The sequence below is a fragment of the Vreelandella sp. GE22 genome (genome assembly GCF_968212445.1).
This window is the reverse complement of sequence record NZ_OZ309110.1, coordinates 226,329-282,455: the sequence shown is the minus strand read 5'-3', so window position 1 is coordinate 282,455 and position 56,127 is coordinate 226,329. Positions and strand designations below refer to the sequence as shown.

At 63.3% G+C, this 56,127-nt stretch carries 52 protein-coding genes and 1 tRNA gene (2 of these 53 running past the window's edge); 20 read left to right on the top strand and 33 right to left on the bottom strand.

Annotated features, from left to right (window positions below):
• From ACWHRL_RS01400 to ACWHRL_RS01355, 10 genes are all read right to left on the bottom strand, one after another.
• Nucleotides 1-772 carry the 5' portion of a putative bifunctional diguanylate cyclase/phosphodiesterase gene (locus tag ACWHRL_RS01400; protein WP_447894932.1) on the bottom strand. 1,007 nt of this gene lie to the left of the window's left edge, so 772 of the gene's 1,779 nt are visible here — the first part of the coding sequence; the start codon lies at nt 770-772; its stop codon lies beyond the left edge, outside the window.
• Nucleotides 773-1,101: 329 nt separating this feature from the next.
• Nucleotides 1,102-1,617: a C40 family peptidase gene (locus tag ACWHRL_RS01395; RefSeq protein WP_447894931.1), complete on the bottom strand. Its 516-nt coding sequence runs from the start codon at nt 1,615-1,617 to the stop codon at nt 1,102-1,104.
• An 83-nt stretch (nt 1,618-1,700) separates the two neighbouring features.
• Nucleotides 1,701-2,516 (bottom strand): phosphonate ABC transporter, permease protein PhnE, encoded by an 816-nt coding sequence (gene phnE / locus ACWHRL_RS01390; protein WP_447527514.1) that lies wholly within the window; start codon nt 2,514-2,516, stop codon nt 1,701-1,703.
• Between the two features lie 9 nt (nt 2,517-2,525).
• Nucleotides 2,526-3,353, bottom strand: a complete 828-nt coding sequence (phnE, locus tag ACWHRL_RS01385; protein WP_447527513.1) for a phosphonate ABC transporter, permease protein PhnE — start codon at nt 3,351-3,353, stop codon at nt 2,526-2,528.
• Complete coding sequence (gene phnC, locus ACWHRL_RS01380; protein ID WP_447894930.1) at nt 3,350-4,222, bottom strand: phosphonate ABC transporter ATP-binding protein; 873 nt, start codon at nt 4,220-4,222, stop codon at nt 3,350-3,352. The genes phnE (ACWHRL_RS01385) and phnC overlap by 4 nt, the downstream gene beginning before the upstream one ends.
• Before the next feature lie 73 nt (nt 4,223-4,295).
• Entirely contained in the window at nt 4,296-5,261 is a 966-nt protein-coding gene (gene phnD / locus ACWHRL_RS01375) for a phosphate/phosphite/phosphonate ABC transporter substrate-binding protein (protein ID WP_447894929.1), read from the bottom strand.
• A gap of 90 nt (nt 5,262-5,351) precedes the next feature.
• On the bottom strand, nt 5,352-7,115 hold the full coding sequence (locus ACWHRL_RS01370; protein ID WP_447894928.1) for a bifunctional diguanylate cyclase/phosphodiesterase: 1,764 nt from the start codon (nt 7,113-7,115) through the stop codon (nt 5,352-5,354).
• A gap of 130 nt (nt 7,116-7,245) precedes the next feature.
• Entirely contained in the window at nt 7,246-8,631 is a 1,386-nt protein-coding gene (locus ACWHRL_RS01365) for a sensor histidine kinase (protein ID WP_447894927.1), read from the bottom strand.
• A complete protein-coding gene (locus ACWHRL_RS01360; protein WP_447894926.1) occupies nt 8,621-9,295 on the bottom strand; it encodes a response regulator transcription factor in 675 nt (224 codons plus the stop codon). Before ACWHRL_RS01360 ends, ACWHRL_RS01365 begins: the two co-directional genes overlap by 11 nt.
• Nucleotides 9,292-9,669, bottom strand: a complete 378-nt coding sequence (locus tag ACWHRL_RS01355; RefSeq protein ID WP_447894925.1) for a PepSY domain-containing protein — start codon at nt 9,667-9,669, stop codon at nt 9,292-9,294. Before ACWHRL_RS01355 ends, ACWHRL_RS01360 begins: the two co-directional genes overlap by 4 nt.
• 150 nt (nt 9,670-9,819) lie before the next feature.
• Between ACWHRL_RS01355 and ACWHRL_RS01350 the strand changes: the two genes are divergently transcribed.
• Nucleotides 9,820-10,299 carry a PepSY domain-containing protein gene (locus ACWHRL_RS01350; protein ID WP_447894924.1) on the top strand — a complete coding sequence of 160 codons (480 nt, stop codon included), beginning with the start codon at nt 9,820-9,822 and terminating at the stop codon, nt 10,297-10,299.
• Nucleotides 10,300-10,416: 117 nt separating this feature from the next.
• On the opposite strand, the gene ACWHRL_RS01345 is transcribed toward ACWHRL_RS01350, so the two are convergent.
• Nucleotides 10,417-11,787 carry a Glu/Leu/Phe/Val family dehydrogenase gene (locus tag ACWHRL_RS01345; protein WP_447894923.1) on the bottom strand — a complete coding sequence of 457 codons (1,371 nt, stop codon included), beginning with the start codon at nt 11,785-11,787 and terminating at the stop codon, nt 10,417-10,419.
• 114 nt (nt 11,788-11,901) lie between these two features.
• On the opposite strand from ACWHRL_RS01345, the gene ACWHRL_RS01340 reads away from it, so the two are divergent.
• Entirely contained in the window at nt 11,902-12,888 is a 987-nt protein-coding gene (locus ACWHRL_RS01340; RefSeq protein ID WP_447894922.1) for a DUF1853 family protein, read from the top strand.
• Here the strand turns inward: ACWHRL_RS01340 and proB are convergent.
• The 4 genes from proB to rplU form a co-directional block, all read right to left on the bottom strand.
• Nucleotides 12,885-14,024 (bottom strand): glutamate 5-kinase, encoded by a 1,140-nt coding sequence (proB, locus tag ACWHRL_RS01335; protein WP_447894921.1) that lies wholly within the window; start codon nt 14,022-14,024, stop codon nt 12,885-12,887. The genes ACWHRL_RS01340 and proB overlap by 4 nt on opposite strands.
• A 55-nt stretch (nt 14,025-14,079) precedes the next feature.
• On the bottom strand, nt 14,080-15,270 hold the full coding sequence (gene cgtA, locus ACWHRL_RS01330) for an Obg family GTPase CgtA (RefSeq protein ID WP_447894920.1): 1,191 nt from the start codon (nt 15,268-15,270) through the stop codon (nt 14,080-14,082).
• A 128-nt stretch (nt 15,271-15,398) separates the two neighbouring features.
• A complete protein-coding gene (gene rpmA, locus ACWHRL_RS01325; protein WP_447527501.1) occupies nt 15,399-15,656 on the bottom strand; it encodes a 50S ribosomal protein L27 in 258 nt (85 codons plus the stop codon).
• Between the two features lie 34 nt (nt 15,657-15,690).
• The gene (rplU, locus tag ACWHRL_RS01320) at nt 15,691-16,002 is read right to left on the bottom strand and encodes a 50S ribosomal protein L21 (protein ID WP_447527500.1); all 312 of its coding nucleotides are present in this window, start codon (nt 16,000-16,002) and stop codon (nt 15,691-15,693) included.
• 328 nt (nt 16,003-16,330) lie between these two features.
• On the opposite strand from rplU, the gene ispB reads away from it, so the two are divergent.
• The 3 genes from ispB (at nt 16,331) to ACWHRL_RS01305 (ending at nt 18,908) form a co-directional block, all read left to right on the top strand.
• Complete coding sequence (ispB, locus tag ACWHRL_RS01315; RefSeq protein WP_447527499.1) at nt 16,331-17,332, top strand: octaprenyl diphosphate synthase; 1,002 nt, start codon at nt 16,331-16,333, stop codon at nt 17,330-17,332.
• Nucleotides 17,333-17,416: 84 nt separating this feature from the next.
• Nucleotides 17,417-17,493, top strand: a tRNA-Pro gene (locus ACWHRL_RS01310).
• Between the two features lie 284 nt (nt 17,494-17,777).
• Nucleotides 17,778-18,908 carry an endonuclease/exonuclease/phosphatase family protein gene (locus ACWHRL_RS01305; RefSeq protein ID WP_447894919.1) on the top strand — a complete coding sequence of 377 codons (1,131 nt, stop codon included), beginning with the start codon at nt 17,778-17,780 and terminating at the stop codon, nt 18,906-18,908.
• A gap of 82 nt (nt 18,909-18,990) precedes the next feature.
• Here ACWHRL_RS01305 and ACWHRL_RS01300 read toward each other — a convergent pair whose 3' ends face one another.
• Complete coding sequence (locus tag ACWHRL_RS01300; RefSeq protein WP_447894918.1) at nt 18,991-19,653, bottom strand: GntR family transcriptional regulator; 663 nt, start codon at nt 19,651-19,653, stop codon at nt 18,991-18,993.
• A 165-nt stretch (nt 19,654-19,818) separates the two neighbouring features.
• On the opposite strand from ACWHRL_RS01300, the gene ACWHRL_RS01295 reads away from it, so the two are divergent.
• The 4 genes from ACWHRL_RS01295 (at nt 19,819) to madM (ending at nt 24,109) form a co-directional block, all read left to right on the top strand.
• Complete coding sequence (locus ACWHRL_RS01295) at nt 19,819-21,174, top strand: malonyl-CoA decarboxylase (protein WP_447530484.1); 1,356 nt, start codon at nt 19,819-19,821, stop codon at nt 21,172-21,174.
• Nucleotides 21,175-21,213: 39 nt separating this feature from the next.
• Entirely contained in the window at nt 21,214-22,755 is a 1,542-nt protein-coding gene (locus ACWHRL_RS01290; protein WP_447894917.1) for a malonate--CoA ligase, read from the top strand.
• An 85-nt stretch (nt 22,756-22,840) separates the two neighbouring features.
• Entirely contained in the window at nt 22,841-23,335 is a 495-nt protein-coding gene (gene madL / locus ACWHRL_RS01285) for a malonate transporter subunit MadL (RefSeq protein WP_447527495.1), read from the top strand.
• A 12-nt stretch (nt 23,336-23,347) separates the two neighbouring features.
• Nucleotides 23,348-24,109 (top strand): malonate transporter subunit MadM, encoded by a 762-nt coding sequence (gene madM / locus ACWHRL_RS01280; protein ID WP_447527494.1) that lies wholly within the window; start codon nt 23,348-23,350, stop codon nt 24,107-24,109.
• A gap of 70 nt (nt 24,110-24,179) precedes the next feature.
• Here madM and ACWHRL_RS01275 read toward each other — a convergent pair whose 3' ends face one another.
• The 4 genes from ACWHRL_RS01275 to ACWHRL_RS01260 are packed head-to-tail and all read right to left on the bottom strand — an operon-like array spanning nt 24,180 to nt 28,785.
• On the bottom strand, nt 24,180-24,968 hold the full coding sequence (locus ACWHRL_RS01275; RefSeq protein ID WP_447894916.1) for a symmetrical bis(5'-nucleosyl)-tetraphosphatase: 789 nt from the start codon (nt 24,966-24,968) through the stop codon (nt 24,180-24,182).
• 8 nt (nt 24,969-24,976) lie between these two features.
• Nucleotides 24,977-26,044, bottom strand: coding sequence for an ABC transporter ATP-binding protein (locus ACWHRL_RS01270; protein ID WP_447894915.1), 1,068 nt, complete (start codon nt 26,042-26,044; stop codon nt 24,977-24,979).
• Nucleotides 26,037-27,803 (bottom strand): ABC transporter permease, encoded by a 1,767-nt coding sequence (locus ACWHRL_RS01265; protein ID WP_447894914.1) that lies wholly within the window; start codon nt 27,801-27,803, stop codon nt 26,037-26,039. The genes ACWHRL_RS01270 and ACWHRL_RS01265 overlap by 8 nt, the downstream gene beginning before the upstream one ends.
• 1 nt (nt 27,804) lies before the next feature.
• The gene (locus ACWHRL_RS01260; protein WP_447894912.1) at nt 27,805-28,785 is read right to left on the bottom strand and encodes an extracellular solute-binding protein; all 981 of its coding nucleotides are present in this window, start codon (nt 28,783-28,785) and stop codon (nt 27,805-27,807) included.
• Between the two features lie 180 nt (nt 28,786-28,965).
• Here ACWHRL_RS01260 and ACWHRL_RS01255 point away from each other — a divergent pair, with 180 nt between their 5' ends.
• On the top strand, nt 28,966-29,898 hold the full coding sequence (locus ACWHRL_RS01255; protein WP_447527489.1) for a LysR family transcriptional regulator: 933 nt from the start codon (nt 28,966-28,968) through the stop codon (nt 29,896-29,898).
• A 17-nt stretch (nt 29,899-29,915) separates the two neighbouring features.
• Here the strand turns inward: ACWHRL_RS01255 and ACWHRL_RS01250 are convergent, their stop codons facing one another.
• Nucleotides 29,916-31,115, bottom strand: a complete 1,200-nt coding sequence (locus tag ACWHRL_RS01250) for a Bcr/CflA family efflux MFS transporter (RefSeq protein WP_447894911.1) — start codon at nt 31,113-31,115, stop codon at nt 29,916-29,918.
• A 96-nt stretch (nt 31,116-31,211) separates the two neighbouring features.
• Entirely contained in the window at nt 31,212-32,096 is an 885-nt protein-coding gene (locus tag ACWHRL_RS01245) for a LysR family transcriptional regulator ArgP (protein ID WP_447894910.1), read from the bottom strand.
• A gap of 107 nt (nt 32,097-32,203) precedes the next feature.
• Here ACWHRL_RS01245 and ACWHRL_RS01240 point away from each other — a divergent pair, with 107 nt between their 5' ends.
• Nucleotides 32,204-32,806, top strand: coding sequence for a LysE/ArgO family amino acid transporter (locus ACWHRL_RS01240; protein WP_447894909.1), 603 nt, complete (start codon nt 32,204-32,206; stop codon nt 32,804-32,806).
• 50 nt (nt 32,807-32,856) lie between these two features.
• On the top strand, nt 32,857-34,047 hold the full coding sequence (locus ACWHRL_RS01235) for an MFS transporter (RefSeq protein WP_447894908.1): 1,191 nt from the start codon (nt 32,857-32,859) through the stop codon (nt 34,045-34,047).
• Here the strand turns inward: ACWHRL_RS01235 and ACWHRL_RS01230 are convergent.
• A complete protein-coding gene (locus ACWHRL_RS01230) occupies nt 34,044-35,099 on the bottom strand; it encodes a glycosyltransferase family 4 protein (protein WP_447527484.1) in 1,056 nt (351 codons plus the stop codon). The two genes, ACWHRL_RS01235 and ACWHRL_RS01230, sit on opposite strands and share 4 nt — an antisense overlap.
• Before the next feature lie 36 nt (nt 35,100-35,135).
• On the opposite strand from ACWHRL_RS01230, the gene ACWHRL_RS01225 reads away from it, so the two are divergent.
• Together ACWHRL_RS01225 and ACWHRL_RS01220 are read left to right on the top strand one after the other, a co-directional pair.
• Nucleotides 35,136-37,241 (top strand): HAD-IIB family hydrolase, encoded by a 2,106-nt coding sequence (locus ACWHRL_RS01225; RefSeq protein WP_447894907.1) that lies wholly within the window; start codon nt 35,136-35,138, stop codon nt 37,239-37,241.
• The gene (locus tag ACWHRL_RS01220; protein WP_447894905.1) at nt 37,238-38,113 is read left to right on the top strand and encodes a glycosyltransferase family 2 protein; all 876 of its coding nucleotides are present in this window, start codon (nt 37,238-37,240) and stop codon (nt 38,111-38,113) included. The genes ACWHRL_RS01225 and ACWHRL_RS01220 overlap by 4 nt, the downstream gene beginning before the upstream one ends.
• 6 nt (nt 38,114-38,119) lie before the next feature.
• Here the strand turns inward: ACWHRL_RS01220 and ACWHRL_RS01215 are convergent, their stop codons facing one another.
• The 6 genes from ACWHRL_RS01215 to ACWHRL_RS01190 form a co-directional block, all read right to left on the bottom strand.
• Entirely contained in the window at nt 38,120-39,280 is a 1,161-nt protein-coding gene (locus ACWHRL_RS01215; RefSeq protein ID WP_447894904.1) for a glycosyltransferase, read from the bottom strand.
• Between the two features lie 125 nt (nt 39,281-39,405).
• The gene (locus ACWHRL_RS01210) at nt 39,406-41,664 is read right to left on the bottom strand and encodes an ATP-dependent DNA helicase (protein WP_447894903.1); all 2,259 of its coding nucleotides are present in this window, start codon (nt 41,662-41,664) and stop codon (nt 39,406-39,408) included.
• Complete coding sequence (locus tag ACWHRL_RS01205; protein ID WP_447894902.1) at nt 41,661-43,340, bottom strand: VRR-NUC domain-containing protein; 1,680 nt, start codon at nt 43,338-43,340, stop codon at nt 41,661-41,663. The genes ACWHRL_RS01210 and ACWHRL_RS01205 overlap by 4 nt, the downstream gene beginning before the upstream one ends.
• 44 nt (nt 43,341-43,384) lie before the next feature.
• Nucleotides 43,385-43,744 (bottom strand): hypothetical protein, encoded by a 360-nt coding sequence (locus ACWHRL_RS01200; RefSeq protein WP_447527478.1) that lies wholly within the window; start codon nt 43,742-43,744, stop codon nt 43,385-43,387.
• Nucleotides 43,745-43,962: 218 nt separating this feature from the next.
• The gene (locus ACWHRL_RS01195) at nt 43,963-44,271 is read right to left on the bottom strand and encodes a GIY-YIG nuclease family protein (protein ID WP_447894901.1); all 309 of its coding nucleotides are present in this window, start codon (nt 44,269-44,271) and stop codon (nt 43,963-43,965) included.
• Nucleotides 44,264-44,722 (bottom strand): YchJ family protein, encoded by a 459-nt coding sequence (locus tag ACWHRL_RS01190; RefSeq protein WP_447894900.1) that lies wholly within the window; start codon nt 44,720-44,722, stop codon nt 44,264-44,266. Before ACWHRL_RS01190 ends, ACWHRL_RS01195 begins: the two co-directional genes overlap by 8 nt.
• Before the next feature lie 147 nt (nt 44,723-44,869).
• Between ACWHRL_RS01190 and ACWHRL_RS01185 the strand changes: the two genes are divergently transcribed.
• A complete protein-coding gene (locus ACWHRL_RS01185; RefSeq protein ID WP_447894899.1) occupies nt 44,870-45,199 on the top strand; it encodes a hypothetical protein in 330 nt (109 codons plus the stop codon).
• Between the two features lie 53 nt (nt 45,200-45,252).
• On the opposite strand, the gene ACWHRL_RS01180 is transcribed toward ACWHRL_RS01185, so the two are convergent.
• Together ACWHRL_RS01180 and argE are read right to left on the bottom strand one after the other, a co-directional pair.
• Nucleotides 45,253-46,602 carry a hypothetical protein gene (locus tag ACWHRL_RS01180; RefSeq protein WP_447894898.1) on the bottom strand — a complete coding sequence of 450 codons (1,350 nt, stop codon included), beginning with the start codon at nt 46,600-46,602 and terminating at the stop codon, nt 45,253-45,255.
• A 162-nt stretch (nt 46,603-46,764) separates the two neighbouring features.
• Nucleotides 46,765-47,931 (bottom strand): acetylornithine deacetylase, encoded by a 1,167-nt coding sequence (gene argE / locus ACWHRL_RS01175; RefSeq protein ID WP_447894897.1) that lies wholly within the window; start codon nt 47,929-47,931, stop codon nt 46,765-46,767.
• 205 nt (nt 47,932-48,136) lie between these two features.
• Between argE and ugpB the strand changes: the two genes are divergently transcribed.
• The 4 genes from ugpB (at nt 48,137) to ACWHRL_RS01155 (ending at nt 52,391) form a co-directional block, all read left to right on the top strand.
• Nucleotides 48,137-49,465, top strand: coding sequence for a sn-glycerol-3-phosphate ABC transporter substrate-binding protein UgpB (gene ugpB / locus ACWHRL_RS01170; protein WP_447894896.1), 1,329 nt, complete (start codon nt 48,137-48,139; stop codon nt 49,463-49,465).
• A 123-nt stretch (nt 49,466-49,588) separates the two neighbouring features.
• A complete protein-coding gene (gene ugpA / locus ACWHRL_RS01165) occupies nt 49,589-50,473 on the top strand; it encodes a sn-glycerol-3-phosphate ABC transporter permease UgpA (protein WP_447527471.1) in 885 nt (294 codons plus the stop codon).
• Between the two features lie 15 nt (nt 50,474-50,488).
• A complete protein-coding gene (gene ugpE, locus ACWHRL_RS01160) occupies nt 50,489-51,337 on the top strand; it encodes a sn-glycerol-3-phosphate ABC transporter permease UgpE (RefSeq protein ID WP_447527470.1) in 849 nt (282 codons plus the stop codon).
• A gap of 1 nt (nt 51,338) precedes the next feature.
• Nucleotides 51,339-52,391, top strand: a complete 1,053-nt coding sequence (locus tag ACWHRL_RS01155) for a sn-glycerol-3-phosphate import ATP-binding protein UgpC (protein WP_447894895.1) — start codon at nt 51,339-51,341, stop codon at nt 52,389-52,391.
• A gap of 15 nt (nt 52,392-52,406) precedes the next feature.
• Here the strand turns inward: ACWHRL_RS01155 and ACWHRL_RS01150 are convergent, their stop codons facing one another.
• Complete coding sequence (locus ACWHRL_RS01150; RefSeq protein WP_447894894.1) at nt 52,407-54,053, bottom strand: bifunctional metallophosphatase/5'-nucleotidase; 1,647 nt, start codon at nt 54,051-54,053, stop codon at nt 52,407-52,409.
• Nucleotides 54,054-54,328: 275 nt separating this feature from the next.
• On the opposite strand from ACWHRL_RS01150, the gene ACWHRL_RS01145 reads away from it, so the two are divergent.
• Complete coding sequence (locus ACWHRL_RS01145; RefSeq protein ID WP_447894893.1) at nt 54,329-55,408, top strand: aldo/keto reductase; 1,080 nt, start codon at nt 54,329-54,331, stop codon at nt 55,406-55,408.
• 136 nt (nt 55,409-55,544) lie between these two features.
• On the opposite strand, the gene ACWHRL_RS01140 is transcribed toward ACWHRL_RS01145, so the two are convergent.
• Nucleotides 55,545-56,127, bottom strand: the 3' portion of a protein-coding gene (locus ACWHRL_RS01140) for a porin (protein WP_447894891.1). Its footprint extends 419 nt past the window's final position; only the last 583 of its 1,002 coding nucleotides appear in the window; the start codon falls outside the window, past its right edge; the stop codon is at nt 55,545-55,547.

Here is a 56,127-nt window from a genome sequence, read left to right as displayed (position 1 = left end):
GAATGGAGTCCAGCAGCGCCTCGAAATATGCCTGGTCCACGCCGTGGTGCAACAGCAGCACGAACTCGTCGCCGCCTACGCGGGCCAGCACGTCATCGCCAAACAGCAGGTGGCTGACGCGCTGGGAGAACGTGGCGAGAATCGTGTCGCCGCACTGCGGCCCCAAACGCTCGTTGATCGTTTGGAAGTAGTCGATGTCTAGCGAACACACCGCCAGCGGAAGCCCTCTGGCATCGGCGTGGGTAATGGATTCCTGGATCAGCTGGGTCAAAAGCTGCAGGTTGGGCAGGCCGGTCAGCGAATCGAAATAGACCTCACGGTTTAGATGCCGCGCATGGGCCGGGATGGCCGAAAGGTCCGAGAGCACGATGACGTGGTAGACCACCGCGCCCTGCGCGTCGCGTACCCGGTTGGTCGACATCATCGCCGGATAGAATTTGCCATCGTGGCTTTTGTAGCTGACCTGGCTCTTGCCGCGATCACGAAACTGCGCTTCCTCGCGTACCAGCCGCGATTCGTGGCTATCTTCCAGCGCCAGAATACTGAACGACTGGGGCGACTTACCCATCGCCTGTTCCCGTGTAAGCCCGGTCAGCTCGCAAAACGCCGGATTGACGTCGAGCACTAGGTTGTCGGCATCGGTAATGATAATGGCTTCGTTGGCGTAGCCGAACGCGGCCTCGCTGGGCGAGAAAGAGCCGCCGACGTCAATGACCGACAGCGGTGCACCGGGGCCTAAAGACGGCGCAATATCGGTTTTTTGTGGGGTCAATGAACTGCTCCTTAAGCAGATCGAGCAGCAGGCTTTATGGCGCCCGTCTTACTCTCTTATACAATCGACACACCGGTCACTGATACCGCTTGCTTGACCACCTTTGCTGACACGCGTGACTGACACGCGTAGCTCATACTGTTCGTCACTCGAACGAACCATCGAGTGGCCGGGCCACGGCTCCCTGAACCTCTAAACCTGGTCGCGCCCGGCGTTACGGTATTAAAACCCTCATACCCGCATCAGGGTAATTCTCATTTCGTCCAGGATAACACTATTAACACTTTCCCGACGTGCTTGCATTAAACGTACGAGGTTTACTTATCCGCTCAAGGCGCCAGGGCGGCGGCGCCTAAATAGCGCTGTTCCCAGTAGTCGATATCCAGCGGCACGCTCACCACGTGACGCCCGGAGCCCGGGGCGTGAATCATCTGACGGTTACCCCGGTAAATTCCGACGTGGGTCGCCTTGGAGCCGCTGCCAAAAAACAGCAGGTCCCCCGGGCGCGGCGTTTCCGTGTTGGGTAGCGCGCGGTACTGCGCGTCGGCGGTGCGGGGCACGCGCAAACCGGCGGCGCGATAGGTCATCTCGACCAGCCCCGAGCAGTCGAGCCCCTTGGGGGAGTTGCCGCCAAAGCGGTAGGGGGTACCGATCGCCTGCTGGGCGTGGGAGAGAATAAGCGCGCGCTCCATCGAGACACCCGCCATGGTGCCGGGGCTGGTTCCCGGCGCGGTGGCGATCTCTTTACTGGCGCACCCGGCCAGTAGAAAAAGGGCCAAAAGCGGCCCCAGACGGCGAAGACCAGGGACGTAGAACGAGGCAAACGAAAACAAAGTGGTCGACATGGAGCACTCAGCCAATTGAAGTGGGATGCCTTCATCATGGCCCAAGCCGCGGCCCCCCGCCACTGGATCCTGCGCCTGGCGCGTCAAATCATGGCGTGGCGCACCCGCGCCGAAACCCACTCGGACACCAGCACCGTGGCAAAAATCATGACAAAGATCACGCTGACTTGGCTCCAGGCGAGGCTGTTGATCGAGGCGTTCAACTGAAGGCCGATACCGCCCGCACCCACTAGTCCCAGCACCGTCGATTCGCGGATATTGATATCCCAGCGATACACGCTGATGCCTGCAAAAGCGGGCATGACCTGGGGCAACACGGCGTAGTTCATCACTTGCAGGCGGCTGGCGCCGGTGGCGCTGATCGCCTCCACCGGAGTCGGGTGGATCTCCTCGATCGCTTCATACAAAAGCTTGCCCACGAAGCCGATGGAGCGCAGCGCGATGGCGATGATGCCCGCCAGCACGCCGGGGCCGACGATGGTGACCAACAGCATCGCCCAGATCAACGAGTTGATCGAGCGCGACGAGACGATGACCGTCAGCGCCGCACTTCGCACCAGCGGGTGCGGCGTGGTATTACGCGCGGCCAGAAACGCCACGGGAAAAGCCATTAAAATGCCCAGCGCCGTGCCCAGGGTCGCGATGTTGATGGTGTCCCACATGGGCTGCCAGAGCCTTGCGGCGTATTCCCACTTGGGCGGCAGCATCCGGCTGATCAGATCGCTCCCCTGGCGCCCGGCGTCCAGGGCGAACACCCACATGGTGTTGTCGGAAATCACTTTCCAGCAGAGCAAAAAGAGACTTGCCCCAAAAAGCCAGCCACCGAAACGCAGCCACTGAGCGCGAGACGTGCGCCGCTGCCAAAGCGGCACGCCGGTAGCGGAGGTTGAAACGGGCATCGCGGGCTCCTATTGAGTAAAGCGGCGGACGTGGCTGGAGGCGTATTCGCTCAGCAGCACGATCGCGATGATGATCAGCAAGATAGCCGCGGACGTGCTGTACTCGTAGCGGCTCAGCGAGGTGTTTAGTGTCGCCCCGATACCGCCGGCGCCGACGATGCCGATCACCGCGGACTCGCGAAAGTTGATATCCAGCCGGTACATGGAGAGCCCGATCAGACGCGGCATCACCTGGGGCTGCACGGCGTGGTTCATCACCTGCCACCAGCCGGCGCCGGTGGCGCGCACCGCCTCGACCTGGCGCGCGTCAAGATCCTCGATATCTTCGGCGAGAAGCTTGGCCATGAAGCCGATGGTGGCAAACGCCAGGGTGATCATGCCCGCCAGCGGCCCGAAGCCGAACATCACCACGAACAGGATAGCGATGATGATTTCCTGAAAGGTGCGCGAGATGGCAATGATCGCGCGGCACAGCGCGTACACCGGCAGCGGTGCGATATTACGCGCCGCCCCGAGCCCTACGGGGATGGCCAGCAGCACACCGATCACCGTGGAGGTGAGCGTCATGGTCAAGCTTTCCAAAAGGCCCGCGATGATATCGTTTTGGCGGCTAACGAAATCCGGCTGCGTGAACGCTGCCAGGAAATTGACTGCCCGCCCGGCGCCTTCGGCGACCCGCGCCCAGTTCACCTCGACGGAGGCCAGCGCCAGCACCAGATAAACGCAGAGGCCGAGCAGAATGCCCCAACGAAGCCGCGGGCTCTCGATAAACGGCCGCCGCCGCCACTGGCCGGCGCGGGCTGCCCGCTGACGCGCCTGGGCGTTTCCGGCACTCATCGCCCGCCCTCGCCGGCGACCGCCGGAAACGGTTGGGACCTTCGAGCAGAATCGCCACGCCCCATGGGCCGCGTGCTCTCCTCAAGGGTTGGGCCGTCCGCCTCCTCGGCGGGTTCGGCGCGGGTGTCCCACTCCTCCTCCCCGTAGATGGTAGTCAGGATATCGCCGGTCAGCTCGCTCGGAGAGCCGTCGAAGACGGTCCGTCCCGCGTTGAGCCCCACGATGCGGTCGGCGAACTGCTGGGCCAGCGCCACATCGTGGATATTGATGATCGCGGCCAGGCCGCGCTCGGCGCAGAGCTCGCGAATCAAGCGCATGATCTGACGCGAGGTTTTCGGGTCGAGGCTCGCCGTGGGCTCATCCACCAGCAGAAGGCTTGGGCTTTGCAGTAGCGCCCGGGCAATGCCCACGCGCTGGCGCTGGCCGCCGGAGAGCGCGTCGGCGCGCTTGTCGATAGCGTGCTCGAGCCCCACCCGCTCCAGCAGGCGAAACGCCTCAGCCACGGCGTCCTCGGGGTAGCGGCGCAAAAAACTGCGCCAAAAACCGACGTAGCCCAACCGCCCAGAGAGCACGTTCTCCATCACCGTGAGCCGGTCGATCAGCGCGTACTCCTGAAAGATCATACCCATGGAGCGCCGCGCGCGGCGCAGCGCGCGCCCGGAAAGCCCGGTCAGTTCGAGTTCGTCCAGCCGAATGCTGCCTTGGGTTGGCTCGACCAGGCGGTTCACACAGCGAATCAGGGTGCTTTTACCCGCCCCGGAGGGGCCGATCAACGCCATGACTTGCCCTTTGGGCAGCGAAAGCCCGATATCGGTCAGGGCATGATCCCCGGTGGGGTAGCGTTTGCCAACGCCGGTTAGGGTAAGCATTGAAACACCTCCTCTGGATAGCAAGCCGGCCGAAAGGATGCCCTTTCGGCCGGCGTTCGTGGTGCGTCAGCGCTTAGTCGCAGTCGTAGGTCACATCGTTGGCGTCGGCGATGGTACGAATGACCGACCAGTCTTCTTCATAGGTGATGGGAATGAACTGCGCTTCACCGGAGTTGGCGAACTCTTCTTCCAGCGCTGTGCCTTCCCAGTCATAGCTGAAAAACGCGTCCTGAATCTGCTGGGCCAGTTCCGGATCGAGGTTGTGGGCCAGGCCGTAGCCGGTGGTGGGGAAGGTTTCCGAGGTATAAATCACCTCGTAATCGCCTTCGTTGACCACACCCCGGGCCAGCATCCGCGTGGCGACGGAGTTGGCGATGGCGGCGGCGTCGTAATCTTCGTTGACCACGCCCAGAATGGAGTTGTCGTGGGAGCCGGAGAACGCGGTTTCGAAGTCTTCGCCGGCTTCCATGCCGTATTCCGAGCGCAAAAGCGCCGAGGGCGCGCGAAAGCCGGAGTTGGAGGTTTCCGAAGTGAACGCCATCTGTCGTCCTGCCAGGTCCTCGACGGCTTCGATACCGCTGCCCGGATAGGTGATGATCTCCATCTCGTAGCCGAAGCTTCCGTCGTCCGCCGCCATCATGGCAAACGGCCTAAAGCCGCCACAGTTGACCGCTACCGGCACGCCGCCGGTATTGAAGCCCGCTACGTGCAGGCGTCCGGCGCGCAGTGCTTCCTGCTGGGCGGCGTTGGACTGTACCGGGAAAAACTGCACGTTCTTGCCGGTCGCCTCGCTCAGGTGATCCAGAAAATCCGCCCACACCTCGGCGTACACCGCCGGGTCTTCTACCGGCGTGTAGGCAAATACCAGCGTATCCGGGTTGACCCACTCGGCGGCGTCTTCGGGTACGTCGGCTACCATGTCACCGTCGTTATCGGTATAGCGCGATGAAAGATCGGCGGTGGCGGTGAGCGCGGTCAGGGCGAATGCGCCCGTGACCGCAGCGCTTAACAAAGTACGAGAAAGAGAGAGCGTCGACATACATCACCCAAAATGTTGTTTGAAGTAGCGCTATGCTGACAAGCCCGGGTGACAACCCTGCGACACTTGCATGACGCCTTTATGACGCCTTTATGACGCCGCGGTGTAAACAGCGGGGGCGGACCCGTCGCCGCGGCGCTCGACGAAAAGGCTATTACCGGCGATTTTCTTGGCCTGATGCTTGAGTTCCGAAAGCTGCCCGGCGATCTCCAGCGCCCGGCAGCTCGTGGTATCGAGTATCGGCTTGACCGCGATCGACACGCTGACGAAGGCAAAAAAGTCCGCCTCTCCCCGGCGGTTTTCAATATGCACCCCGCCCTGCAGGCGGTCGCGCTCGTCGAAAAAGCCTGGCGCCATCACCTCGAAGGAATCGAGGATCTGGCGGCACACGCCCTCCCAGTGATCCAGCGGCAGCAGCATCATGAAATCGTCGCCGCCGATATGGCCGATAAAGCCGCCGGCGCTGTCTACCTGGGCCTGTAAAAGGCGCGAAAGCGCAATGATCACCTGGTCGCCCCGGGCGTAGCCGTAGGCGTCGTTGAAGGCTTTGAAGTTGTCCAGATCCACGTAGGCCGCCGCAAAGGGCTCGCCCTTCTCCAGCGTGTGCCCCAGGGTTTCGTTGATCAAAATATTGCCTGGCAGCCCAGTCAGTGGGTTGGCGTGGCGCGCCTGACGCACCTGGATGGCAGTGATCTCGCGCAATAGATCGACGATGCTGCCCATCCCCAGGTAGCGTCCCGCCTCGACGATCACGAAATCCTCCTGTTCGATATCGCGGCTGTCCGTGAGCTGCTGGCTGAGCACTTCGAGTGGCGTATCCGCCTCGGCGATCAGCGGTTTGGTATCCGCTACTTCCAGCACCTTGCGTTTGGCGTAAAGCGCGTGGCTATAGGGGTTGGTGAACAGGGTCAAGAACGCGCTGCGCCGCACCACCGCCACGGGCATCTCCCCTTCGACCACCGCCACGCAGCGAAGCGAAGGGTGGTGGCGAAAGCGCTCGGCCAGCGTGATCACCGAATCCTTGGCCCCGACGGTGTCGATGGTCCGCGAAATGGCCCGGGCGGTGCGTCCGGACCCGCTCGCAGGCCCCGGCGCTGGCAGTTGCATGTTCAGGGTAAACGGCGGATCGATACTGGGGCGGGCAAAGTAAAACCCCTGCAGCAGCGCAAGCCCCCGGTCGAGCTCCCAAAGGCAGAGGTGCTCGGCGGCGGTCTCCACGCCTTCGGCAATGAGATGGCAGTCGAGGCTTCGCGCCACATCCAGAATCGAGCGCAGAAATTCGCGCTTGGCGGGCTCCTGGTCGATGCCGGCAATGAAGTGACGGTCGAGCTTGACGAAATCCGGGCGTAGCTCCGCCCAGTGGCGAAGACTCGAGTGCCCGGCGCCCAAATCATCGAGGGCGACCTGAAAGCCCATGTCGCGGTAGTGGTCCACCGCCTGGCGCATCAGTGCATAGTCGTGAATCGGCACGTGCTCGGTCAGCTCGATCACTACCCGCTTTGCGGGCAAGCCGCTTTCGCGTACGAAGCCCAGGGTCAGCCCCTCTTCGAAGTCACGCTCGACGATGGTCAGCGGCATCACGTTGAGAAACAAGAACCCGGGCAGTCCAAGCTCGGCAAAACGGCGAATAGCCAGGCGCCGGCACAAAAGATCCAGCTCGACCAAATGCCCCGCCTGCATCGCCACGTCGAAAAGGCGCAGCGGCGAGTAGAGCGGCGAGTTTTCGGGCCCGCGCGCTAACGCTTCGTAGCCGAATATCGCCTGCTGGCTGGCATCCACGATGGGCTGGAACACAATGGTCAAGTCCTCGTTTTCAAGAATGTGGTTAAGCCATTGAGTGTCTTGAGCAGTCATGTGTCGGGTGCCTTTGCAAACGCCGTCAGCCAAAAACTGACTACAGCGTCCTGAGTGCCGGGGGGAGGTTCGATCCAAAAAGATTGAGATATTTTGATGACGCTTTTATGACACCCGGTGTCGCGTGGCGTCATGCACCCGGGGCCACCACGGGGAGTTCGATGGCCACGTAGACCCCGCCGGCTTCGGCCCGCGTAAGGTGCAGCGTGCCGTGGTAAAGCGCCACCAAATCCGCGACGATGGCAAGCCCCAGGCCGCTATTCGAGCGCTGCTCGTCCAGCCGCGTGCCCCGGGCAAGCGCGGCCTGACACTGCGCCTCGCTCATGCCGGGGCCGTTGTCGCTAACGCTCATCAACAGCGTCTCGCCTTGGGCGTCCACGCAAAGCGTCACCTCGCTTTGCGCCCAGCGCAGCGCGTTATCCAGGAGGTTACCGGCGATTTCCTGAATATCCTGACGGTCCATACGGACCTTCGGGCGCGCTTGCCAATCGGCGCTGAGCGCGACCTGGCGACGGTGAGCCAAGCGGGAGAGGCCCTCGATCAACCCGGAAAGGGCCTCGTCGAGGGCGATGGGCGCCAGGTGCAGGCCCTCGCCGGCCGCCGAGGCGCGGGCCAGGTGGTGGCGTACGGCGCTATCGATGCGCGAAAGCTCGGTATCCAGCCGCTCGCTGTGTTCACCGGGCAAATGCTTTAGCTGCAGGCGCATCACGCTCAGCGGCGTTTTTAGCGCGTGGGCCAGGTTACCCGCCGTGTGGCGGCCACGCTCGATCAGCCGCTGATCGCGCACGAGCACTGCGTTCATCGACCCGGCAAGCGTTGCCAGCTCCTCGGGCAGTTGCGTATCCATGCGCTCCGCGGTGGCCTTTTCCACTTCGCGAAGGTTGGCGTTCATGCGCCGAAGCGGCGCCAGCCCCCAACGCACCTGTAACGCCAACACGCCCATCAAGAGCGCGCCGAGCGTCAAAAGCCCCAGCCATAAAAGCCGCTGGAACCGGGCGATGCTCGCTCCCAGCTCGGTCTCGTCCGCGGCCACGCTGACGTGCAGCGGCGTATCTAGCGGGGCCAGATAAATATCGCGCTCGAGCACGCGTAGCGGCTGGCCGCGGGGGCCTTTTAGGCTTCGCGCGCTTATCCGGCGGCTGTCGGTCACCGGCAGGCGCTGGTCCCAAAGCGAGCGCGAGGCGAGATGGTGCGTGTTTTGGTCGGTGATTTGCCAGTACCAGCCGGAAAACACCTGATCGAAGCGGGGATCGCCCAGCGCGCTTGGATAGCGCAGGGTATCGCTTGCGGCGTCGAACGCCACCCCGGCGATCACCACGTTCAGCGTCGCTTTTAGGCGCTCGTCAAAGGCGGTTATGGCGGCGGTACGGTAATAATGCGCAAGCCACGCCCCGGAAAGCGGCAGCGCCAGCGCAATGATGACGAGTGCGGCGAGCAGCAGCCGCGTGGCGATCGAGCGGTGGGACCAGCGCTTGCGCAGTTGGCTCCAGACAAGCCGGCCGCGGTTAGCCGACATCCGGCGCCTCGGCCAGCAGACGATAGCCCTGGCCTCGAAGCGTGGCAAAGCGCCAGCCCCCAAGCTTGCGGCGCAGCCGACTGATCTGCACGTCGATCACGTTGGAGTCCGGCTCCTGGTCACGGTCGTAGACGTGCTCGGCGAGCTCGCCCCGGCTGACCACCCGCGGGGCGGCGTGCATCAAATAGCTCAGCAGGCGCGTCTCCTGGGCGGTCAGGCTGACCGGGCGTCCGGCAAGCGTCACGTGCTGGGTGTGGGTATCCAGGTGGAGCTCGCCCACCTTGATGACCGGGTGCGCGTAGCCGTGGGTGCGGCGAACGATTGCGCGCAGGCGAAAGAGCACCTCGGCGGGCTCGAAGGGTTTCGTCACGTAGTCGTCGGCGCCGGCGCTAAAGCCCGCGGCCTTGTCCGCCCAACGCTCGCGGGCGGTGAGAATCAGCACGGGCAGGTCGATACCGTCGTCGCGCCAGGCGCTTAGCCAGCGCGTGCCATCGCCGTCGGGCAGGCCGACGTCCAGAATCAGCGCGTCATACGCCTCGACGCGCACCAAAAAATCCGCTTTTTGGCCGGTGGCGGCATGCTCCACCAGCCAGTCGCCCTCTTTTAGCGCCTGGCCGAGTTCAAAGGCCAGCGCCTGGTCATCCTCTACCAATAAACACTTCATGGCCCGCCACCCTCGACGCTTTCGCGCTGCATCTCGTTGATACGCACGCCTTCGATTTTCATGAGCTTGCCGCTGCGCCCGTCAAACTCGAATTCGACGACCTGCCCCTGGGGGCCGAGCATCTTGATCTCGTACTCGATGTCGCCGTCGTCGCGCTCCATCTCGACCTCGATGACTTCGCCCAGGTAGCGCGCTTCCAGCCAGTCCAGAAGCGACTCCAGGCTCACCGCCTCGCCCGAGCGCACCTGGTCATGCAACCCTTCCCACTGCGGGTCCGCCCCCACGCTTTGGACGCCAAGCCACGCCACCAGCGCCACGGCCAGGGGCCAGCGGCGCTTAAGGCGCGATGAATGAGGCGTTAAAAGCGTTTTCATGGTGTCAGCATGCCAAAGTCGATATGAACGTTGGATGAACGGCGCCTTCAGGTTAGCGACAGACGCGCGGTGCTATAAAAGGGGCGTCGCATCGGCAAGCGCCGGTGCGCGTTGATCATTCACCCCGTATCGCTCAAGAAGGAGTTTGACATGAATCTTACGAAAAAAGTGCTGATGATGCCGGCCACTGCCCTGCTGCTAAGCGCAGCGGCGGGCGCAGCCCAGGCCGACGAGGGCCTGGCCCTCGAGCGCCTCGACGACGTGCTCGGCTATACCGCCGACTACGGCTTTACCCAGTACCAGGAAATCAGCGTCGAAAGCGGCGACCATGTCGAGGTCGAAGGGTGGCTCGATGACGAGTGGTTCGCCGATATCGAGTTCTCGCTGGACAGCGGCGAAACCCTGCAAGAAGAGCGCGAACGCCTGGTCAGCGGTGCCTGGGGCATGAGCGAAGACGATATTCGCCAGGCATTCGAAGTCGCTTCCGAGGAAGGCATGGTGACCTTCGAGGAGATCGACATGAACCAGAGCGGTATCATCGACATCGAAGGCCGCAACGCCGAGGGCCGCGAGGTCGAGCTGAGCGTGCGCCAGGGCTCCTACGAGATTACCGCGATGGATCGCGACTAGCCTGGCCGCACCCCAGCGTATTGCATCATGGGGTGTTGCAGCATGTCGCAAAGCGGGCCCTGACGAGGGCCCGCTTTTTTCGATGCGCGTGTGTTTATCGACTTTCCTGGCAAGTGTTTATCGGCTTTCCTGACAGTTGCCCCGCGCCATGATCGCCTCGGCGATACGCTCGATTCCCTGGCGGTAGGCCGCCTGACGATAGGTCACCTTCTCCTCTTTGGCGCGCTCGAGCACCAGGCGCGCCTCGCGCTCCAGCTTTTCATCGAGACGCTGGTTGACCTCCTCTTCGCTCCAGGCTTGGCCGGCGCGGTTTTGTAGCCACTCGAAGTAGCTCACGATCACCCCACCGGTATTGGCCAGCACATCGGGCAGCACATCGATGCCGCGATTGTCGAGCTCGCGGTCGGCGTCGCTGGTGACCGGGCCATTGGCAATTTCCAGAATCATGCCGGCCTGGATATCGCCGACGTTATCGCCGTGCACCTGGTTTTCCAGCGCGGCCAGGGCCAGCACGTCGACCTCTAGCGCCAGTAGCTCGGCGCCCTCGATGGCCTTGCCCTGGCGGCACTTGGCGAGCGCGCCGTGTTTTTCCTTGGCCTTTTGGGCCGCGTCGATATCCAGCCCCGCCTTCTTGTAAATGCCGCCACTGGAGTCCGACACCGCCACGACCTTGTAGCCCCGAGCGCTTGCCTGTCGGGCGAAATACGTCGCCGCATTGCCAAAGCCCTGCACTGCGACGGTGGTGTCTTCGGGCTTGCGGTTTTGTTGCTCGGCCCACAAATCCAGCACCTTGAGCGCGCCGTGGCCGGTGGCCGCCACCCGGCCGGGGGAGCCACCCAGCGGCAAAGGCTTACCGGTGATCGCCGCCGGTGCCCGGGCGCGCACGATGTTCTCGTACTCGTCGATCATCCAGCCCATCACCTCGGCGTCGGTGTTGACGTCCGGGGCGGGAATGTCACGATCCGGGCCCATCACGTCGGCAATGGCGCGAATGTAGCCCCGCGCCAGGCGTTCGCGCTCCAGCGATGAAAGCGCCTTGGCATCGACCTGGACCCCGCCCTTGCCGCCCCCAAAGGGGAGGCCGACGACCGCGCACTTGATCGCCATCCAGAAGCTGAGCGTGGTCACCTCGTTTTGGTTGACCTGCGGGTGAAAGCGCACGCCGCCCTTGGCTGGCCCCAGGCTGATATCGTACTGAACGCGCCAAGCCGGAAATGCCTGCAGGCGGCCATCGTCCATGCGCACCGGTATGCTGACCTGTAGCGAAAGCGCGGGCTGCATCAGTCGCGCCCGAGCATCGGGATGGATATCCAGCGCGTCGAACACCTCCTCCAGCCGCGAGTGGGCGTCCTCGAAAAGCGCCGCGCCGGTTTGCGGCGTAAGCGCCTGGGCCTCAACATGCGACGGGGCGGGGCCACTTTTTTTAGCTGCCCGTTTGTTTGACGAGCTGGCGGGGGCATTCTGCTTTTTGGTTTTCGAATTAGCCATTAACACACTCCGTTGCATCGTTGGGTAAAGGCCGGGGCTTGCGTAAGCTCAAGCGTAGCATGCATTGTTTTACTTCGCCCTCGCCCACCCTCAAGCCGCCCACGGGACACCACTATGCCACCAATACCGCCGGCCGACACCCAAGGCGCCTTGCTGGAAGACCCCATCGCCCAGGACCTGGCGTGGCTTCTGGATACGCCGGATTTTGTGGCGTTAAACGGCTACCCGGGCCGCCCCACCCGAGCCGAGCTTGGCCTTGAAAGCGACGTCCAGGTCTGGCTCGAGCGACTGTCACCGGCGTGCCGGGCGGTGGTGAAAAAACGCCTAACGCGCATGGGCCACTACCACGAAACCCTTTGGCATCTGCTGCTCGGCCACGCACCCAACACGCGGCTTTTGGCCCATAACGTTCAAATCAGAGAAAAACGCCTGACCCTGGGCGAGCTGGATATGCTCTACCGCACCTGCGCCGACCCGGCGCCCATCCATTTGGAAGTCGCGATCAAGTTCTACCTGGGGCTCGACGAAGGCCCAAGCGGCGCTACCAGCCAGAACCGCTGGATCGGCCCGGGCGGGCTCGACAGCCTGGCGCGCAAGTGCGCCCATTTGCACGCCCACCAACTGCCGCTTTCCGCCACGCCCCTGGCCCAAAAAACGCTAGGCCACTGGCTGGCACCGCGGGACTGCGCGCCCTTCGAGCCCGGCGCCGGCGCACTCACCCAGCGCCTGGCCATGCCCGGGGTGCTGTTTTATCCGTTTCACGCAACGCTGCCCCCACCGGAAGGCGCAAGCGCGCATCACCGCCGCGGGCAGTGGTGCTATTTGAAGGATTGGGAGGCACTTTTGGCGCGCGAGGGGGAGGTGAAGATGGCCTGGCTGAAGAAGCCTTTCTGGCTGGCGCCGCCGCTAGAGACGGCGTTTGATTCGCCAAAAGCGTTTGGGCCTGCGCTCACGGCGCATATCGCGCAGTACGGCCCCCAGCAGGTCATGCTGAAAGCCGAAGGCGGCGCGGCGCTTAAACGGGTATTCATCGTGCCCAACGACTGGCCGCGGCAGATACCGCTACCGCTTGGGTCATCGAAACCCCGGCCCGGGCGTTAAACGACCACCAGGTTATCCCGGTGGATCAGCTCGTGGGCCTCTACGAAGCCGAGGATCGCCTCGATCTGATGGCTGGGCTTGCCGGCCAGCAGGCGGGCGTCGTCGGCGCCGTAGTTGATCAGCCCCTTGGCGACCCGCTCGCCCTGCTCGTCCACGCACAGCACCATGTCGCCGCGCTTGAAGCTGCCCTGCACATGGCGTACGCCCACCGGCAGAAGGCTCGAGCCCTTTTCACGCAGCACGTTGACCGCCCCGGTATCCAGGGTGAGCGTTCCGCGTACCTGGAGCTGGCCGGCCAGCCAGCGCTTGCGCGCCGCTATGGGGGCCTGGTTGGGCGTCAGCAGCGTGCCCAGCGCCTCGCCGCCCATGATGCGACTAATCACATTGGGCTGGCGGCCGCTGGCAATCACGGTGAGCGCCCCGGAGCGCGCCGCGAGCGTGGCGGCGCGCACCTTGGTACTCATACCGCCCCGGCCAAGCGCCCCGCCGCTGCCCGCCACGGCGGCAAGCCTGGGGTCGTCGGCGCGGCCTTCGTCGATCAGCGTGGCGCCGGGGTTCTCCCGGGGGTCGGCGTCAAAAAGCCCTTCCTGGTCGGTCAACAGCACCAGGGCGTCGGCCTCGAGCAGATTGGCGACCAAAGCGCCCAGGGTGTCGTTGTCGCCAAAGCGGATCTCGTCGGTGACCACGGTGTCGTTTTCGTTGACCACCGGCACCACGCGCATCTCGACCAGGGTGCGCAGCGCCGAGAGCGCGTTGAGGTAACGCTTGCGGTTGGAAAGATCGTCGTGGGTCAGAAGGATTTGCGCGGTCAGCATGCCGTGACGGGCGAAGTGCTGCTCGTAGCACTGGGTCAGGCCGTTCTGGCCGACGGCGGCGGCGGCCTGTAGCTCATGAACCGCAGTGGGCCGCGCCTGCCAACCAAGACGCACCATGCCCGCGGCCACCGCCCCGGAGGAGACCAGCACGACCTCGACACCGCGGCTTTGCAGCTCGGCGATCTGGTCGACCCAGGCGCCGATGGCGGCGTCATCGAGCCCCCGCCCGTCGTCGGTAATCAGGGCGCTGCCGATCTTCACCACCACGCGGCGCGCGCCCCTTAGCGCCTCCCGACCCGGCAACTGTTCACGCTGTTCCATGCCGCCTCTCTTTTGCCCACACCTAAACGTTCGTCGTGATTTACCAGCCGCTGGCTCAGGGCGCGTACTCGACCTCGACATCGAAATCGTCGTCGTCGAAGTCGTCGTCATCGTCCTGGTCGCGCCGCTTGCGGTTGTAGCCCAAACGCGCCTCGGTGCGGGCGACGGACTCTTCTTCCATGCGTTGGCGCATCTCGCGCTCGCGCTCGAAGGCCTCTTCGTCTTCGTTTTCCAGGCGTTGCTGCTCGGTCAGCCAGCGGTGGGCCGCCTGGACCAGCTTATCGGTGCCTTCACTGCCGATCGCCGAGATGCGAAACACCGGGCCCTCCCAGTCAAGCGCATCGATGACCGCCTGGGCGCGGGCTTCGCGCTCCTCTTCCGGCACCAAATCGAACTTGTTGAGCACCAGCCAGCGCGGGCGCTCCGAAAGCGCCGGCGAGAACTCGCCGAGCTCGTGGACGATCGCTTGGGCGGCCTGCACCGGGTCGGACTCATCGAACGGCGCGATATCCACCACGTGGAACAAAAGCCGCGTACGGGTCAGGTGCTTCAAAAAGCGCAGGCCCAGGCCCGCGCCGTCCGAGGCGCCTTCGATCAGCCCGGGCACGTCCGCCATCACGAAGTGCTCGTGCATGCCCAGCTTCACCACGCCCAGGTTGGGCACCAGGGTGGTGAACGGGTAGTTGGCGACCTTCGGCTTGGCGGCGGAAACCGAGCGAATCAGCGTCGATTTACCGGCGTTGGGCATGCCCAAAAGGCCCACGTCGGCCATGACCTTCATTTCGAAACGCAGATTGCGTCGGTCGCCTTCGGTGCCCGGCGTGGTCCGCCGGGGCGCGCGGTTGGTCGAGGACTTGAAGTGAATATTACCCAGCCCACGCCGGCCGCCTTCGGCGACCAGCACGACCTGGCCGATTTCGGTCACATCGGCGATCACTTCCAGGGTGTCCTCGTCGATCACCGTGGTGCCGACCGGCACTTTGACGTGCAGGTCAAGACCGGCCTTGCCGCTCATCTGACGCCCCATGCCGCCCTGGCCGTTTTCGGCCTTGTAGAAGCGCTGGAACTTGAAGTCGATCAGCGTATTGAGCGCATCGTCACCGATCAGGTAGACGCTGCCGCCATGACCGCCGTCACCACCGTCGGGGCCGCCTTTAGGGACATATTTCTCGCGGCGAAAGCTCAGACAGCCGTTGCCGCCCTTGCCTGCCTCGACAATCACCGAGGCTTCATCGACGAACTGCATTGAATTCTCCCGGCCGCTTTCGCCGCCCTTGCATCCCCCGTCTTCACAAAGACCAAGGGGTTAAACAGACAAAAAAGCCCCGCCAATGCGGGGCTTTTCTTTCGTGCGATCGTCCAAGCGCTCAGCGCTTATTCAGAAACGATGCTCACGAATTTACGGTTTTTCGGGCCCTTGGTCTGGAACTGGACCTTACCGTCGTTCAGTGCGAACAACGTGTGGTCACGGCCGATACCGACGCCCTGGCCTGCGTGAAAACGCGTGCCGCGCTGGCGAACGATGATGTTACCCGCGGTTGCCGCTTGGCCACCGAAGAGTTTCACACCAAGGCGTTTGGATTCGGAATCGCGACCGTTACGCGTGGAGCCGGCTGCCTTTTTATGTGCCATCGAAATAGCCTCCTAATTAGGGGAATGGACCGTGTTAAACGGAGATTCCGGTAATTTTGACTTCAGTGAACCACTGACGGTGGCCCTGACGCTTCATGCTGTGCTTACGACGACGGAACTTGATGATGTTGATCTTATCACCACGGCCGTGAGACACGATTTCAGCGGATACTTTAGCGCCGCCGATCATCGGTGCGCCAATGTTGAAATCGTCGCCGTCTGCCACCATCAGCACTTCTTCGAAATCGATGGACTCGCCGGTGGCGACTTCGATTTTCTCGAGCTTGATGGTCTGACCTTCTTGAACGCGGTACTGCTTGCCACCGCTTTTGATAATTGCGTACATGTCGCTCTCCGGACTCGTCATTGAAGCTGGCACCTTATTAAGCCAGCGCTCATCATCTACCGCGCTTTCGCGTCGTGCTCTTAAGACCTGCTGCGAGTGGCGCCCCTTTTGGCAGCCATCTGACAGGGAGCATGATGAGTGGGTCGCGGATTATAGCGTCGTTCGACCTTTACCACAAGCCCCTGGGGAGGTGTCAATCCGGCCGATATCGGCCCCGGGGCGGGGCTCGAAGTAGAGTGCGCCTTGACGCCTTACAGGCGGCCCCATAGCATAATCCCCACTCAGGGCGGTAATTGCCGCTTTTCACCTGCCGCGATGAACAAACTCCATGACTAACGTCTCTCCTAAAACGTCTGCCAGCCCAACGCCTTCACCGCTTCACGCCGTGGTGGCGGGCGACTTCGAGGCCGTTAACCGTACCATTGTCGAGCAGCTCAACTCCAAAGTCCCGCTGGTGGAAACCATCGGCCAGTACATCATCGAAAGCGGCGGCAAGCGCATGCGCCCGCTTTTGGTTTTGCTGGCCGCGCGCTCGCTGGGCTACGAAGGCAACAAGCACATTACGCTTGCCACGCTGATCGAGTTCATGCACACCTCCACGCTTTTGCACGATGACGTGGTCGACGACTCGCACCTGCGCCGCGGCAAAAAAACCGCCAACGACGCCTGGGGCAACGCCCCCTCGGTACTGGTCGGTGATTTTCTCTACTCGCGCTCGTTTCAGCTGATGGTCAACGTCGGCTCGATGCGCATCATGGCGATTCTTTCGAGCGCGACCTGCATCATCGCCGAGGGCGAAGTGCTCCAGCTGACCAATATCGGCAACCCGAGCCTAACCGAGGACGCCTACTTCGAGACCATCCAGGGTAAAACCGCGATGCTGTTCGAGGCCGCCTCGCACAGCGGCGCGGTACTGGCCGAGGCCACCCCGGCGCAAGAACGCGCCCTTCAACATTACGGGCGCTACCTGGGGCTCGCCTTTCAGTTGATCGACGATTTGCTCGACTACCAGGGCGACGCTGATGCAATGGGCAAGAACGTCGGCGACGACCTGGCCGAAGGCAAGCCAACGCTGCCCTTGATCAACGCCATGGAGCGCGGCACCCCGGAAGAGGCCAAGCTGATCCGCCAGGCGATCCGCAAGGGCGGACTCGAGCAGCTCGACGAGGTGCTGGCGATCGTTCACCGCACCGGGGCGCTCGAATACACCCGCAGCCGCGCGGTGGAAATGGTCGATAAAGCCCTGGCGGAACTCGAGACGCTGCCCGAGAGCCCCTATCGCGACAGCATGGCGGATCTCGCCCGCATGGCGATCGAACGCCAGTCCTGAATCGCAGGTTTTATGGGGCGCGGTGAAATTTCTACTTGAAAAGTCCCGCGCTCACGAGTAAGATTCATCCCCGTTATTAAGCGCCGGAATATAGCTCAGCTTGGTAGAGCGCTGCCTTCGGGAGGCAGAGGTCGTAGGTTCGAATCCTGCTATTCCGACCACTAATTGTTAGAAAAATGGCCACTTAGCTCTTCGAGCAAGTGGCCATTTTTTTGTGCCCGGCATTTTGGCTGGCTTTTCGCACCGGCAGTTTTTCAGGCCACGTGAGTGAAAAGCCAGGATGTCGTTTTGCACGATAACCCGCTATTCTGTCTCGAATCGAAATTAAGGGGCGATGCCAGGCTTTACGCTTGGCAAGCTGCCACCTGATTTACTTCCAAGTGCATGACCGTCCTAACGCCGGGGCGACATTCATCATGCCGCCCCGCCACATTCGAGCACCCTCATGTTTTTAAAAACTCTACTCTGGATCGTTCGGGTTCTGACGATTGTTTTGATAGCGGTCAGCCTACTGCCTGAGATTCCCAGCGGTCATTGGTCGATCCGCCTTTGGGAGTTTCCGCGCCTGCAGCTGAGCGTGGTATTGGCCGTCGTGCTGCTGCTTCTGACCTTGCATGCCTGGCTTGGAAGAGCGCGAAAAGAGCACGGCGTGTTGCTTGCGCTGCTGCTGGTAACCGGCGGGTGGCAGGTGTCCCATATCCTGCCCTTTACCCCGGTTTGGCCGAAGGAGGTGCAAGAGGCGGATGCGCGAACCCTCGAGAACCAGTCCACGTTCAAAATCCTGACCGCCAACGTCGACTACACCAATGACCGCTACGCCGAGGCGCTGGATTTGATCGAGCGCGAAGACCCGGACGTCGTGCTGATCATCGAGATCGATCGCGAGTGGGCAGCGGGGTTGGCCCCGCTGGACGAAAGCTATGAGCACTACGTGGGCGAAGTGCGTGAGGAAGGATTAGGCATCGCGCTTTGGTCCCGCGTCCCTCTGCAGGCGCAAGAAGTGGCCCATTTGGTGTCCGAGCGCCGGCCGTCGGTCTTTGCCACCCTGGACGTCCCCGGCATCGGGGCGGTGCGCTATGTCGGCATTCACCCGGTGCCACCGGGGCTTAAAGAGCGCACGCCAGACGATGGCGGCGACGCGGAACGCCGGGACAGCCGGGAGCGCGACGCGGAACTGATGCTCGTGGCCGAGCGCGTCGAACAGGACCCGGACAGCCGCTGGATCGTGACCGGGGACTTCAACGATGCGGCCTGGTCCAATACGACCCAGCTATTTATGGGCTTGAGCGATCTCAAGGATCCGCGCCGCGGAAGAGGCTTATTGAGTACCTACCACGTCGATTATCCCTTTTGGCGCTACCCGATCGACCATCTGTTCGTCTCGGATGGCTTCGAGCTCGTCGCGCTGGACCGCGTAACGCTTGCGGGGTCGGATCATTTCGCCATCACGGCAACGTTGACGGCCGCCGAACAAGACCCGGACGCGCCCGAGGCCTCGGCCCAGGAGCAACAGGAAGCCGATGAGCTGATCGAGGAAGGCGAAGAAGACGCCCGCGAAGAAGGCGTCAGCAGTTAAAGAGCGATCGTACCAAAAAGGGCACTAGAAAAAGGCCACCCCCACCATGCGGGTGGCCTTTTTCGTTGCAAGCGCGGGTGTATCACGCCATCTCGAGTTCTCGAATCGACGCCACCAGGTCGTTGAAGCGCTCGCCTTGAACCGTGACGTGCTCGCGCAGAAGGCGTTCGGTCGTTTTGCCGTCGCCGGCCTCGATCGCTTCGACGATGGCTTCGTGCTCGGCCAGCGAGCTCTCGACGCGCATACGCACCTGAAGCTGCATCCGCCGGTAGGGCTGTAGCAGCGCATGGAGCCGCGCCGCCTCTTGGGCAAGAAACTGGTTATGGCTGGCCGCGTAGAGGCAGTGGTGGAATACACTGTTTTCGTAGTAGTAGCCGTTGGTATCCCCCTGCTCGGCCATGGTGCGGCACGCCTTAAGCGCCTGGGTCAGCGCGACGTGCTCCTGGCCGGAAATACGCCGGGCGGCGAGGCGCCCACAAAGCCCTTCGAGCTCGGCCATGACTTCAAAACGCTCGACCAGCTCGGACACGCCCAACTGGGTCACGAAGGTGCCACGCTTGGGTACTACCTGCACCATGCCCGACACGGCAAGCTGCTGAATGGCTTCGCGAATCGGCGTGCGTGAGCAGGCGTACTCCAGCGCCAGCGCATCCGGGTCGAGGCGCTCGCCGGGGTTGAAGCGCCCGGCGACGATCGCATCTTCCAGCAGGTCGCGCAGCCGCTGCGCCTGGGACACCTTCGCCATAAGTCTACCCCCTCAAGCCTTGACTCATAAATTCTTTGGCTCTATTTGTTATATACAACATGCCGCACTGTTTAATGTTTACCACGCTAACTCACAATTATAAAGCGCTGGCGTCGTAACAAGCAGTACGCCCACCGATTCACAATAAGGCCGATGCGCATGAACATGAATATGACGTTTCTCCAGGGGCTGCTCACCAATATTAGTACGCGTACGCGTCAGCTAAGTAGCGTCCTGGGCAACGAGAAAGACAGCGACAGCCACTTCAAGGGGCTCGCCGCCGCTTGCAAGGGGTTGATGGGTCGTACCGGCGAGGCCTCCCAGATACTGCTGGCGCAGCAAGCGCTGGCGCACTATCAGGCGCTCACCGAGGAGGAGAAACAGGCATTCTTTCAGCTTCTAGCCAACGACTACGCCGCGGAACCTGCCGATATTCACAGCGCCTACCAGGCTTACTGCGAGCGCGAAGACAACGCTTCGCTGGAGCGGCTGTTCAACGCCTGCGAGCCGCGCCGACAAGACCTTCTGCGCCGTTTGAATCTCTGCCCCGGCGGCACCTATGAGCTTGTGAACATGCGCGCCGACCTGCTCAAGCATCTGCACCAATCCCCGGAGCTTTCGGCGCTGGATAGCGACTTTGCTCACCTGTTCGGCTCCTGGTTCAACCGCGGCTTTTTGATGCTCGAGAGCATCGACTGGAACACGCCGGCGGCGGTGCTCGAAAAGATCATTCGCTACGAGGCGGTCCACGAAATCGGCGACTGGCACGACCTGCGCCGCCGTCTCGACCCGGACGACCGGCGCTGCTACGCCTTTTTCCACCCGGCCACCGGCGACGAGCCGCTGATTTTCGTGGAAGTGGCGCTTTGTGACGGCATTCCCGGCAACGTACAAAACATTCTGGAGCACGGCGAAGAATTGCCGCTCGAGGACGCGGACACCGCCGTGTTCTACAGCATCAGCAACTGTCAAAAGGGGCTCAAGGGCGTCTCTTTCGGTAACTTTTTGATCAAACAGGTCGTTCAGGAGCTCAGCCGTGAGCTTCCACAGATCAAGAACTTCGTCACCCTTTCACCGGTGCCCGGCTTTGCGGACTGGCTGGATGAGATACGCGGGACGGCCACACTATCCGAGGAGCTCACGACCTATCTGGAGTCCCACGAAAGCAAGGAGCTCTCCTCGCCCGCGCACAAGGAGTTCATGCGTCTGGCGGCCCACTACCTGACAGAGGTCAAACACAAAAGCGGCCAGCCCTTGAACCCGGTAGCGCGCTTTCACCTGGGCAACGGCGCGAGCCTGCACCGCTTGAACTGGCGCGCGGACACCTCTCGCAAGGGTCTGCAGCAGGCCCACGGCCTAATGGTGAACTATCTTTATCAGCTCAACCGTATCGAGCAGAACCACGAAGCGTACAGCATCGATCACACGGTGGTGTGCGCCAGCGACATTCGCCGCCAGGCGAATCAAGCAAGCCAGTACTTAGAGGCGAAGCCATCGGCGAAATCGCCGGCCAAGGCATAAGCCCCGGATACGTTTGACGACAATAACAAGGAGTCTTTTATGAACCATAACCTCTACCTGCACTTTTACCCGCACTTCGAGCGCACGCCGGACAAAGTGCTGATGGACACCCTCGACGGCCAGCGCTACCGCTACAGTGATGTGCTCGGCCAAAGCCGGCGGATCGCCACGACGCTGCTGACGCTTGGGGTAGAGCCTGGCGACCGGGTCGCCGTTCAGGTCGACAAGAGCCCTGAGATCGTCATGCTGTATCTTGCCTGCCTGCAGGTCGGCGCGGTGTATCTGCCGCTGAACACCGCCTACACCGATAGCGAAATCGCCTACTTTCTGGAAGACGCCGAGCCGCGCCTGTTCGTCTGCCGGCCGGAGGTGCATCGCGAGGCCCGCGCCATCGCCGAGAAAAGCGGCGGTGCCCAGGTCGAGAGCCTTGGCACTCGCGCCAACGGCAGCCTGATGGAAAAAGCCGCCAGTGCTGAAGAGACCGACGCCGTATGCGAAGTAGCCGCCGATGACCTGGCCGCCATTTTGTACACCTCGGGCACCACCGGGCGCTCCAAGGGCGCGATGCTGACTCACCAGAATCTGGCCTCCAACAGCCAGGCACTCACCGAGGCGTGGCAGTACAGTGAGAACGATCATCTGATCCACGCACTGCCCATTTTCCACACCCATGGGCTGTTCGTTGCGTGCAACGTCACGCTGATCAACGGCGCGTCGATGACCTTCCTACCCAAACTCGACGTCGAGGAACTGCTCGACCTGATGCCGGACTCCACGGTGCTGATGGGCGTACCGACGTTCTACACCCGCCTGCTGGCAAGCCCGCGCCTGAACCGCGAGGTCGTCGCCAACATGCGCCTGTTCATCTCGGGCTCGGCGCCGCTGTTGGCGGAAACCCACGCCGAGTTCAGCGAACGCACCGGTCACGCCATTCTGGAACGCTACGGCATGACCGAAACCAATATGAACACGTCCAACCCGTATGAGGGCGAGCGCCGCCCGGGCACCGTGGGCACGCCGCTGCCGGGGGTGACGGTGCGCATCACCGACCGGGAAACCGGCGCAGAGCTTGCCCAGGGCGAAACCGGCATGGTCGAACTGACCGGGCCCAACGTGTTCAAGGGCTACTGGCGCATGCCGGAAAAAACCGACGCCGAGTTTCGCGATGACGGCTACTTCATCACCGGCGATTTGGGCCTGATCGACGACAAGGGCTACCTGAACATCGTCGGCCGCGACAAGGACCTGGTGATTTCCGGCGGCTACAACGTCTACCCAAAGGAGATCGAGCAATTCATCGACGACCTGGACGATGTCGAGGAGTCCGCGGTCATTGGCGTACACCATGCCGATTTGGGCGAAGGCGTGGTTGCCGTCGTGGTACCCAAGGCGTCGGCCAACGTAAATGAAGCGCAGATTCTCGAGGCGATCAAGGATGTCCTGGCGCGCTACAAGCAGCCCAAGCGCGTCTTCTTTACCGAGGCGCTGCCGCGTAACGTGATGGGCAAGGTACAAAAAAACCAGCTGCGCGATACCTACGCCGATACGTTCAGCGAGAAGCCGGCGGCCGCCAACGCCTAACCCACCCACTCAAGGCGCCGATGTAACCCCCTGACGACACGGCGCCGGTATCCCCTAAAAACAAAGACAACGATAGGAAAACGCCATGGTAATTTACGGAGTCGCTTTGCTGGCCGGCTGCATGCTGGTCGGCCTATGGGTAGGTGATGTGCTGGGCATGCTGCTCGGCGTGGAGTCCAACGTAGGCGGTGTCGGCATCGCCATGCTGCTGCTGATCTTTCTCGGCGGCTATCTCATCGACAAGAACAAGATGCCCGCCAGCACCGAAAGCGGTATCACGTTCTGGAACGGCATGTATATCCCCATCGTGGTCGCCATGGCGGCCAGCCAAAACGTGGCCGCGGCCATCGATGGCGGGATGATTGCGCTGTTGGCAAGCCTTCTGGCGGTGGCGGCAAGCTTCGCCCTGGTCCCGGCGTTGACCAAGCTGGGCCGCCCCAAAGAGGCCGAAACACCGCCCCCCGCGCCGGATGAAACGCCGGTCGACAAGGTCGCCTCGCGCGCCCCGGCGTCGCGCTCGAAGAAAACCGCCCGCCCTGCCAAATCCGCGCGTCCCACGCGCCCCCACCACGCCCGCTAAGGAGCTGCCACCATGCTTGACTCACTATTGACGCAGCTCGAAACCCAGCACCTGATCGCCGCCTTCGCCCTGGTGGGCGCGGCCATGTACGTGTCCTACTTGGTGAGCGCCAAGCTCACCAACGGGCGCGTCCACGGCTCCGCCATCGCCATCATGGTGGGCCTAGCGCTGGCCTACTTTGGCGGTATTTATACCGGCGGCACCAAGGGGCTAGCGGATATCAGCCTGTTCGCCGGGCTGGGCCTGATGGGCGGCGGAATGTTGCGCGATCTAGCGATCATCGCCACCGCCTACGGGGTGCGTTTTCAGGAGATTCGCCAGGCTGGGCTGAGCGGGATTCTGGCGCTGTTTTTAGGCGTGATCGTCTCCTTCATTGCCGGTGTGGCCGTGGCCTACGCCTTTGGCTACCGCGACCCGGCCAACCTCACCACCATCGGCGCGGGCACGGTGACCTATATCGTCGGGCCGATCGCCGGCGCCTCCATCGGCGCCTCGTCGGAAGTGATTGCGCTCTCCATCGCCGCGGGCCTGTTCAAGTCGATTCTGGTGATGGTGCTCACGCCGATCGCCGCGCGCCGTATCGGCCTGGACAACCCACGCTCGGCAATGATCTTCGGCGGGCTGATGGGCACCACCAGCGGCGTGGCCGCCGGGCTCGCCGCCACCGACCCGAAGCTCGTGCCATATGGGGCCATGACGGCCACCTTCTACACCGGCCTGGGCGCGCTTCTGGCGCCGTCGCTTTTGTACTTCTGCGTGCGGGCCCTCTTCTAGCGCTCCCCCTCAACCGGCAATCGGTAGGCGCTTGCGGCTGAATACCGTAAGCGCCTTCGCCTGGGTCGATTCACACATCGATCAACGCCCCTTGAACGACTCTCACCACGCTTAACGTGCGCCCGTAAACGCAGCCGGTATCCAGACAGCGGATATCGGCGCGCCCTGTTTCACCGCGAAGACTCGACCAGTGGCCGAACGCCCATATGCCGGACTGGATGGGCCAGGCGTCGAACCAGGGCACCAGTGAGGCGCTCTTTTGGGCCGGTGATTTAGCAGTGAAGTCGATGGTCGGGTGGTTCGGGTCGGAGACGTCGCAGTAGCGCATCTCGGTGAAGGCGCAGATGATGTGCTGCCAGCTATCCATGCCGCCCTGGGTATGGCGGTAAGGCGAGAGCGCCAGCTGCGCGAGCCACGCATCGTTTGCCATGCGCAGCACCTGGCTTGCCTGGAACGCGTAGCGCTCGGCCAGCGCCAGACTCCAGCCGGGGAAGATACCCGCGTGGGAGAGCGTCAGCTCGAGCGAAGGCTCGCGCAGCAAAAGCGGCTGCTGGCGCAGCCAGTGCTTCCAGTCGACACTGCCTTTATCACTCAGAACGGGCGCGAGGGCGCCGTCCCCCGACCCATGAGCGCCGGCCAGCTGGCCCAGCAGCCGCGTTTCGTGGTTGCCCAGCACCATCTGGAAGCGATCGCCCAGCGAGGCCACCAGGCGTAGCACCTCCAGGGAGTGCGGTCCCTTGCCCACCAGATCCCCCACGCTCCAGAGCCGGTCTACGTTGGGGTCGAAGCCGATCCGCCCCAGCGCCTCTTCCAGATCATCGATGCAGCCGTGCACATCGCCTACCACATATAAAGCCACGGGCCTCCTTAGGTGAATGCCAGCGCGCTGTGGTACGGAAAGGCGACGCGCAGCGCAGTGCCGCGCTCATGAGGCTGCTCGCTGGTCAAGGAGAGCAGCGTGCCGCCCAGGTCCAGGCGCAGCCGCCACTGGTGGCCCTCGAAAAGGCACTGGCGTACGGTGCCCGAGAGGTAGTTCGTCTTCGGCTGCTCGGCTTCATCCTGCGCGCACAGCCGAATGGAGCCGCTGTGAAGCATCAGGCTCACCGGCTCGCCGGCCACACCCCGGGCCTCTTGCGTCAAGCAGCAGGCCAGGCGCTGGCCGTTGACCGCCACCTGCCAGGTCTGTTCGTCGAGCGGGTGCTCCAGCCGCGCCGTCAGCCGGCTATCGAAGCCGGCAAGCCCCGCCACCCAGGGCGAGGCCGGCTGGGCGAATAGCGTACGTACCGGCCCCGCCTGCTCCAGGTAGCCCTCCTTGAGCACCAAAAGCTCATCGGCGAAGGCGCACGCCTCCAGCGGGTCGTGGGTGACGTAGAGCACGGTCTTGTTCAGCCGCTCGAAAAGATCGGCCAGCTCGAAGCGCATCTCCATACGCAGCTGCACATCCAGGTTGGAGAGCGGCTCGTCGAAGAGCAGCACGTCCGGGTCGGTGGCCAGCGCCCGGGCGATGGCCACTCGCTGTTGCTGGCCGCCGGAGAGCTGCGACGGCAGCCGGTCGCCGTAATCCTCCAGGTGTAAAAGCGCCAACAGCTCGTCCACGCGCTGGCGCCGTTCAACTCGCGAAAGCGCGGTCAGCCCGTAACCCACGATGCGGCGCACGTTCATGTGCGGCCAAAGCGCGTAGTCCTGAAAGACCATGTTGATCGGGCGTTTTTCCGGCGGCAGCGAAAAGCCGGGGCTGGCGATGAGCTGGCCGTTGATGCGCACCTCGCCGCTGTCTGGCTCCTCCAGCCCGGAAATCAGCTTGAGCAGGGTGGATTTTCCGCACCCGGACGGGCCGAGTACCGCCAGCACGCGCCCCGGCGCCAACGTCAGGCTGATATCGCTCAGCGCAACTGCGGGGCCGTAGCGCCGGCCCAAATGAGAGAGTTCAAGCATGGCGTACCTCGGCGTTGTCAGCCGGCACCGGCGTCTTTGGCGGGTGCGTATGCAATAGATGTTGAAACAGTCGCCGCGCGCTCATGTGAACGGCTTGAATCACGCCAAGCGTCAGCGCCGCGGCGACCAGGGTCGAGGCGGTAGACTCGCCGTAGAGCCCCTGCTGGAACATGCGATTGATCACCACGGGCAGCACCTCGTAACCGGGCGGATGAAGAATGGAGGTGATCGCCAGATCGAACACGCTGGAGCCGAAGCTCGCGAGCCCCGCAGAGAGAAACGCGGTTAGCGTCAGCGGCAGCAAGATGGTGAAAAGCCGCCGCCATACGCCCGCCCCCTGCAAGGCCGCAGCGGCCATGAAGGAGTGAGGGATCTGCCCCATCGCCCCCAGCAAGACGCGAATGGCGATGGGAATGGCACCGGCCATACCCGCCAGCACCAGCAAGGCGGGATGGCCGTAAAGGCTGAGCCCCAGGGCGTCGAGCCAGGGGTGGTTCCACAGAAAAATGAACCCCACGCCCAGAATCACCCCGGGCACGGCCAGCGTGATGGTCGAGATCACGTTGATCAGCCCGTTCAGGTAGAACTGGCTGAACGTGAGCAGATACGCCGCCAAAAAAGCGACCAGCAAACTGGCCACGGCGGCGATCGCGGCGATCTGAAACGAATTGGCCAGCGCCGCCCGCAGCCCCGAGCCGCTTGCCAGTACCGTCTGGTAGTGGGCGAGCGTCATATTGCTCGCCGTTACGCCGTCGCCGAGATTGTCCAACAGCGAAACCACCAGGCTGCTGCCCATCGGAATGCCCACCGCGACGGCCACGAAGCCGAAGGCCGCCGCGGTGAGCAGCGGATGCCCGCGCGTCGCCGGCCGGCCCGCCTCGGCCTTGGCGGTCAGAAAATCGAACCGGGAGCGGCGCAGAAGCCACAGATACAGCGCCACGGCCACCACCAGAATCGCCATCAGGTACACCGAGAGCACCCCGGCCAGATCGAAGCGAATCGGCGACTGGTTCATCGCGGTGAAGATGGTGTAGGGCAGCGTGGGAAACCGGTAGGTCGTCGCCAGCGCCGCGGGCAGGCCGAAGTCGCCCAGTGTGTCGATGAACACCAGCACCATGCCGGAGAGTATCGCGGGGGCCAGCAGCGGCAAGCGGATAGTCGCCAGGGTGCGCAGCGGCCCGGCGCCGCACAGGCGTGCCGCGTGCTGATGCTCCTTGACGTGCCACTGCATGGCGGCGGTGATCGCCAGATACGCGAACGGGAAGTTCTTGAAGCACATGATCGCCACCAGCCCCGGCGGCGAAAAGACCGCGGCGTTCACCCAGTCAGCGCCCAGCCACTGGGCGGCGATACCGCTTTTGATGCTGAACAGTATCCACCCTTGGGCGACGATGAACGACGGCACGATCAGCATGGCCCAGGCGCACAGATCCAGCGCCGCCGCGCCCCAGGCCGAACACTGCTGGCGCACCACGGCGAGCGCCCCGCCGATCAGCGTGCCGAACAGCGCCGTATAGCCCGCCAGGTAAAGCGAGTTAAAAAGCGACACGCGCCAAAGCCGGCGATGGAAAAGCTCGGCCAGGTTCGTTACGCCTGCAAAGCGGGTATCGCCTTGCAGGATGCCCGGCCAGAACGCCTGCGCCAGCACCAGCGCCATGGGCACGGCGACCAGCACCAGCAGTACCAGCGTGATCGCCGCACCGAGCAGCGTGTCGGGCTTGAAGCGCCCCAGACCGCGCCGGTTTCTCGTGGCCTGCATCCTAGTAAACGGCCTGATCGGCGAACCAGTTCTTGATCGCCGCCTCGTTCTCGGCGGCCCACTCGGCGGGCGCCACGTTGTAGACGGCGTTCGCCTCGGGGCCATAGGGAAGCGGCGTGACGCCCTCGACCGGCGACAGGAACAGTCCGTCCTTGCCGCCGTTGTCGGTTAGAAACTGCTGTGTCTCGGGGTCGAGCATCCAGTTGGCGAACGCCTCGGCCGCCTCCGTCTGTTCGGTGTCGGCCTGGATGGCGACCCCGCGCGACGAGGACGGCGCGCCGCCTTCCGGCCACACCACCTCGACCGGCTCGCCGGACTCTTTCAAGGCGTAGGCGTTGGGCGAAGAGAGCATCGCCACGGAGATCTCGCCGGAGGCCAGTGCCCGCCCGGTCGGGCCATTGGTGCGAAACACCCGCAGGTCATTATTCAGTATGCCGGAGTAGAGCTCGCGCGCCTGCTCCATGCCCCGGTCGTAGTGCAGCCAGGCAACACATGGATACGCCGGTGCCGCCACCGCCGGGTCCGCCTGGCCCACCACGCCTTCGAATCGGCTGTCCGTCAGGTCATCGAAGGAGGTCGGCGCCTGGTCCACCAGGTCGGTGCGATACGCCAGGGCGCAGGAGGCGGTCGTGCCCGCCGGTACCCAGGCACGGCTCTCGGGCAGCAAGGCGCGGCCCTGCTCGGTGAGATGGCGCTGGTTATCGACCTCGAGGTCGCGTTTGAGAAGCCCCTGCTGGTCCAGGCTGTGCAGGCTGCCCACCCCGTCGAACAGCAGCGCATCCCAGTTGGGGTTGTTGCGCTCAGCGGCGATACGCGCAAGCAAATTGCCGCCGCTCATCTGAACGACCTCGATCTCGAAGCCGGTATCCGCGGTGAAGCGCTCGCCGATGATGTCTTCGAAGTCGTTGGTATAAAGCACTAAGGGCGACGCCAGGGCGGCGTTGCTCAGTAACCCAAGGCATAGGCCGGTAACTGCTTTCATGGTGAGGACTCCCCGTTGAGAATGCGTTGCCTGCTGAGACGGCGCTAATCTAACGCCAGCGCTCAACGTCTTGAATACGCCTTGTCGTCCCAGTATTGCGGACGTTCTTTGCGCTAATGTGTCACAAGACTGCAATCACACCTTGGTAAGTAACGGGAGCCCATCCAACGCGAGAGTGCTATGCCGGACACCAAGCAAACGAATGACTCCTTACCTCAGGTTGCCGCGTTCGTGCAGACCGTACGCCAGGGCGGCTTTGCCGCGGCGGGTAGAAAACTGGGGCTTTCGGCCTCGGCGGTGGGGAAAAGCGTGACGCGCATGGAGCAGCGTCTGGGGGTGAAACTGCTCAACCGAACGACGCGCAGCGTGGCACTGACCGAGATCGGCGAGGCCGTCTTCGGGCGCTACACCCACGTATTGGAGCTACTCAAGGAAGTGGATCTGCTCGCCGGCCAGGACGCGCAAACACTGAGCGGCACGTTGAAGCTCGACCTACCCAAGGTGTACGGCGCTCGGGTCATCGGCCCCATGCTTGCCCGGTTTGCAAGCCTGCACCCCGGCATCAGCCTGGACATTCGGCTCAACGACGAAGTGTGTCATCTCGTCGAAGAAGGGGTCGATCTCGCCGTTCGAATCGGCACCGTGGCGGATAGCGACCTGATTGCCCGGCCGCTGGACCGCCAGCGCCTGGTCGTCGTCGCCTCGAAGGAGTATCTCGCGCGTTACGGCACGCCGCAAAAGGCCCGGGCGCTTGGTGAACATCAGTGTCTGGGGTTTCGAAGCGCCTCGACCGGGCGTCTCAGGCCCTGGCTATTCAAAGATGAAAGCGGCGTAGATACGTCCCTGGCGCTCGATCATCGCTACCGTTTCGACGAAGGCATCGCCATCAAACGCGCCGCAGAGGCCGGGCTGGGCGTGGCCCAATTGCCCTCCTACATGGTGCGCCGCGCCGTAAAAGAGGGAACGCTGGTCAGGCTTTTGGATGAGTTCCGCCCGGGCCCTACGCCCATTCAGCTCATCTACACTCAAAAGAGCAAGCACAACATCCGGCTTCAGGCGCTGGTGAACTTTCTGCTCGACGAGGCGCGCCAGGGGCGGTTCGGGCCGAACTGAGAGCGCCGCGCAGCGCTTCAGCTGGCCTCGACGGCCGCCCGGCCCTTGATGATCGAGCGGGCCAGCATCAGATACGCGATGGCCCCGCAGGCCGCCATGGCCAGAATGATGGCCTCGAGGGTGTGCGGTAGCACCGTGGAAAGCCCGCTGACGATGCCGGCGATGCCGAACTGGGCGGCGCCCAACAGTGCCGCCGCCGTGCCGCCGCTGGTCGGGAAGAACTCCAGAAAGCAGGCCTGAATGTTCGGGGTGATCGCCCCCATCGCGCCGATGGTCAGCATCATGGCCGGCAGGAAGGCATAGAGCGGCCAGTCCATGAAGGCGGCGGTGATCAACAGCACCATGCCCAAGGCCTGGCACCCCGAGGCGAGCTGCAAAATGCGCAGCGACGGCAAGCGCGAGAGCAGCAGCCGGTTGAAGATATTGAATACCAGCATGGTGAGAATATTGGCGGCGAATAGCAGCGAGAACGTCGACGGCGACTGCTCGAAGTGCCCCTGATAGATAAAGGAGGCGTAGGTGATGAACATCATCATGGTGGAGAACGACGCCGCCTGCCAAACGATGAACGGCAGCGCCGGTTTGGTCGAAAGCACCAGTTTGTAGCGCGCCAGCAGGCTCATTTGCGGGCTTTTGGCCCGCGAAACCTTGCCCTTGCCGGAAAACACCGCCCGCATCAGCAGCGGCACCAGTACCAATGCATAGACCGCCAGCGCGAAGAAGATGTAGTGCCAGGAGCCAAAGGAGAGAATCGCGCTACCGACGCTGGGCGCCACCCCCGGCGCCAGCACCATGATGAACCCCATCATCGAGAAGAGCTTGGCGGCGTCACGCCCCGCCACGCGGTCGCGCACCAGTGCGGGGACCGAGACCAGCGTCCAGCCCGCACCGAACGCCTGGATCGCCCGCCCGATCAGCAGCGCATCGAGGGACTCGGCCATACCGATGGCAATGCTTGCGACGGCGAAGACCCCGAGCCCGCCCATCAAAATACGCTGGCGCCCGAAACGGTCCGACAGCGCCCCGCCCACTAGCTGGCCCAGCGCCATCGCGAACACGTAGATCGACACGCTCAGCGAGATCGACTGCTGCGAAACGCCAAGCGACTCGCCGATCACCGGAAAGGCCGGCAGGTAAGTGTCCATGGAAAAGGGGCCCAGCATCATCGTCAGTGCCAGGCTCAGCACGACGATGAAAGGCGTTTTGGGTTGACTCATGATAACTCGCGTTTGAATGGCTTAAGACGTATGGCGTCCCCGCTATGATAAAGCGTGGCGCCCGGCACGGCCAGCCAGGGCGGCGCAGAGCCGCACTCAAACGACCAGCCTTTGGCGCGTTTCGCACTGAAGATGGCGCGTCAAAAGCGCCGAGAGCTCGCCGCTTTTACGCCAGGCGTGCCAGTAAAGCGGCACGTCGACCACGTGGCCCGGGCACAGTTCGACCAGCCGCCCCCGGCCAAGCGCCTGCTCGATCTGAAGCTCGGGCACCATTCCCCAGCCCAGCCCACTTTCGAGCAGCCGGACGAACCCTTCCGACGAAGGGCAGATATGGTGGGCAAAGCCCTCCGCAACGCCAAGGCCTTGCGCGTAGCGGTGTTGTAGCCGGTCGTCGGTGCCGAAAATGATCGCCGGCGCGTGATAGAGCCGATCGATGGTCACGCCCTCGGCAAAGTGGCGGTCGATGAATGCCGGGCTCGCCACGCCCAGGTAGCGCATCGCCCCCAGCGCCACGCTTTCGGCGCCCGCGACCGGCTGGGGCGTGGCGCAAACACAGCCCGCCACATCGCCGGCCCGCATCCGCTTCAAACCCACGTCCTGATCCTCGACGACCAGCTCGATCAGCACCCGATGCGCCTCGCAAAACGCCGCGACCGCGTCCGCCCACCAGGTGGCCAGGCTATCGGCATTCAGCGCGATGCGTAACCGGTTCACGCCTCCTTCGTTGAGCGCCGGCACCAGCGCGCCCAAATCGCGCTCCAGAAGACGCACCTGCTGAACGTGGTTGAGCAGCCGCCGGCCCGCCTCGGTGGGCACGGGCGGCGTTACCCGTGTGAGCACCGGCTGACCCAGGCGCGCCTCTAAAAGCTTGATACGCTGGGAAACCGCAGACTGGCTGAGCCCCAGCGCCTGGGCGGCGCGCTCAAAACCGCCCTGTTCGATCACCTGCGCCAACGCGGCCAAGAGCTTGTAGTCGAGCAATCAGTTTTCCTAATGCAGCATGGGGAATATTCGTTTTATTTATAGCCTGGCACCCAACAAACTGCCCACCCCTTTATAAAGGCGAACGGATCAAGGAGGTAAAGGCGATGGGCCAGAGTTATCTCAACGGGGTGTTCATGGGGCTGGGGCTGATCGTGGCCATCGGCGCGCAAAACGCCTTCGTTTTATCGCAGAGCATCAAGCGCGAGCATTCGGTGCTCGTCGCCCTGGTGTGCATTGCCTGCGACGCGGTGCTGATAGGCGCGGGCGTGCTGGGCGTTGCCACCGTGCTTTCGCAAAGTGCGCTGCTGCTCGCTTTCGCCCGCTGGGGCGGGGCGGCATTTTTGATCGGCTACGCGTTAATGGCGCTCAAGCGCGCGGCGCGCAGTGAGGCGCTACGGGCGAAAGGCGGGGCGAAACGCTCGCGGACCGCGGTTCTCTCGGCCACCCTCGCCATCACGCTGTTAAACCCCCACGTGTATTTGGATACGGTGCTTTTGATCGGCTCGCTCGGCGCGCAGCAGCCAACCCCCGCGGCCTTCGCTTTCGGGGCGATCAGCGCCTCGACACTTTGGTTCAGCGCTCTGGCGTTGGCAGGCCACCGCCTTGCCCCCTGGCTTTCGAGGCCGGTTACCTGGCGGCTGATCGACCTGGGCGTGGCCGTGATGATGTTCGCTATTGCGCTGCAGTTGATCCTCGGTGCGGTGTAAAAAAGTAGCCTGCTAAGAGATATGCTAAGCTAGTCGATCCGCTCTCATAAATGACGAGGATGTGCGCCATTCACCATAACGCCCACACCAAAGCAGTGCTGCTGTTCGCGAGTACCATGACCGTGATGTCCGGGGCGATCATCGCCCCGGCGCTACCCGGCATCGGCCGTTTTTTCGAGGACGAACCCCAGGTTCTGATCCAGCTGATTCTGACGCTGCCGGCGCTGATGATCACGCTTTTCAGCCCGCTGATGGGCTATCTGGCCGATAAGTTTGGCCGCAAGCCGCTCTTACTGATCATGCTTTCGATCTACGGCTTAGCCGGGGCTTCCGGGTTTTTGATCGACCGGGTGGAGGTGTTGTTGGCCTCGCGGGCGCTGATGGGCGTGGCGGTGGCGGGTATTTTGAGTATCAGCACCACGCTGGTGGGCGACTATTTCAGCGGCGCCGAGCGGGCGCGCTTTTTGGGGCTGCAAAGTAGCTCGATGGCCCTCGGCGGGGTGATCTTCATCAACCTGGGCGGGGTGCTGTCGGACTGGAGCTGGCGCGGGCCGTTTCTTTTGTACCTTACCGGTGCGCTGCTGCTGCCCTACGCCTGGGCCATTCTGAAGGAGCCTCACCGGGAAACCGCGGGCACGACCCCGGATCAGGCCCCCCTGCCACGGGTGGATATCCCGCGTACCGGGCTTGCCTACCTGATCGCCATGATCAGCATGCTGATGTTTTATATGTTTCCCGCCCAGCTGCCGTTTCTGCTCACCGCCCAGGGCGATACCAGCGGGCTGGCCATCGGTATCGCCCTCTCCATGGCGGCGCTGTCTGCTAGCGTGGTGAGCTTTTATTATGGGCGCATCAAGATGTTTTTCTCGGTGATGACGATTTACGTGGTGGGGTTTTCGATCGCGGCACTGGGCCTTTTGATCGTGGGTCTGACCTACAGCTACCCCATGGCGATCATGGGGGCAGGGGTGGCTGGTCTGGGGCTTGGGCTTTTCATGCCCAACACCACCACTTGGCTGATGCGCATTACCCCGGAGCGGGTGCGTGGGCGGGTGTTCGGCGGCTTCACCTCGACGTTTTTCTTCGGCCAGTTCATCTCGCCGGTGATCGTTGCCTGGATGTCGCTGTGGCTCGATTCGCTGCGCGACGTGTTTATCACCATGGCGCTGCTTTGCGTGGCGCTTGCGCTGGTCATTACGCTGCTGAGCAAAACGGTGCTGAAAGCCGACAGCGCGCTTTAGCGCGCTAACAGCGCGTGGTACACATCGAGGTAATCCCGCGCCATCCGTTCGGCGGTGAAACGCGCCAAAAAGCGTTCGCGCACGCGCTCGCGGCTCAGTTCGGGTAGCCGTTTCACCGCCGCCACCGCCTCCTCGACCGAGTCGACGATGAACCCGGTCACGCCGGGCTCGATGACCTCTTCGACGCTGCCGTTTCGCCAGGCGATGACCGGCGTGCCGCAGGCCATCGCCTCGATCATCACCAGCCCAAAGGGCTCCGGCCAGTCGATGGGAAACAAAAGCGCGGCGGCACCGCCCAGCAGCGTTTGCTTTTGAACGTCGTCGATCGTGCCCACATGACGAATCGCGTCGTCGAGCTCGGGGACGACGAAGCGGTCGAACCAGTCCGGGTTGCCGACATCCACCCCGCCGGCAAGCGTTAGCGGGTAGCCGGCGGCGCGCGCCACCTCGATGGCCCGGTCCGGGCGCTTTTGGTCGGTCATGCGGCCGATGAACGCCAGATACCCGCCATCCCCCGCTCCCAGAGTGAAGCGGCCAGCATCGAGGCCGTGATGCACCACCCCCGCCAGGTTCGTTTGAGGAATGCTGCGCGCTTGGGCGTGGGAGATCGCCGCCACCGGCAGGTCCGGAAAGCCTTCGAACAGTAGCTGACGGTCGAGCTCGTCGACCCGCCAGTGCACGGTGGTCAGGCTGTGGGCGCGGCGGCGCCCCAAAAGCGGCGCGTGGCAGAACTCGCCGTGGCAGTGAATCACATCGAATTCATCCAGATGCTCGCGCAGCTTTTCCAATACCCGCGCCTCCAAAACGCCGGGCACGCCGGGGGGAACAGCGCCGTGAAGCGCTTGCAGCTGGCTTAGGCTCGGCGCGCAAGCCAGGTGCCGAGCCGGGGTCTGGCAATCCGAAGGGCCGATCAGAGTGACATCGTGATTTAAGTTAAAGAGTGCCTCGGTCAAGTCCGCCACAATGCGCTCAGTACCTCCGCTGCCCAGAGGCGGTGTGGGAAAGATAACTGGAGCAACCTGGGCAATGCGTATACGCTTTTTAATGGGCATAGCGTGGCTGAGCCTTAAGTGAAAGGACTTCACAACATGCATATCGTACACATTGCGTTACAGGGATGCCTTCGAGGTCACGACGTCGAATACGGTATAACCGCCGACACCGGCGGCCATATCCGCTACCTGCTGGAGCTCGTCGAAGCCTCCGCTCTCGACCCTCTCGTTACGCGTATAACGTTAGTCACCCGCGCCTTCGAATGCCAGTTTAGCGATGTCGACTACGGCCAGGGCGTGGAGCAGATAAGCCCCAAAATCGAACTGGTCCGTCTGCCGAGCCAACGCCCCGACTACCTCGCCAAGGAAGCGCTTTGGCAGGAGCTACCCTCTTTCGTCGATGCCTTCACCGCCTGGCTCGACACCCTGCCCGCGCCGGCGAACCTCCTGCACGCCCACTACGCCGATGCCGGCGAAGTCGCCGCACAGATCAGTGCGCGCCGGGGTATTCCCTTCGTTTTCACGGCCCATTCCCTCGGGCGCAGTAAGCTGAAATGCCTGGCGCACGACGGCCACTCTCTGGACGAGCCGACCAAGGCAGCACTTTCCAGGCGCATCACGTTTGAAGAGCGCGCGATGCGTGAAGCGGCGTTGGTCATTGCAAGCTCCCGCGACGAAGCGGAGAGCCAGTACGCCGACTACGCCCACTACGCCCCGGGCAAGATTCGCGTGATCGCCCCGGGCAGCCACCTGAGCGAATTCGAAAACGCCTGTTCTACCCCGGCGGTGGATGCGCTGCTGGCACCTTTTTTGACCGATCCCGGCAAGCCCGCGTTGATCGCCATCGCCCGGCCGGTGACGCGCAAGAACCTCGCCACGCTGGTGCGGGCCTTCGGCGAGAACGCCACGCTCAGAGAAACGGCCAACCTGATCATCATCGCCGGGGTTCGCGAGCATATCGATTGGCTGGAGCCCGAGCTTGCCGGCAACCTGCACGAACTTTTAACGCTGATCGACGATTTCGATCTTTACGGCCATGTCGCCTACCCCAAGCACCACGCCCCAGACGATATCAAGGCGCTCTACGCCTGGGCGCGAGAGCGGCGCGGTATTTTCATCAACCCGGCGCTCAACGAGCCCTTTGGACTCACGCTTTTGGAAGCGGCGGCGGCGGGGCTGCCGCTCATAGCCACCGACAGCGGCGGACCCAACGATATCATCGAGCAGTGCGGCAACGGCATACTGATCGACCCGCGCCGCGCCGAGGACATCGGCCGCGAAGCGCTGGCGCTGTTCGGTGACACCAAACGCTGGCAGCGCATGGCCGACAACGGCCGCGAGGCAGTGAAAGCCTTCGACTGGCAGCGCCATACCGAGCGCTACCACGATTTGTTGGCGCGCCTTTGCACGCCCCCGCAAACGCAGGCGCTCGACGGTGTGTCGGCGCTATTGATTTGCGATATCGACAACACCCTGACCGGCTCCCCGGTGGGCGTGCGCGCGTTCAACCAGTGGTTTGCCGGCCAGCGAAAGATGGGCTTTGGCGTGGCCACCGGGCGAAGCTTTCACAGCGCGCTGGCGATTCTCGCCCAGGCGGGCATTCCCCACCCGCAGTTGGTTATCGCCTCAGTGGGTTCGGAGATTTATTACCTGCAGCCCGACGGCGTCACTTACCGCCAGGACGACGGCTGGCGCGCGACGCTCGACCGCGGCTGGCAGCGTGACGCCCTGGCCCGAGCGCTCGAAGCGTTTAGCGATATCGCCCCTCAAGGCCCGCTCGAGCAGCGCGCCCATAAACTAAGCTATTTGAGTGACAATGACGGCGAGCTGGCCCAGCGCATCACCACACACCTGCAGCGTGCAAACCTGCGCGCCACGGTGATACACAGCCACGGCCGCTACCTGGACATCCTGCCCGAGGCGGCCTCCAAAGGGCGCGCGGTGGCGCACGTTCGCAAAGCGCTGGGGGTCGAGGAAACCGCGCTGTTCGTGGCCGGCGACTCGGGTAACGACCTGGATATGCTGCGCGCCTCGACATGCTCGATTCTGGTGGCGAACTACAGCGACGACCTGGAAAGCGCCCCGGGCATGGGGCATGTCTACATCGCCCGAGCGCCCCACGCCCAGGGGGTGATCGAGGGCGTTCAGCACTTTCAGCGCCGCCGCCCGGCCACCAAAACCTACGACGACGTGGCCTCATGAAGCTAAGCGCGCTCACCCTGGTACGCGGGCGCCGCGCCCACCTGGTCAACCTGATGCTGAGCCTGAACGCTCAGACACGCCCGCCGGACGAGCTGGTCATTGCCTGGATGCAGGCAAGCCCGGAAGAGAACCTGCCGCTTACGCGTTTTCCGGTCCGCCACGTGATGGTCGAGGGTGAGGCGCTGCCGCTGGCCCGCGCCCGCAACGCCGCGGTCGAGGCGGCCTCCTTTGAGGCGCTGGTGTTTCTGGATGTGGACTGCATCGCCTCGCCCAGGCTGGTGGCGCGCTATCACCAGGCCCTAGGCTTGCAAGCGGCGCTCTATATCGGCGAAGTGCACTACCTGGCCGAAGGGGCGGTGCGCTACTCGGATAGCGGCGAGCTCGACCTTGAAGCGCTTTATCAAGAGGGTGAGCGACACCCCGCCCGCCCGGCAATCAAGGATAACGAGATACGCCCGGAGCCGGATCACGGCAACCTCTGGGGCTTGTCCTTTGCGTTGATGAAAGCAGACCACCGGCGCGCCGGCGGCATGGACGAAGGCTACGTTGGCTACGGCGGCGAAGAAACCGACTACGCCTGGCGGCTGGCCCAGGCCGAGGTCGCGCTTTATTGGGTGGGCGGGGCGCTGGCCTGGCATCAGCACCACGCCATATACGCCCCGCCCTGGCCACACTTCGAGGCGATCATCGCCAACGCCCGGCGCTTTCACGCGCGCTGGGGGCGCTGGTGCATGGATTACTGGCTTGGCCAGTTCGATGACGCCGGGGCGATCAGCTGGACCCCGGACAGCCCACACATCGAGGTGCATCGCCAGCCAAGCAGTAATGAGATCGAAAACGCGCGCCTGCCGCCGAGCGTGCGCTTTGGGTAACGCGCCTTAGGGCTCGAGGTAGGCGTTGATAGCTTTCGCGTTCACCGCGGACACCGTGGGCGCCCCTTCCCACAGCTCATCGACACACCGCTCGAGCCACTCGGCGGCGCGCGCGGCGGCGGCGCGATCGAACAGGGTGGCGAGCTTTTCGACATCCAGCCCCCGGGCTTTTTCCAGCACCGCCTGCCAGCCCGCGAAATCGCCAGGCCACACCGGCATGTTCACCGCCGCGCCAAGCGCCGCCAGGCGTTCGGCCTTGCGTGTCTGTTCACCAAAGTAGCGCCACTCCGGCGCCACGATGTAAGGGCGTTCGAGCATGGCGATCTCATGCACGGTATTGTCCCCCGCCGAGGCCAGCACGATATCGCTAGCGGCCAGGTAGTCCACCACGTTGTCCACCCAGCCGACGTTCACCAGATTGGCGAAATCGGTCTCGTGCCCTTCCAAATGCAGCGGGCCGATGGTAAGAAAAAGCGTTTGCGGCGCGGCGCGGGCGGCCACGGTGAGCGGCGCGTAGGGCGTGCCCGCCCCGCCGCCGCCGGTCAGCGCGACCACGATTTCGCGCTCCCTATCGAGCCCTAGACGACGGCGCGCTTCTTCACGGCTGGGCACCGCGGCGGTGGTGGTGCAAAGCCCGCCACTATAGAAAGTCTTCCCGCGCAGGTCGGCGGGGTAGTCGTCCTGCTCCAGGCGCTCGTCGAACGGCGCGAGCATCCCGACGCTTGCCTCGTAAGCGCCCAGGTGGCCCGGGTCGTTGCGATCGCCGTGCATGCGCACGCTCACCGCGGGGATGCTGGCGATACGCGACAAAAGCGCCATTTCTGCAGAGACATCGATCACGAACAGGCCCGCGTCGATATCGTCCAGGTGATCGAGAATACGGCGCATGGTCTGGCGCATCTCGACCACCCCCATGGGCACGCAGTGCATCACCGACGGCGTAGGCTGCTCATAAAGTGCCTGGGTGGGCACCGCCGCGCCGATCATGTTGGGCAGGGTAATGATGTCGATCTCACGCTCGAAGCCATCGAACAAGGACGGGTCGGCGGTCATCACGCTCACCGGGCGCTCAGGTGAGAAGTGGCGAATGATCGCCATGGCACGCCGCGCGTGGCCGCGGCCCTGATGGTGGACGAAAAAGCTGATCGGTTTTTTCGGTGTCGTCATGGGGAACACGTTCCGTTGTGTTTGTAAGCCGGCAGGTCCGCCCGTCGGCCTTTGTTTTGATACGCCTGGGCTAAGCATAGTCGTCTGCGGGGAAAAGTCGCTCTGGCACTCTTTATACGTCAGCTCTAGAGCGCCCACCAGTCGGGCAGCAGCGCGCGGATGGGCGGCTGGTTGAAGCGGTCGTCCATCAGCACCACCACGCCTTCGTCGTCGGGACCCCGGATCACCCGTCCGGCGGCCTGTACGACCTTGATCATCCCGGGGATGCGGTAGGTGTACTCCTCGCCCTGACCGAACCGGGCGTAAAGGCGCGCCTTGAGCGCCTCGTTGAAGGCGTTGAACGGCGGAAAGCCGAGGGTGGCGATAAAGGCGCCGATCAAGCGGTCGCCGGGCAGGTCCACGCCTTCGCCGAAAGCCCCGCCGAGCACGGCAAAGCCGATGCCCCGCCCACCGGGAGTAAAACGGGCCAGAAAAGCGTCGCGCTCGGCCTCGCCCATCCCCCGCGTCTGGGCAAAGCTGGGGATCTCGGGCCAGGCGCTTTGAAAGCGCGTGTAGACCGCCTCGAGATACGCGAAGCTGCTGAAAAACGCCAGATAGTGGCCGGGCATCTGCTGGTACTGAGCGGCGAGCGTTTCAACGATGGGCTCGACCGAGGCTGCGCGGTCGCGAAAGCGGGTCGAGATATGCGGGGTGACCTGCACACTGAGTTGGTGGGCGGCGAACGGCGAGCCCACCTCGCGCCACACGGTGTCCGCCGGCAGACCCAATAGGTCCCGGTAGTAGCGCCCCGGCGAGAGCGTGGCCGAAAACAGCACGGCGCAGTGGGCGCGTTCAAAGCGCGGGGTGAGAAAATCCGCCGGAATGACGTTGCGAATCCCCAGCACGGCCTGGCCCCGGCCCTGGCGGGTGAAATCACAAAGCGAGTGTTCGCCGAACTGCTCGGCCAGCCGGCAAAACCCGAGTGCTTCGAACAAAAGCTCCTGAAGTTCCAGCCCGGCGGCCTGGGGCTGCTCGCCGAGGTATTCGGTCATAGCGCTTACCACCTTGTAGAGCGCGCCGACCAGCTTGCCCGGCAGTGCCTCCAACAGCCGGTAGCTCGCCTCGCCGGTGGCCTGAGCATTACCGGCATCGACCAGGGTTTGCCACTGCTTGCCCAGCTGATCGAGTGGGCCCTTGAGCGCGGCCGGGGCACTTTTTTTGGCGCGGTTGAAACGCTTTTGCGAGATTTCGGCGCTGTACATGCCGCGGGCGCGCTCGACCAGGTTGTGCGCCTCGTCTACCAGCAGGCCCACCCGCGCCTCTGTCGCGATGGCCTGACCGTGGAGCAGCGCGTGGGCGTCGAACCAGTGGTTCACATCCCCCACCGCGACATCCGCCCAGCGGGCCATTTCCTGGCCCAGATAATAAGGGCAAACGTCGTGTTCCAGCGCCACCTCCCTGAGCCCGGCGCGATCCAGAAAGCCGCGCTCGACGCAGGCCTGGCGCGCCCCGGGCAGGCGGTCGTAAAACCCGGCGGCCAGCGGGCAGGCCTCCCCGTGGCAGGCGCGGTCCGGATACTCGCAGGCCTTGCTACGCGCGGTGAGCTCCACCACACGAAGCGGCGCGGCGCTGGAGGCGGTCAGCGTGGTCAGCGCCTCCAGCGCCAGCCGCCGCCCCGGGGTTTTCATGGTCAAAAAGGCCACGCGGTCGAGTTGCTTGCGGGGCATGGCGGCCAGCATGGGAAACAGCGTCGCCAAGGTCTTGCCGATACCGGTGGGCGCCTGGGCGAGCAGGCTGCGCTCGGTACTGACCGCCTTGAAGACGTTCTCGGCCAGCTCGCGCTGACCGGGGCGAAAGCGCGCATGGGGGAAGGTGAGCTTGCCAAGGGCGCTATCCCGCGCCGCGCGGTGCGTCGTTTCCTGCTTCGCCCAGCTCAAAAAGCGCCGACACTGCGCGGCAAAAAACGCCTGGAGCTCATCAATACTCGCCTCGACCGTCAGGCGGGTTTCGCGCTGGCTGGCTATCTCGAAGTAGACCAGCGCCAGCGTCACGTTTTCAAAGCCGCGCTCGGCGCACAACAGCGCGCCGTACACCTTCACCTGGGCCCAGTGGAGGGCGCGCTGGTTGTCCGCCATGCGGGAAAGGTCGCCCCGGTGGGTCTTTACCTCTTCAAGGCAGTGGGTGTCCGGGTCATAGCCATCCGCCCGGCCAGATACCTTTAGGCCTTCGAAGGTAGCGGATAGCGGCAGCTCCACGACGTAACTCTCGCCTCGACGGCTGGCCACCAGGGTGTGCCCGGCAATGCCTTCCTGGGCGCTGGGCGCGGGGGTAAAGCGGTAGTCGAGATCGCCCTGCCGGGCGGTAAATTCGCATAGCGCGCGCACCGCGATCCGGTACTCGCTCACGCGCCGACCTGCCAACGCACGTAGCACACCTCGACGGGCATCTGGTGGCGCGCGAAGCAGTCGAGCCAGCGGCGCTGATTGTCCTGCAGCCGGTCACCGGGGCCTTTTACTTCGATCATGCGATAGCGCGGGCCCGCCTCACCCTCGGGGAAAAACTGAATCAGGTCGGGAAAGCCCGCCCGGTTGTGTTTTAAATCCCCCAGCAGGCGCTCGAACAGTACGCGTAGATGCGCGGCGGGAATGCAGCGAAACGCGGTGTCCAGTAGCGTCTCGCTCAAGACCGGCCAGTGCACGAAAGCGCAGGCAACGCCGTACCTGGCGGCAAAAGTCTCGCGGATGGTGTCGGCGTAGCGCCCATCCTCGAGCTGGGCCAGGCAGGCGTGGATCTCCTGCGCGCGCTGCTCGGCGAAGTCTTCCCGGTAGAGATCCGCCGGCCCGCTTTGGAAGGGATGAAAAAACGCCCCCGGTCGCGGGGCGAAAATCGCCGGCCACAGCAACAGCCCGAAAAGCCCGGTGATCAGGCAATTTTCCACGTAGTAAACCGGCGCTTCGGGGGCGGCCAGGTGCTCGGCCACGGCGCGCTCGACCGGCTGCGGCCCCAAAAGCGTGAGTACTCGGTCGGGCACGTTTGCCGCGCGGCTACGCGGCGCCGGCGGCCCGCCCAGGCGCCGTTCGAGGCGCGGTACCAGCCGCTGAAGCGCCTGACGTTCGCTTTCAATGGGGGCGTCCATTAGCGCCTCGCGAGCCATTTCCAGCGCACGGCGGTGGCGGCCAAGACGCTCGAGCAGGCGCAGCGCGCGAATGCGGGCATCGCTACTCGTGGCCGCGTGGTAAAGCGTCAGGGCAAGCTCACCGTCACCGCCGCGTTCGGCTTCGCGCCCCATGCTCACCAGCAGCCGGTCCCGCCTTCCGGCGAGCCAGCGGTTATCGCCGGAAGGCGGAAGCGCCTCATAAAGCGCCGCGGGCGGCTCGCCCTCGGCCAGCCGTTCGCGCAGGCGGTGAAGCGCCAGGTAGGTGGTGACCTCGCCTCGGTGGCCAAACGCCCGGGCGTTTGGGGAAAGCGCCACCGGCTCGAAGCGCTGCAGGCCAAGCTCGGTCAGCACGAACTCCGCCCAATCCTGGCGCAGGTTGCCAAAAAACATCAGCCGTAGCCGGTCGCAGGTGGCCATGACGTTGAGACGCACGATTCGATCCGGCGCCTGTGGCCACCAGGCCTTTAACGGCTGTACGGCCTCGAGCGACGGCACCAGGGTTTCCAACAGGGTTTTCTTGGAAGGCGAGGCGCCAAGCCCGGCGGCGCGCAGGGCGTCGGCCAGGGCCTGTTTGAGCTCGTTCAAACGCAGGTGGTGGAAAAGCTCGGCGCTGGTCAGATGCGGCGCCGGCTCGACCAGGCCCGCTTCAAACAGCGGCATGAGCGCCTGGTCGGTGTCGCCGATCTCGGCGTAGGTGAGCTTCCCGGTTCTAAACAGCTCGCCCTTGCGCATCACCATGCGCGCCAGCAGCGCCTGGGAGGGCTTTGGCAGCGCGTCGAACGTCGCCAGAAAGGTGGTTTCCTCTTCGCCCAGCAGATCACGGTGGCGCTCGGCCACCCAAGCGAGTACGTAACGAAAATTCGTCAGGTAGTAGAAGGGGTCATCGAGGGAGGCCGTGGCCGGACCAGAGAGGGCACTGTTCATTCATCCATTGTAACAGCGCGGCAGCGGCTTCGATAACCCGCCGCTCACCCGACCTTGTGCTGCAAAAGCGCCTCGAGGGATTCGGGTAGCGCTTCTTCCCCGCCGCTTTGTGCCGGCGCCGGTGCCTCGGCTTTCGGCGTTTTACCGCTGACCAGCACGTACCACTCGGTTTCGGTCAGGTAGTGCTGGCACCAGCGGCTCAGGCTGTCGGCGATCATGTCGCTTGCGCCCTGTTCGCCGCGAAAGGATTGGGCCAGGCAGAGCAGGTCCTGGCGGGCGGTACGCGCGCGCGCCGTGCCGCCGTGCACCCGGGAGAGCGGGCAGCGCCGGTCGAAAGCGGCGTTGACCAAGGCATTTAGCCAACGCTCCACTTCGTGTGCCTGAATACCGCCATACACTGCCACGCTTTTACTCCTTGCCCTTTGCGGGTTCGCCCACTCAAACCGGGGACACAACCCATTCTGGCTGCAAAGGGCGCTAGACTGCCCGAATTAGCGCGCGCTGTCACCTGCCGCGCGGCGGGGTTCTTCAAATCCCTGCAGTACGCTTACCACATTACGACCGATATCGTCCACCGCGTAGCCGCCTTCCATCAAAAAAACGCAGGAAAGCCGCACCTGCGTCAGTCGGGCAGCTCGCAGGGCCAGCGTGCTGCCCAGCGGCGTTTATCGCCCGGCGTTTGCTGCTTTAGCCGGTACTCGGCACGGCTGGCTTCGCTGCGGTCGGCGAAGGGCTGGGCGCCAAGCAGCGCCAGGGGCGGGTTGGCGCGGGTGTAGCGCGCGCCCTTGCCTGCGCAGTGCGCCTGGTAGCGTTTGGCCAGGTCGTTGGTGATGCCGGCGTAGGTGCCACGCCGGCATTCGAGCAGGTAAAGGTACCAAGGCGCCTGAAGGGGCTCGTTATCGGCGGGGGGGCCGCTTGAAGTGCTAGCCACCGCAGCACGCCTTGAGCTTACGCCCGCTTCCACACGGGCAGCGCTCGTTGCGCCCGGGTTTTAATTTATCCAAGCGCGGCTCGCCATCCAGGTACCACCAGCGCCCGTCTTCCAACACGAAGCGCGAGACCTCCTCCAAAACGTGCCAGCCGCCTTCCTGAAAAAAGGCCTTGAAATGGACGGTTGCACGCCCGTCCTCGGGTGCGGGAGCGTGTTCGATCACCAGCCGCTTCCAGCGCGTGGCCGGGTCCGGGGCCAAGGGCTCGGGCCGGGTACTGGGGTGCCAGGTGGCTTTCAGGTAATCGACCAGGTCGAGGGCAAAGGCGCTATAGCGCGAGCGCATCAACGCCTCGGGCGTGGGGGCGATGGCGCCCTGATGATAAGCGCCGCAGCACGCCTTGTACGCCGCGGTGCTATCGCAGGGGCAACTTGTAAGCAGGCTCGAGGTCATAACGGTGGCCCTATTAACGCACGTGTGCTGGGCCATTTTCCTGTATCGGTGACGGTTTATGCGGGTATAGTAGCAGAGTCACATTACCAAAAAAGACGGAGTACGAAACACGACCAAACCATCTTTCCAGACGCATCGGAGGTTCTCATGAAGGTATACAGACCGGAGTGGCAGTGCACGTTTAGCGTAAACGAAGGCGCAGTAGAATCAGCCCATTGGAAAGAGCGCATCGCCTGGCGATTGCGTCGGTTTGCCGACCGCCTTCAAGGCGGTGGCCGTACGATCAAGATCGATTGCCATGTTTCACCTTTTGTGAGCCGCGCCGAGGTCGACACCTGCCTGGCCAAGGGCTTTGAAGTCACCCAGGGCCTGATCACCCAGCTGGCTCACCAGCAAGCCTGTGAAGACGTCATGCGCGACGCCAAGGCCGAGCTTTATGAGGAGCACCCGCTCCCCGAAAAGTTGCCCGGCCTGTAAGCACGGCTCGGCTTGTCAAAAAACACCCGCCCAGGCGGGTGTTTTTGTTCCGCTTACTCACCGAATGCCTGGCCCGCGAGCGCTACCTGCTCGACGATGCCGGTGTACAGTTCACGTTGGGATACCATTTGTGAATGAGCGTCGCTGAGCACGACGTCCAGAGTTTCCTGCTCGCCGGGCTCGCGCATGTCTTCGAGGGTCAGCAGATTGCCCGTGCCCAGGAAGGTGCTGACGGGAAGGTCGAAGACCAGCAGCTCTGCGTGATGTTCGAGCGCAAACGCCGACGCGGTGGATGCCTCGGAGTGGGCGACACTGTCGACGATAGCGTTCGCTTCCAACGCGACATAGCGCTCCAACTGCTGCTGCACGTTGTTACGGTGTTCGCGTAGCCGATTGCGCTCGAAGGTTTCCCGCGCTCGCTCGCTTTCCGCTCTGCCGAGCTGCTGCTGGATTCTGCCGATCCGGCGCTCGGCATTGCCAAGCTCGCGTGCCAGCTGACGGTGATCGCCGTTGCGGTTTTCAGCGCGAATCAAATCCTGCGAGCGTTCTTCCTTTGCCTCGCGAAGCTGCTGATTAAGCGTATCGTCCTCGCTTTGCACGCCGTACGGGCGCCCGCGCAGCTCAGAAAGCTCGCGGTACTCGTCAAACAAGGCGGCATATTGCTCGTTGATGGGCGCGGGGTGCAGCGTTTCATCCGGCAGCCAGAGCCGATAGCAGGTATCTTCCTCTGCCAGGCGGTCCACCGTCACGTCGTCGGTGGAGGCGGGGCAGCTATCGGTGTTCGTCCTGCCGCCATAAGAAAATACCCGGCTGCGCTCGGGGTCGAGCGTTCTGACCGCCAGATCGTTTTCCAGAATATAGTCATTCCAGCCTTCGACCACGACCCGCTCCATCTCGGCCTGACGCTCGACCGTCTCCTCGATGCGCGCTTCCAATTCCGCTATTTTTTGATCCGCGGGCGCCAGCGCCTCGTCAAACGCCGCTTGGGTCTCTTCGAGCTTTGCAAGCTCGCTTTGCTCGGTTTCCAGTTCGGCTTCCAGCGGCGCCGTACTTTCTTCAAGATGCGCACGCCAAACCGCGTCCTGGTTTTCGCGCTGCTGCTGGAACGTTTGCGTCGCTTCCCAGAGCTCTTGCGCATCGTCAGGAAACTCAACGTCGGGTAGCTCGTCGCCGGGCGAGGCCAGCCATGCGGTCAAAGCGCTATTGAATTGCTGTAACTCGGTGGCTTCATCGATGGCTTGTTCATCGAAGTAGTACACCCGCGCCTGCCGAGTCTGATCGAACATGGAGGGGTCGAGCCCGCCCTCGGCGGAAATTTCTGCCTGATCCGGGTAGTCGCTTCCACAGCCCGCCAGTAGCAGCACCGCGGCAGCACCTGCCCATAGATTGAATTTCCCGCTCACCGCTACCTCCTCAATTGACCAAGCTTATCGGCAAAATAGTCTACCACTATTTTACATTATCCTAATGTTACTGGGCATGACGCAACACTTTGTTTGCGATACCTTCTTCGCGACACAGGGACCCGATTAGCGATGCTGGCCGACGCGCAAACGGGCGGGGCGCTAGGACAGTGGCAGCTCGAGAGCTTTACCCATCCGGGTCATGAAATCCAGGCACGCCGTAAGCTCGCTTTTGTCGATGTACTCGTCGGGCTGGTGGGCCTGGGCAATACTACCCGGGCCGAGAATGATGGTTTGCAGTCCCTGGCCCTGGAACTGGCCGGCCTCGGTGGCGTAGGCCACGGCGTGGCTTTCGCACTCGCTTGGCAGGTGCGTTTTGGCCAGGCGCAGTACCGCATCGTTGTCGCGATCCGCCAGGCCCGGCACCGTCACGTTGAGCGCTTCGGTGTCGATCTCGACGCTCTTGCCCCGGGCCTTTAGATCCGCACGAAGCGATTCGCCGAAGGCTTCGAAGCGGGCGAAAACGTCCTCGAAGGTCTCAGAAGGCAGATGACGAATCTCCCACTCGAACTGACACTCCCGCGCGGTGATGTTGATCGCCGTGCCACCCTTGATACGCCCCACGTGCAGGCTGGTGTGGGGCACGTTGAACGCCTCGTCCACCTTACCTTCTTCCACCAGCGCGGCCATGGTCTCCTCGATGAAGGTGACCAGGCGGGCGGCCACGTGAATGGCCGAGGTGCCCTGATTGACTTGGCTGCTGTGCGCCTCGCGCCCGGTGACCGTGGTGCGCAGGTTGGTCGCCCCCTTTTGCGCCACCACCGGCTGCATACTGGTGGGCTCGCCGACGATCACATGCGCGGTGGTCGAGTAGTGGTCGAAAAAGCGTTCGATCAGCGCCGGGGCGCCGACGCAGCCGATCTCCTCGTCATAGGAAAAACCGAAGTAAATGGGCTGTTTGAGCGGCGCTTTCACCCATTCGGGCACCATGGAAAGCGCGCAGGCGATGAAGCCCTTCATGTCGCAGGTGCCGCGCCCGTAAAGGCGGTCGTCGTCGCCTTCGACCAGCGTAAAAGGGTCCGTCGACCAGGGCTGGCCTTCGACCGGCACCACGTCGGTGTGGCCGGAGAGCAGCACCCCGCCCGGGGCGTCCGGGCCAATGCGCGCGATCAAATTCGCCTTGGTGCCGCAAGGGCTCATTACCCGCTCCGAGGTAACGCCGTATTCGGCGAGATACCCTTCGACGAATTCGATCAGCGCCAGGTTGGAGCCGCGGGAAGTGGTATCGAAAGCAACCAGTTGGCTGAGTAGCGCTTGTGCATCGGTCATGGCGTGGCCCTTGATTGACGTCTTTTCATTACCCTATCACCGCCGGGGGCGCACCGCCTACGGCCAAAGTTGCATGAGCAAACCGGGGGCTGCGCGTAGCGTTCATCAAAATGTCATGTACACTCACTAATGTTCAGTGCAACCAAAAAAAACGCCATAAACGTACTGTGCCACCCGGCCGATCCCAGGCCCTAAAGGAGCTTTTATGTCTCGTTTCACGTTACGTGCCCTCTCTGTAGGCATCGCGGCGGCTACCTTGAGCGTTTCCGCCCAGGCCGCCACCGAGATCACCTGGTGGCACTCCATGGGCGGGGAGCTGGGCGAGCGCTTGAGCGCGCTGGCCGAGGACTTCAACGCCTCCCAGGACGAATACCGGGTGAACCCTTCGTATCGTGGCGAGTACGAAGAGACGATGGTCAACACCATCGCCGCCTTCCGCGCCGGCCAGCAGCCGCACATCGTCCAGATCTACGAAGTCGGCACCGGCACCATGATGGCCGCCCGGGGCGCGATCTACCCGGTCTTCGAGCTGATGGAAGAGCACGGCAGTGACTTCGATCCGGACGACTACCTGCCCGTGGTGACCGGCTACTACACCGACACCGACGGCAACATGCTCTCCATGCCGTTCAACTCCTCCACGCCGATTCTCTACTACAACAAGGACGCTTTCGAAGCGGCCGGCCTCGACCCGGAAACCCCGCCGACCACCTGGCAGGAAATGGGCGAGATGGGTCAACAGATCGTCGATGAAGGCGCGGCGTCCTGTGGTTTCACCATGGCCTACGCGGCCAACTGGGTGGGGCTTGAGAACTTCTCGGCGCTGCACGATCTGCCGATCGGCACCCAAGAGAACGGTTTCGGCGGCCTTGAAACCGAGTTCACCTTTAACGGCGAAGAGCAGGCGCGGTTTTGGGATCAGATCAAGGAGTGGTCGGATAGCGGTGTGTATAGCTACGGCGGCCCGGCCAACGGCCCGGACGCAGCGCCCTCGTTCTACTCCGGCGACTGCGCGATGTACATGAACTCCTCCGCATCGCGGGCGGACGTGCTGGCCAACTCGGACTTCGAAGTCGGCTTTGGCATGCTGCCTGTTTATAACGACGTGGACGGCGCGCCGCAGAACTCAATCATCGGTGGCGCCACGCTTTGGGTCCTTTCCGGCCACGAAGACGACGAGTACACCGGCGTTGCGGAATTTTTGGAGTATCTCTCGCTTCCCGAAGTTCAGGCCGAGTGGCACCAGGGCACGGGGTATCTGCCGATCACTACCGAAGCGTTCGAGCTGACCCAGCAGCACGGCTACTACGACGAGAACCCGGGCGCGGATATCGCCATCGAGCAGATCAACCTCAACGAACCCACCGAGAACTCCAAGGGCCTGCGCTTTGGCAACTACACCCAGGTACGCATGGTGCTGGACGAAGAGTTCCAGGCGGTGCTGGCGGGTAACAAGAGCGGCCAGGAGGCACTGGATGACGCGGTAGAGCGCGGCAACCAGATCCTGCGCGACTTCGAAGCCGCCAATAACTAATTTAGCGGCACCACTCGAACCCCGGCTCCTATAGCCGGGGTTTGTTGTGAGGGCCCACCCATACGCCCGACGACGCGGACCTATGGGTGGGTTTTCTCCGGGCCGGGTTCAACAGGACGCCTCATGCAGACCAAACGCTCCACCTATCAAAGCCGGTGGCTTCCCTTCTTTTTGTTAGCGCCGCAGTTGGCGATCACCCTGGTGTTCTTTATCTGGCCGGCGACCCAGGCGGTGAAGTCGAGCTTCGAGCGCACCGACGCCTTCGGCTTCAACACCACCTTCGTGGGCCTTGCCAACTACGCCCGGGTGCTGGCCGACCCCAGCTACTTGAACGCTTTAGGACGCACGGCGATTTTTGCCGTCTCGGTCACCGCGCTTTCCATGGGCACCGCACTTTTACTGGCGGTGTGCGTCAACCGGGTGCTGAAAAGCGCCCGGTTCTACACCACGCTGCTGGTCTGGCCCTACGCCGTGGCCCCGGTGGTCGCCGGGGTGTTGTGGTGGTTTCTGTTCAACCCGACCATCGGCCTTCTGCCCCACTTGCTCGACTGGTTCGGTATCAACTGGAACCACCGGGTCTCGGGTAGCCAGGCGATGATCCTGATCACCATCGCCGCCGCCTGGAAGCAGATTTCCTACAACTTTCTGTTCTTTCTGGCCGGGCTTCAGTCGGTGCCCCATTCATTGATCGAGGCCGCGGCTATCGACGGCGCCACGCCGTTCAAACGCTTCTGGACCATCGTCTTCCCGCTTTTATCACCGACCACCTTCTTCTTGCTGATCATCAACATCAACTACGTGATGTTCGAGACCTTCGGGGTGATCGACGCCACCACCGGCGGCGGGCCGGGCCAGGCGACGATGACGCTGGTCTACAAGGTCTACACCGACGGGGTGGCCGGGCTCAACATCGGTTCGTCCTCCGCCCAGTCGGTCATGTTGATGGGCATCGTGATCGTGCTGACGTTCATCCAGTTCCGCTACGTGGAACGTCGCGTCAACTACTAGGCACAGGGATCCATCATGGTCGAAAACAGACCCTATCTGAACATTCTGACCCACCTGGTATTGATTGCCGGCGTACTGGTGGTGGCGTTTCCGGTGTACGTGGCGTTCATCGCCTCGACCCACGAACCCGGCGCCTTCGTGCGCGGGGTGATGCCGCTGCTTCCCGGCGACAACATGTGGGCCTCCTACAAGCAGATGCTGACCTCGGGCTGGCAGGTGGGCGGCGCGCCGCCGGTATGGCTGATGCTGGGCAACTCGCTGATCATGGCGCTGACGATTGCCATCGGCAAGATCGCGATTTCGATCATCTCGGCCTTCGCGATCGTCTACTTTCGTTTCCGGTTTCGTATGCTGGCGTTCTGGCTCATCTTCATCACGCTGATGCTGCCGGTCGAGGTGCGCATCATCCCGACCTACGCGGTGGTGGCGGATTTAGGGATGCTCAACTCCTACGCCGGGCTCACGCTTCCGCTGATCGCCTCGGCCACCGCGACCTTTCTGTTTCGCCAGTTCTTCATGACCGTGCCCGAGGAGCTGATGGAAGCGAGCCGGGTCGACGGCGCCGGACCCATGAAGTTCTTCAAGGACATCTTGCTTCCGGTGTCGATCACCAATATCGCCGCACTGTTCGTGATCATGTTCATCTACGGCTGGGTGCAGTACCTGTGGCCGCTTTTGGTCACCACCGACGAGGACTTTTACACCATCGTGCTGGGCATCAAGCGCCTGATGGCCTCCTCGGACCGGGTGCCCGCCTGGAATTTGATCATGGCGACGGTGACGCTTGCCATGCTGCCGCCGGTGCTGGTGGTGCTGTTGATGCAGAAACTGTTCGTGAAAGGCCTGACCGAGACGGAGAAATAGGATGGCCAGTATTACCCTGGAAGGACTCAAGAAAACCTACGCCGGCAACGTGCAGGCCGTCAAAGGTGTGGACCTGGCCATCGAGGACGGCGAATTCGTGGTGCTGGTGGGGCCGTCCGGCTGCGGGAAATCCACACTTTTACGCATGGTTGCCGGGCTCGAGACGATTTCCGAGGGCACGCTGAAAATCGGCGACCGGGTGGTCAATACGTTAGAGCCCGCCCAGCGCGATATCGCCATGGTGTTTCAGAACTACGCGCTCTACCCGCACATGACGGTGTATAACAATCTGGCCTACGGGCTCAAGAACCGCGGCTTCAAAAAGCCCGCCATCGAGGAGCGGGTGCGCAAAGCGGCCAAAATGCTCGAGATCGAAGAGTACCTACCGCGCAAGCCGCGCAATCTTTCCGGCGGCCAGCGCCAGCGCGTGGCCATGGGCCGGGCGCTGGTGCGCGAGCCCGCGGCGTTCTTGTTCGACGAGCCGCTCTCTAACCTGGACGCCAAGCTGCGCGTGCAGATGCGGGTCGAAATCAAACAGCTCCAGCGCCGGCTAAAAACCACCAGCCTTTATGTGACCCACGACCAGTTGGAGGCGATGACCCTGGGCGACCGGCTGGTGGTCTTGAACGCCGGACAAATCGAGCAGGTGGGTACGCCCATGGAGATCTACGCCCGCCCGGCGTCGATGTTCGTGGCCGGGTTCATCGGCTCGCCGGCGATGAATATGGTGGCCATCGAGTACCTGCAAAACCGCGGCGCCCGCGAGCTGCTGGCGGACCTGCCGGCGGACACCGACGTGGTCGGCATTCGCCCGGACGACATGCGCCTGACCCCACCCGATGCCCCACACCTGGTGATCGATTCCACCCTGGAGCTTTATGAGGCCGCGGGGGCGGAGAGCCACCTCTACGTGCGTTTGCTGGATAGCGACCAGCCCACGGTGATTCGCGCCAGCGGCCAGCCGCCGGTGAAAGAGGGTGAAACGCTGCGCTTTTATGTCTCTCGCGAAGCGCTTCACCCCTTTGAGAGCGCAACCGGCAAGCGTACCGGTTAACGCCCTACTGGCGGGTTATGGGCGGGCGACATCCACGATGCGCCCTTCTACCTGGGGCGCGACCTCGCCTTCGGCCACCATGTAGTCGCGCAGCATTTCCCAGTCGGTGTTGCCTACGATATGGCTGCGGTCATCATCATGTGCCGCTTCGAGCGCGGTATGGCTGTCGCCTCCGGCGGCGGTGAAGTTGTTGGTGGCGATCACGTAGGTCCGCGCCGGGTCGATATCCATAAGCTCGCCGTCCTGGGTCACTTTCAGGCTCACCACCCGCTCGCCGGCGGGTTCGCGGCTGTCATACACGACCTCGACCCCGCGGGAGACCTGCAGAAAGGCGCCGCTTTCTTCCGGGGCGTTGGCGAGAGCGATCTCGAAGGTCTCGAGCAGCTCGGCGCCGGTGACGTCCATCAGCGTCAGCCGGTTACCGAAAGGCTGCACCGCGATCAGCTCGCCAACAGACACATCCCCCGCCGCTATCGGCTCGCGAACGCCGCCGCCGTTTTGCAGCGCCAGTACGGTGTCCGGGTTCACCTGGCGGGCAGCGGCCAGTTGGCCATCGGCAATCAGGTTCCCAAGCGCCGTTTCATCGGCGCGCACGCTCGTTTCATCCCCATTGCCGTGGCGTGGGTTGGGAAGCGCTGTATCAAGGTGGGCGCCTACCTGGGTATCGCGCACTTCTTCGATACGCGCGGTGTAGGGTTCGAGCATCGCAGCCGCCTCGAGATCCGGCTCGAAGTCTTCGGTGGCGAGCAGCTCGCCGGTGGCGTCCGTCACCAAACCGTCATCGTCGAAGGTGACCTGCATCACCCCCAGGTACTTGCCGTACTCGTTCGCCTGGCCGATCACGGTGGGCGTTTTAGGCTCGCCCCGGTCGTTTTCGCTGATCACCACGGGGGCGTCCAGGCGCGTGTGGCTGTGCCCGCCGATGATCACGTCGATCCCTTCCACATGCTGGGCGAGCAGCACGTCGTTGCCAACGCTCGGGTCGCTGTCGTAGCCCAGGTGCGTGAGCGCGACGATCTTGTCGATGCCCTCGGCTTCAAACGCCGCCACCATCGCCTCGGCCGCTTCGCGGTAATCCCCGATGGTCACGTTGCCCGGGCTCGAGACTTCTTCGCTTGATTGCGTGCTGAGCCCGAAAATACCGATTTGCTCGCCGCCGTGCTCGACCACGATGCCATCGTACAAGTGACCCGCTTGAGGCTCGGCGCTGATCGAATCCCCCAGTAGATCGGCAAACTCCGGCGCGGCGGAGAAATCCAGGTTCGCGCCCACAATGGGAAACTCGGCCGCGGTGAAAAGATCCGCCAGCGCCTGGTGGCCCGCTTCCGGGTCGTTCAAATCGAACTCGTGGTTGCCGGGCACGAAGGCGTCATAGCCCATCCGGTTCATGAACGCGACGGCGTCCTGACCGCGAAACTCGTTGAAGTAGAGCGTGCCGGAGAAGATATCGCCGGCATCGAGCAACAGGCCCTCGCCGAACTGGCTGCGCGCCTCGTCGAGGGCGCTCACCAGTTGCGGGTACTGGTCAGTACGCCCGTGCAGGTCGTTGGTGTGAAAGATAGTGAGCGTGTAGGGGGCGGCGAGCACGCCGGGCGAGAACGCGAGTATCAATGCACCGGCCGATACGCCCATCCCCCAGGACCCGCTTTTCGATGACAACATGGCAATTCCTTTTAATCCTGTTTTATACGTTGCGCTGGCGAAACGATGGCGCCGCGCCCAAATCGCATTCTCTATAATTATTAACAGCATTTGTGACGTTTATTAAGGGCCCGCATCTTCTGTTGGCACCGAAACACGCTTTTTTCGCGGCGAAGCGGCCCGGCCGGCGGGGGCAGCCGAGCCTTTGACAAATACAGACCATCACCTAGGCTTAAAAACCGCCATGCTCACGAGCAAATGCAATACTACTTTCGTTTAACAGGGATGCTGCCGAAATGAAATATCGCCCGTTGGGAAACTCTGGCCTGCTGGTTTCTGAAATCGTGCTGGGCACCGTGCCGTTTGGCGGCAGCGCCGGCTTCGAAAAAGCCGCAAGTGTCGATGTAGCCGGCGCCAAGCGCCAGATCGACATGGCCCTGGACGCCGGGGTGAACCTGATCGACACCGCCGATCTCTACTCCATGGGCGAGGCCGAGGAGATTACCGGCAAGGCGCTGGGTGAGAAGCGTAACGACATCATTCTCGCCTCCAAGGCGCGAAGCCCGCTGGGCGGCAACCCCAACCACAGCGGCTTTTCGCGCTACCACCTGATCAACGCGTGTGAAGCGAGCCTGAAGCGCCTGGGCACCGACCATATCGATCTGTACCAGATGCACAACTGGGACGGCGTGACCCCGGTCGAGGAGATGCTCTACGCCCTCGATCACCTGGTGCAAAGCGGCAAGATTCGCTACTACGGCACTTCCAATTTCACCGGCTGGCAGATGATGAAGACCATCGGTAAAGCCGAGCTTCACAATCTGGCGGGCCCGATCAGCCAGCAGATCTATTACACGCCGGAATCCCGCGAGGCGGAATACGAGCTGATGCCGCTGGCCATCGACCAGAACATCGGCACCCTGGTGTGGGGGCCGCTGGGTGAAGGGCTCTTCAACGGCAAGGTGCGTCGCGGCCAGAAAGCGCCGGAAGGCACCCGCCAGGGTAACGGCTGGCCCGAGCCCTACGTGCACGACATGGAACGCGCTTACGACATTATCGAGCTTCTGGCCGAGATCGGCGAAGCCCACGGCACCTCGATCCCGCGCACATGCCTTGCCTGGCTTAAGGATCGCCCCGGCGTGACCTCGTTGATCGTGGGTGCACGAAGCGAAGAGCACTTGAAGGACGACCTGGCCGCTGCGGAGCTCACTTTGAGCGCCGAGGAGATCGAGCGCCTGGAAGCCGCTACCCGCCCGGCGCCGCAATACCCCTACTGGCACCGGGTCGTCGCCGGTATGGACCGCATCGACAAGGCGGAGAAGCCGTTCATCGATCAATACCGCAAGACCATCGATAACCGCAGCGACGAGCGCTGATTCGCGCGTAAGTGCTTACCCATGCAGCGCAAAAAGCCGGTACGGGGTTTTACCGTACCGGCTAAAGATCGATTCGAGTAGTGCCAGTTAGCCAGGCCCTTGTGCAAAGCAGGCGCCTGGCCGCAAGGGTGACTTGTTAGAAGTAGTAGCGCGCACCCACTGCGTAGTAGAGGTCGTTGTCGTCGTAGCGGTCGAGGGAATCCAGGTCGGACTCGTAGAGCTCGGCAAAGACGTCGAAATCATCGGAAAGGTTATAAAGCGAGCCCAGCGCCCAGACGTTGCGCTTGTCGTCGTTGTCCGGGTCGATGTGGTAGTAGTCACCGTACACGGCCAGCGCGTCGTAGGTGTAGGTCGCGCCCAGGCCGACGCGGTCGAACCCGCCGCCGTACGTGCTGCTGTCGCCGCGAGTCTCGTAGCCTACGCGCAGCTGGAAGGCGTCGCTTGCAGTGTAAGCGGCGGTGGTACCCACGCGGGTTTTGCCGTTACCGCCACCGCGTACGGTGTCTTCCGTATAACCCACCGCCAAACGCGCCGGGCCTGCCTCGTACACTACGCCGCCCTGGGTGGCGACTACGCTGCCCTCACTGGTTTGCTCGTCGACGGTCAAACCGCGCTCGGAGAAGTGCTTGGCCGCGAAAACCACCTGAAAGCCTTCGAGCTCCGGTGATTCGTAACCGATGGAGTCACCACGCGCCTGCAGACCGCCGCCGGCGAACTCG

What these genes read in the sequence shown, in the direction of transcription:
- ACWHRL_RS01360 (WP_447894926.1), bottom strand. Translation starts at nt 9,295, where the DNA reads ATGAAGTGTTTATTGGTAGAGGATGACCAGGCGCTGGCCTTTGAACTC.
- ACWHRL_RS01145 (WP_447894893.1), top strand. Translation starts at nt 54,329, where the DNA reads ATGAAATATCGCCCGTTGGGAAACTCTGGCCTGCTGGTTTCTGAAATC.
- ACWHRL_RS01290 (WP_447894917.1), top strand. Translation starts at nt 21,214, where the DNA reads ATGAACCATAACCTCTACCTGCACTTTTACCCGCACTTCGAGCGCACG.
- ispB (WP_447527499.1), top strand. Translation starts at nt 16,331, where the DNA reads ATGACTAACGTCTCTCCTAAAACGTCTGCCAGCCCAACGCCTTCACCG.
- ACWHRL_RS01340 (WP_447894922.1), top strand. Translation starts at nt 11,902, where the DNA reads ATGCCACCAATACCGCCGGCCGACACCCAAGGCGCCTTGCTGGAAGAC.
- ACWHRL_RS01150 (WP_447894894.1), bottom strand. Translation starts at nt 54,053, where the DNA reads ATGTTGTCATCGAAAAGCGGGTCCTGGGGGATGGGCGTATCGGCCGGT.
- ACWHRL_RS01190 (WP_447894900.1), bottom strand. Translation starts at nt 44,722, where the DNA reads ATGACCTCGAGCCTGCTTACAAGTTGCCCCTGCGATAGCACCGCGGCG.
- ACWHRL_RS01305 (WP_447894919.1), top strand. Translation starts at nt 17,778, where the DNA reads ATGTTTTTAAAAACTCTACTCTGGATCGTTCGGGTTCTGACGATTGTT.
- phnD (WP_447894929.1), bottom strand. Translation starts at nt 5,261, where the DNA reads ATGTCGACGCTCTCTCTTTCTCGTACTTTGTTAAGCGCTGCGGTCACG.
- ACWHRL_RS01230 (WP_447527484.1), bottom strand. Translation starts at nt 35,099, where the DNA reads ATGCCCATTAAAAAGCGTATACGCATTGCCCAGGTTGCTCCAGTTATC.
- ACWHRL_RS01255 (WP_447527489.1), top strand. Translation starts at nt 28,966, where the DNA reads ATGCCGGACACCAAGCAAACGAATGACTCCTTACCTCAGGTTGCCGCG.
- madM (WP_447527494.1), top strand. Translation starts at nt 23,348, where the DNA reads ATGCTTGACTCACTATTGACGCAGCTCGAAACCCAGCACCTGATCGCC.
- ACWHRL_RS01220 (WP_447894905.1), top strand. Translation starts at nt 37,238, where the DNA reads ATGAAGCTAAGCGCGCTCACCCTGGTACGCGGGCGCCGCGCCCACCTG.
- ACWHRL_RS01395 (WP_447894931.1), bottom strand. Translation starts at nt 1,617, where the DNA reads ATGTCGACCACTTTGTTTTCGTTTGCCTCGTTCTACGTCCCTGGTCTT.
- ACWHRL_RS01260 (WP_447894912.1), bottom strand. Translation starts at nt 28,785, where the DNA reads ATGAAAGCAGTTACCGGCCTATGCCTTGGGTTACTGAGCAACGCCGCC.
- proB (WP_447894921.1), bottom strand. Translation starts at nt 14,024, where the DNA reads ATGGAACAGCGTGAACAGTTGCCGGGTCGGGAGGCGCTAAGGGGCGCG.
- ACWHRL_RS01225 (WP_447894907.1), top strand. Translation starts at nt 35,136, where the DNA reads ATGCATATCGTACACATTGCGTTACAGGGATGCCTTCGAGGTCACGAC.
- ACWHRL_RS01365 (WP_447894927.1), bottom strand. Translation starts at nt 8,631, where the DNA reads ATGTCGGCTAACCGCGGCCGGCTTGTCTGGAGCCAACTGCGCAAGCGC.
- ugpB (WP_447894896.1), top strand. Translation starts at nt 48,137, where the DNA reads ATGTCTCGTTTCACGTTACGTGCCCTCTCTGTAGGCATCGCGGCGGCT.
- ACWHRL_RS01355 (WP_447894925.1), bottom strand. Translation starts at nt 9,669, where the DNA reads ATGAAAACGCTTTTAACGCCTCATTCATCGCGCCTTAAGCGCCGCTGG.
- ugpE (WP_447527470.1), top strand. Translation starts at nt 50,489, where the DNA reads ATGGTCGAAAACAGACCCTATCTGAACATTCTGACCCACCTGGTATTG.
- ACWHRL_RS01370 (WP_447894928.1), bottom strand. Translation starts at nt 7,115, where the DNA reads ATGACTGCTCAAGACACTCAATGGCTTAACCACATTCTTGAAAACGAG.
- ACWHRL_RS01240 (WP_447894909.1), top strand. Translation starts at nt 32,204, where the DNA reads ATGGGCCAGAGTTATCTCAACGGGGTGTTCATGGGGCTGGGGCTGATC.
- ACWHRL_RS01235 (WP_447894908.1), top strand. Translation starts at nt 32,857, where the DNA reads ATGACGAGGATGTGCGCCATTCACCATAACGCCCACACCAAAGCAGTG.
- ACWHRL_RS01295 (WP_447530484.1), top strand. Translation starts at nt 19,819, where the DNA reads ATGAATATGACGTTTCTCCAGGGGCTGCTCACCAATATTAGTACGCGT.
- ACWHRL_RS01300 (WP_447894918.1), bottom strand. Translation starts at nt 19,653, where the DNA reads ATGGCGAAGGTGTCCCAGGCGCAGCGGCTGCGCGACCTGCTGGAAGAT.
- phnE (WP_447527514.1), bottom strand. Translation starts at nt 2,516, where the DNA reads ATGCCCGTTTCAACCTCCGCTACCGGCGTGCCGCTTTGGCAGCGGCGC.
- phnE (WP_447527513.1), bottom strand. Translation starts at nt 3,353, where the DNA reads ATGAGTGCCGGAAACGCCCAGGCGCGTCAGCGGGCAGCCCGCGCCGGC.
- ACWHRL_RS01270 (WP_447894915.1), bottom strand. Translation starts at nt 26,044, where the DNA reads ATGCTTGAACTCTCTCATTTGGGCCGGCGCTACGGCCCCGCAGTTGCG.
- rplU (WP_447527500.1), bottom strand. Translation starts at nt 16,002, where the DNA reads ATGTACGCAATTATCAAAAGCGGTGGCAAGCAGTACCGCGTTCAAGAA.
- ACWHRL_RS01250 (WP_447894911.1), bottom strand. Translation starts at nt 31,115, where the DNA reads ATGAGTCAACCCAAAACGCCTTTCATCGTCGTGCTGAGCCTGGCACTG.
- madL (WP_447527495.1), top strand. Translation starts at nt 22,841, where the DNA reads ATGGTAATTTACGGAGTCGCTTTGCTGGCCGGCTGCATGCTGGTCGGC.
- ACWHRL_RS01350 (WP_447894924.1), top strand. Translation starts at nt 9,820, where the DNA reads ATGAATCTTACGAAAAAAGTGCTGATGATGCCGGCCACTGCCCTGCTG.
- ugpA (WP_447527471.1), top strand. Translation starts at nt 49,589, where the DNA reads ATGCAGACCAAACGCTCCACCTATCAAAGCCGGTGGCTTCCCTTCTTT.
- ACWHRL_RS01265 (WP_447894914.1), bottom strand. Translation starts at nt 27,803, where the DNA reads ATGCAGGCCACGAGAAACCGGCGCGGTCTGGGGCGCTTCAAGCCCGAC.
- ACWHRL_RS01345 (WP_447894923.1), bottom strand. Translation starts at nt 11,787, where the DNA reads ATGGCTAATTCGAAAACCAAAAAGCAGAATGCCCCCGCCAGCTCGTCA.
- cgtA (WP_447894920.1), bottom strand. Translation starts at nt 15,270, where the DNA reads ATGCAGTTCGTCGATGAAGCCTCGGTGATTGTCGAGGCAGGCAAGGGC.
- ACWHRL_RS01185 (WP_447894899.1), top strand. Translation starts at nt 44,870, where the DNA reads ATGAAGGTATACAGACCGGAGTGGCAGTGCACGTTTAGCGTAAACGAA.
- rpmA (WP_447527501.1), bottom strand. Translation starts at nt 15,656, where the DNA reads ATGGCACATAAAAAGGCAGCCGGCTCCACGCGTAACGGTCGCGATTCC.
- ACWHRL_RS01215 (WP_447894904.1), bottom strand. Translation starts at nt 39,280, where the DNA reads ATGACGACACCGAAAAAACCGATCAGCTTTTTCGTCCACCATCAGGGC.
- argE (WP_447894897.1), bottom strand. Translation starts at nt 47,931, where the DNA reads ATGACCGATGCACAAGCGCTACTCAGCCAACTGGTTGCTTTCGATACC.
- ACWHRL_RS01205 (WP_447894902.1), bottom strand. Translation starts at nt 43,340, where the DNA reads ATGAACAGTGCCCTCTCTGGTCCGGCCACGGCCTCCCTCGATGACCCC.
- phnC (WP_447894930.1), bottom strand. Translation starts at nt 4,222, where the DNA reads ATGCTTACCCTAACCGGCGTTGGCAAACGCTACCCCACCGGGGATCAT.
- ACWHRL_RS01155 (WP_447894895.1), top strand. Translation starts at nt 51,339, where the DNA reads ATGGCCAGTATTACCCTGGAAGGACTCAAGAAAACCTACGCCGGCAAC.